The organism is Nocardia pseudobrasiliensis NBRC 108224 (genome assembly GCF_001613105.1).
Lineage (GTDB): Bacteria > Actinomycetota > Actinomycetes > Mycobacteriales > Mycobacteriaceae > Nocardia > Nocardia pseudobrasiliensis.
Window position 1 is genome coordinate 57,672 of sequence record NZ_BDBS01000034.1, and the last position, 57,671, is coordinate 115,342.

45 protein-coding genes and 1 pseudogene (2 of these 46 cut by a window edge) are annotated in these 57,671 nt (G+C 68.2%); 17 read left to right on the forward strand and 29 right to left on the reverse strand.

Translation table 11 applies throughout. The features are described 5' to 3' along the window. From NP4_RS26040 to NP4_RS26055, 4 genes and pseudogenes are all read right to left on the reverse strand, one after another. Positions 1-541, reverse strand: the 5' portion of a protein-coding gene (locus NP4_RS26040; RefSeq protein WP_068003035.1) for a carbohydrate ABC transporter permease. 284 nt of this gene lie to the left of the window's left edge; only the first 541 of its 825 coding nucleotides appear in the window; it begins with the start codon at positions 539-541; its stop codon lies off the left edge, out of view. After that, positions 541-1,434, reverse strand: coding sequence for a carbohydrate ABC transporter permease (locus NP4_RS26045; RefSeq protein WP_068003039.1), 894 nt, complete (start codon positions 1,432-1,434; stop codon positions 541-543). Before NP4_RS26045 ends, NP4_RS26040 begins: the two co-directional genes overlap by 1 nt. Positions 1,435-1,436: 2 nt before the next feature. Beyond that, complete coding sequence (locus NP4_RS26050; RefSeq protein ID WP_068003042.1) at positions 1,437-2,777, reverse strand: ABC transporter substrate-binding protein; 1,341 nt, start codon at positions 2,775-2,777, stop codon at positions 1,437-1,439. Positions 2,778-2,779: 2 nt separating this feature from the next. Further along, positions 2,780-3,765: pseudogene (locus NP4_RS26055) on the reverse strand (sugar-binding transcriptional regulator). Between the two features lie 47 nt (positions 3,766-3,812). On the opposite strand from NP4_RS26055, the gene NP4_RS26060 reads away from it, so the two are divergent. Next, positions 3,813-5,288, forward strand: coding sequence for a mannitol dehydrogenase family protein (locus NP4_RS26060; RefSeq protein ID WP_068003199.1), 1,476 nt, complete (start codon positions 3,813-3,815; stop codon positions 5,286-5,288). Between the two features lie 294 nt (positions 5,289-5,582). Here the strand turns inward: NP4_RS26060 and NP4_RS26065 are convergent, their stop codons facing one another. The 4 genes from NP4_RS26065 to NP4_RS26080 all read right to left on the reverse strand — a co-directional run bounded on the left by NP4_RS26065 (position 5,583) and on the right by NP4_RS26080 (position 8,757). Beyond that, positions 5,583-5,996, reverse strand: a complete 414-nt coding sequence (locus NP4_RS26065) for a hypothetical protein (protein ID WP_147288078.1) — start codon at positions 5,994-5,996, stop codon at positions 5,583-5,585. Between the two features lie 143 nt (positions 5,997-6,139). Then, positions 6,140-6,802, reverse strand: coding sequence for an isochorismatase family protein (locus NP4_RS26070; RefSeq protein WP_068003048.1), 663 nt, complete (start codon positions 6,800-6,802; stop codon positions 6,140-6,142). A gap of 18 nt (positions 6,803-6,820) precedes the next feature. Beyond that, positions 6,821-7,948: an isochorismate synthase gene (locus NP4_RS26075; protein WP_068003052.1), complete on the reverse strand. Its 1,128-nt coding sequence runs from the start codon at positions 7,946-7,948 to the stop codon at positions 6,821-6,823. A gap of 11 nt (positions 7,949-7,959) precedes the next feature. Beyond that, positions 7,960-8,757, reverse strand: coding sequence for an SDR family oxidoreductase (locus tag NP4_RS26080; RefSeq protein ID WP_068003055.1), 798 nt, complete (start codon positions 8,755-8,757; stop codon positions 7,960-7,962). An 89-nt stretch (positions 8,758-8,846) separates the two neighbouring features. On the opposite strand from NP4_RS26080, the gene NP4_RS26085 reads away from it, so the two are divergent. Next, positions 8,847-10,496 carry a (2,3-dihydroxybenzoyl)adenylate synthase gene (locus tag NP4_RS26085; protein WP_068003058.1) on the forward strand — a complete coding sequence of 550 codons (1,650 nt, stop codon included), beginning with the start codon at positions 8,847-8,849 and terminating at the stop codon, positions 10,494-10,496. A gap of 53 nt (positions 10,497-10,549) precedes the next feature. Here NP4_RS26085 and NP4_RS26090 read toward each other — a convergent pair whose 3' ends face one another. The 8 genes from NP4_RS26090 to NP4_RS26125 form a co-directional block, all read right to left on the reverse strand. Further along, a complete protein-coding gene (locus NP4_RS26090; protein ID WP_068003060.1) occupies positions 10,550-10,789 on the reverse strand; it encodes a phosphopantetheine-binding protein in 240 nt (79 codons plus the stop codon). Position 10,790: 1 nt separating this feature from the next. Continuing rightward, the gene (locus tag NP4_RS26095) at positions 10,791-11,630 is read right to left on the reverse strand and encodes a siderophore-interacting protein (protein WP_068003063.1); all 840 of its coding nucleotides are present in this window, start codon (positions 11,628-11,630) and stop codon (positions 10,791-10,793) included. A 2-nt stretch (positions 11,631-11,632) separates the two neighbouring features. Continuing rightward, the gene (entS, locus tag NP4_RS26100; protein WP_068003066.1) at positions 11,633-12,856 is read right to left on the reverse strand and encodes an enterobactin transporter EntS; all 1,224 of its coding nucleotides are present in this window, start codon (positions 12,854-12,856) and stop codon (positions 11,633-11,635) included. Beyond that, positions 12,853-13,839 (reverse strand): ABC transporter substrate-binding protein, encoded by a 987-nt coding sequence (locus NP4_RS26105; protein ID WP_245998511.1) that lies wholly within the window; start codon positions 13,837-13,839, stop codon positions 12,853-12,855. Before NP4_RS26105 ends, entS begins: the two co-directional genes overlap by 4 nt. Positions 13,840-13,889: 50 nt before the next feature. Further along, positions 13,890-20,834 carry a non-ribosomal peptide synthetase gene (locus NP4_RS26110; protein ID WP_068003070.1) on the reverse strand — a complete coding sequence of 2,315 codons (6,945 nt, stop codon included), beginning with the start codon at positions 20,832-20,834 and terminating at the stop codon, positions 13,890-13,892. A 146-nt stretch (positions 20,835-20,980) separates the two neighbouring features. Further along, complete coding sequence (locus NP4_RS26115; protein ID WP_068003073.1) at positions 20,981-21,793, reverse strand: ABC transporter ATP-binding protein; 813 nt, start codon at positions 21,791-21,793, stop codon at positions 20,981-20,983. An 8-nt stretch (positions 21,794-21,801) separates the two neighbouring features. Then, positions 21,802-22,851, reverse strand: a complete 1,050-nt coding sequence (locus tag NP4_RS26120) for a FecCD family ABC transporter permease (protein WP_068003076.1) — start codon at positions 22,849-22,851, stop codon at positions 21,802-21,804. After that, complete coding sequence (locus NP4_RS26125) at positions 22,848-23,858, reverse strand: FecCD family ABC transporter permease (protein ID WP_068003079.1); 1,011 nt, start codon at positions 23,856-23,858, stop codon at positions 22,848-22,850. Before NP4_RS26125 ends, NP4_RS26120 begins: the two co-directional genes overlap by 4 nt. A 258-nt stretch (positions 23,859-24,116) precedes the next feature. Between NP4_RS26125 and NP4_RS26130 the strand changes: the two genes are divergently transcribed. Both NP4_RS26130 and NP4_RS26135 read left to right on the forward strand, forming a co-directional pair. Next, positions 24,117-24,827 carry a DUF8020 domain-containing protein gene (locus NP4_RS26130; RefSeq protein WP_068003082.1) on the forward strand — a complete coding sequence of 237 codons (711 nt, stop codon included), beginning with the start codon at positions 24,117-24,119 and terminating at the stop codon, positions 24,825-24,827. A gap of 70 nt (positions 24,828-24,897) precedes the next feature. Next, entirely contained in the window at positions 24,898-25,791 is an 894-nt protein-coding gene (locus NP4_RS26135) for a Vgb family protein (RefSeq protein ID WP_068003086.1), read from the forward strand. Here the strand turns inward: NP4_RS26135 and NP4_RS26140 are convergent. From NP4_RS26140 to NP4_RS26150, 3 genes are all read right to left on the reverse strand, one after another. Beyond that, a complete protein-coding gene (locus NP4_RS26140; RefSeq protein ID WP_484194752.1) occupies positions 25,757-26,164 on the reverse strand; it encodes an RsbRD N-terminal domain-containing protein in 408 nt (135 codons plus the stop codon). The genes NP4_RS26135 and NP4_RS26140 overlap by 35 nt on opposite strands. Positions 26,165-26,229: 65 nt before the next feature. After that, positions 26,230-26,589, reverse strand: a complete 360-nt coding sequence (locus NP4_RS26145; protein ID WP_068003090.1) for a peptidase inhibitor family I36 protein — start codon at positions 26,587-26,589, stop codon at positions 26,230-26,232. A 1-nt stretch (position 26,590) separates the two neighbouring features. Beyond that, the gene (locus NP4_RS26150) at positions 26,591-27,709 is read right to left on the reverse strand and encodes a GGDEF domain-containing protein (RefSeq protein ID WP_068003093.1); all 1,119 of its coding nucleotides are present in this window, start codon (positions 27,707-27,709) and stop codon (positions 26,591-26,593) included. A gap of 170 nt (positions 27,710-27,879) precedes the next feature. Between NP4_RS26150 and NP4_RS26155 the strand changes: the two genes are divergently transcribed. Beyond that, positions 27,880-28,722: an SDR family NAD(P)-dependent oxidoreductase gene (locus tag NP4_RS26155; protein WP_068003097.1), complete on the forward strand. Its 843-nt coding sequence runs from the start codon at positions 27,880-27,882 to the stop codon at positions 28,720-28,722. Positions 28,723-28,731: 9 nt separating this feature from the next. On the opposite strand, the gene asnB is transcribed toward NP4_RS26155, so the two are convergent. From asnB to NP4_RS26190, 7 genes are read right to left on the reverse strand one after another with little or no spacing between them, the layout of a single operon-like run. Next, positions 28,732-30,588 carry an asparagine synthase (glutamine-hydrolyzing) gene (asnB, locus tag NP4_RS26160; protein WP_068003101.1) on the reverse strand — a complete coding sequence of 619 codons (1,857 nt, stop codon included), beginning with the start codon at positions 30,586-30,588 and terminating at the stop codon, positions 28,732-28,734. 21 nt (positions 30,589-30,609) lie between these two features. Beyond that, positions 30,610-32,046: an aldehyde dehydrogenase family protein gene (locus NP4_RS26165; RefSeq protein WP_068003103.1), complete on the reverse strand. Its 1,437-nt coding sequence runs from the start codon at positions 32,044-32,046 to the stop codon at positions 30,610-30,612. A 15-nt stretch (positions 32,047-32,061) separates the two neighbouring features. Then, entirely contained in the window at positions 32,062-33,117 is a 1,056-nt protein-coding gene (locus NP4_RS26170) for a zinc-dependent alcohol dehydrogenase family protein (protein WP_068003106.1), read from the reverse strand. Between the two features lie 6 nt (positions 33,118-33,123). Beyond that, positions 33,124-34,317, reverse strand: a complete 1,194-nt coding sequence (locus NP4_RS26175) for a cytochrome P450 (protein ID WP_068003109.1) — start codon at positions 34,315-34,317, stop codon at positions 33,124-33,126. Further along, on the reverse strand, positions 34,314-35,378 hold the full coding sequence (locus tag NP4_RS26180; protein ID WP_068003200.1) for a methyltransferase domain-containing protein: 1,065 nt from the start codon (positions 35,376-35,378) through the stop codon (positions 34,314-34,316). Before NP4_RS26180 ends, NP4_RS26175 begins: the two co-directional genes overlap by 4 nt. An 11-nt stretch (positions 35,379-35,389) precedes the next feature. Next, on the reverse strand, positions 35,390-37,189 hold the full coding sequence (locus NP4_RS26185; RefSeq protein WP_068003114.1) for a gamma-glutamyltransferase family protein: 1,800 nt from the start codon (positions 37,187-37,189) through the stop codon (positions 35,390-35,392). 17 nt (positions 37,190-37,206) lie between these two features. Next, positions 37,207-38,649: an FAD-binding protein gene (locus NP4_RS26190; RefSeq protein WP_245998508.1), complete on the reverse strand. Its 1,443-nt coding sequence runs from the start codon at positions 38,647-38,649 to the stop codon at positions 37,207-37,209. 214 nt (positions 38,650-38,863) lie between these two features. Here NP4_RS26190 and NP4_RS26195 point away from each other — a divergent pair, with 214 nt between their 5' ends. From NP4_RS26195 to NP4_RS26250, 12 genes are all read left to right on the forward strand, one after another. After that, the gene (locus tag NP4_RS26195; RefSeq protein ID WP_068003117.1) at positions 38,864-40,033 is read left to right on the forward strand and encodes an MFS transporter; all 1,170 of its coding nucleotides are present in this window, start codon (positions 38,864-38,866) and stop codon (positions 40,031-40,033) included. Positions 40,034-40,141: 108 nt separating this feature from the next. Then, positions 40,142-40,612 carry a VOC family protein gene (locus tag NP4_RS26200; protein WP_068003120.1) on the forward strand — a complete coding sequence of 157 codons (471 nt, stop codon included), beginning with the start codon at positions 40,142-40,144 and terminating at the stop codon, positions 40,610-40,612. Continuing rightward, positions 40,609-41,478 (forward strand): 3-methyl-L-tyrosine peroxygenase-related protein, encoded by an 870-nt coding sequence (locus NP4_RS26205; RefSeq protein ID WP_245998502.1) that lies wholly within the window; start codon positions 40,609-40,611, stop codon positions 41,476-41,478. The genes NP4_RS26200 and NP4_RS26205 overlap by 4 nt, the downstream gene beginning before the upstream one ends. Next, on the forward strand, positions 41,475-42,368 hold the full coding sequence (locus tag NP4_RS26210; RefSeq protein ID WP_068003124.1) for an LLM class flavin-dependent oxidoreductase: 894 nt from the start codon (positions 41,475-41,477) through the stop codon (positions 42,366-42,368). Before NP4_RS26205 ends, NP4_RS26210 begins: the two co-directional genes overlap by 4 nt. Beyond that, entirely contained in the window at positions 42,359-43,180 is an 822-nt protein-coding gene (locus NP4_RS26215; RefSeq protein ID WP_068003127.1) for a PhzF family phenazine biosynthesis protein, read from the forward strand. Before NP4_RS26210 ends, NP4_RS26215 begins: the two co-directional genes overlap by 10 nt. Next, the gene (locus tag NP4_RS26220; protein WP_068003129.1) at positions 43,177-44,328 is read left to right on the forward strand and encodes an aminotransferase class V-fold PLP-dependent enzyme; all 1,152 of its coding nucleotides are present in this window, start codon (positions 43,177-43,179) and stop codon (positions 44,326-44,328) included. Before NP4_RS26215 ends, NP4_RS26220 begins: the two co-directional genes overlap by 4 nt. After that, positions 44,325-45,125 (forward strand): tryptophan 2,3-dioxygenase, encoded by an 801-nt coding sequence (locus NP4_RS26225; RefSeq protein ID WP_068003132.1) that lies wholly within the window; start codon positions 44,325-44,327, stop codon positions 45,123-45,125. The genes NP4_RS26220 and NP4_RS26225 overlap by 4 nt, the downstream gene beginning before the upstream one ends. A gap of 23 nt (positions 45,126-45,148) precedes the next feature. Further along, a complete protein-coding gene (locus tag NP4_RS26230; protein WP_068003135.1) occupies positions 45,149-46,213 on the forward strand; it encodes a methyltransferase in 1,065 nt (354 codons plus the stop codon). Next, positions 46,206-47,057, forward strand: a complete 852-nt coding sequence (locus NP4_RS26235; protein ID WP_068003137.1) for an alpha/beta hydrolase — start codon at positions 46,206-46,208, stop codon at positions 47,055-47,057. The genes NP4_RS26230 and NP4_RS26235 overlap by 8 nt, the downstream gene beginning before the upstream one ends. After that, entirely contained in the window at positions 47,054-48,823 is a 1,770-nt protein-coding gene (locus NP4_RS26240) for a non-ribosomal peptide synthetase (protein ID WP_068003140.1), read from the forward strand. Before NP4_RS26235 ends, NP4_RS26240 begins: the two co-directional genes overlap by 4 nt. A gap of 1 nt (position 48,824) precedes the next feature. Further along, complete coding sequence (locus NP4_RS26245) at positions 48,825-53,168, forward strand: non-ribosomal peptide synthetase family protein (protein WP_082876234.1); 4,344 nt, start codon at positions 48,825-48,827, stop codon at positions 53,166-53,168. Continuing rightward, entirely contained in the window at positions 53,161-54,549 is a 1,389-nt protein-coding gene (locus NP4_RS26250) for an FAD-dependent oxidoreductase (RefSeq protein WP_211335958.1), read from the forward strand. Before NP4_RS26245 ends, NP4_RS26250 begins: the two co-directional genes overlap by 8 nt. A gap of 20 nt (positions 54,550-54,569) precedes the next feature. Here NP4_RS26250 and NP4_RS26255 read toward each other — a convergent pair whose 3' ends face one another. The 3 genes from NP4_RS26255 to NP4_RS26265 form a co-directional block, all read right to left on the reverse strand. After that, positions 54,570-55,286, reverse strand: coding sequence for a response regulator transcription factor (locus tag NP4_RS26255; RefSeq protein WP_245998496.1), 717 nt, complete (start codon positions 55,284-55,286; stop codon positions 54,570-54,572). Positions 55,287-55,334: 48 nt separating this feature from the next. After that, entirely contained in the window at positions 55,335-56,771 is a 1,437-nt protein-coding gene (locus tag NP4_RS26260) for a flavin monoamine oxidase family protein (protein ID WP_068003146.1), read from the reverse strand. Positions 56,772-57,143: 372 nt separating this feature from the next. After that, positions 57,144-57,671, reverse strand: partial view of a hypothetical protein gene (locus NP4_RS26265; RefSeq protein ID WP_068003149.1) — the 3' portion only. Its footprint extends 438 nt past the window's final position; 528 of the gene's 966 nt are visible here — the last part of the coding sequence; its start codon lies beyond the right edge, outside the window — the gene reads right to left on this strand; it ends in the stop codon at positions 57,144-57,146.

Below are 57,671 nucleotides of genomic sequence, written 5' to 3' on the forward strand. Positions count from 1 at the left end.
TGAGGGTTCCGGCGCCGTCCATTCCGGCGGCCTCGAGCAGCTCGCCCGGGACCTCGAGGAAGAACGAGCGCATCATCCACACCGCGATGGGCAGATTCATGCCGGTGTAGAGGATCACCAGGGCCCAGATATTGTCCAGCAGGCCGATATCGCCGACGATCACGTACAGCGGCACGATCGCGGCCACGATCGGCAGCATCTTGGTGCCGATGAAGAACATCAGCGCGTCGCGGGTGCGCCGGATCGGGCGTAGCGACAGTGCGAAGGCCGCCGGAATGCCCAGGGCCAGTACGAGAATCGTGGAGACGATCGTGGCGAAGGCGGAATTGAGCAGGGTGGTCCCGATACCGCTGTCCAGAACCGCGGAGAACTGGTCCAGCGTCGGGGTGAACAGCAGTTTCGGCGGATCGGTGTAGGCGTCACCCTCCTGTTTGAACGCCGTCAGCACCATCCACAGCACCGGGAAGAACATCCCGAGGCCGATCGCCCAGGCCAGTACGCCCCAGGCCGCGCCGATTCGGTCGCGTCGCTTCGCATTCATCAGGCCGCCTCCTCTCTACCGGTGAAGGACCGGAACAGCAGTCGCAGCGCGAGCGTGGCGACCACGGTGGTGGCGACGACGGTCACCACACCCATCGCCGCGGCCTGGCCGATATCGAAGCCGAGGAAGGCGCGCTGATAGATGTAGAACGGCAGATTCGAACTGGCGATGCCCGGCCCGCCGGAGGTCATCATGTATACCGCGTCGAACGTGTTGACCAGATAGATCGCGCCGAGGACCGCGCCGAGTTCGATGAATCGGCGCAGATGCGGCAGGGTGAGTTCGCGGAAGATCTGCAGCGCGCCCGCGCCGTCGACCCGGGCGGCCTCGGCGATGTCGCGAGGCATCGACTGTAGGCCCGCCAGGATGAGCAGCATCATGAAAGGCGTCCACTGCCAGACCAATTCGGCCATCACCGCCGGGAGCGGATATTTGCTCACCCAGTCGATCTGGCCGGCCCCGAACGGTTTCAATACGAAGTTGATCAATCCGAACACCGGGTCGAGCATGGTCGTCTTCCAAATCAACGCCGCTGCAACCGGTGTCACGAGAAATGGCGTGATGAGCAGAGTCCGCACGATGCCGCGGCCGAGGAAGGCGCGGTCGAGCAGGATGGCCAGCAGCAGTCCGAGGATCACCGAGACGATCACCGTGCCCGCGATCAGAATGACGGTATTGAAAGCGACTTCGCGAAATTGGCTGTCGCGGAACACATCCGCGTAGTTCCGCAGCCCGGTGAAATGCCGCGAACCCGGCCGCACCAGATTCCACGACTGGGTGGAGTAGTACAGCGTGAATACGAACGGCACCTGGGTGACCACGATCATGAAGATCAGCGCGGGCAGCAGCGGGCCGCGCCGTCGCCAACCCTCGGCGCGCGAGATTCCGGACATGGCTACTGATTCCCTCGATAGGACCGGCCGACGACGTCGGCGTACTGCTGGGCCTGATCCAGTGCGGCCCCGACGCCGACCCGCCCGGCGATGGCCGCGCTGATCTGCTGGCTCACCCGGGTGCCCAGATCCTGGAACTCCGGGATGGTGAGGAATTGGATGCCGGTATACGGAACCGGTTGCAGCGTAGGATGTTCCGGATCGACGCCCCGCATCGCGGCGAGGGTCAGGGGGCCGTAGGCCCTCGACGCCTCCTTGTACTCCGGTATCTCGTAGGTCGAGACCCGGCTGCCCGGCGGCACATGCGACCAGCCGAGCCGCTCGCCGACCATGCGGATATAGGGTTTGCCGGTCATCCACGAGATGAACTTCCACGCGGCGTCGGGCCGCGGGCTGGACTTGGGAATGCCCAGCGACCAGGTGTAGAGCCAGCCGGAATTCGGTTTGCTCGCCACCGGCGCGAGGACGTAGCCGATCTTGCCGACCACCTTGGACGACGCGGGATCCTCGAGGACCGAGACCGCGGAGGTGGCGTCGTACCACATGGCGGTATTGCCCTGCGACAGCTGCGTGGCGCATTCACCGAATCCGCTCGTCGCGGCGCCGGGTTCGCCGTGGGCGCGGACCAGATCGATGTAGAAGCGTACTGCGCGAACGACTTCCGGGCTGGTGAGCTGGGCGTTCCAGTTCTCGTCGAACCAGCGCCCGCCGAAGGTGTTGATCACGGTGTCCAGCGGCGCGAGCGCCTCGCCCCAGCCGGGCTTGCCGCGCAGGCAGATTCCGGAGCGGCCGCGGTCGGGATCGTCGAGTTTCGCCGCGAATCGCGCCACCTGATCCCAGGTCGGCTGATCGGGCATGGCGAGTCCGGCCTCGGCGAACAGATCCTTGCGGTACATCAGGAACGAGGATTCGCCGTAGAACGGCACCGAATACATATTGCCCTGATACGACAGCGATTTGCGCAGCGACGGAATGAAATCCGCCTCGTCGTAGCCGGGTGTGGCGCGCGCGTGGTCCGACAGATTCACCAGCCAGCCGTTGGCGGCCCACTGTGGCGTCTCGTAGTTGCTGATCATGACGACGTCGAATTCGCCGCCGCCGGTGGCCACCGAGGAGGTGATCTTGGCGCGTGCCTCGTTCTCCGACAGCGAGACGAATTTCAGGTGGATGCCGGGGTTGTCGCGCTCGAATTCGTGCGATAGCGAGATCGCGTCGCGCATCTGGGAATTGGAGACCATGGCGATGGTGACGGTCGTCCCGCCGCCGCCGGTCAGCGAGCCCGCACCGGCGCATCCGGTGAGGGTCAACAGGGCGGTAATCGCCAGCGCCGCTGCGGTTCTCATATTCACGGGCGCCCCTCCTTCTGTTCGAGCAGCCACCGCGCGCAGTCGATGTCGGTGATCAGGATCGTGGCCAGCCCCCCGCGCAGGGCGCCGAGTACCGCCTCGTGGCGCACCGCGCCGCCGCCGATCAGCATGGTGGTGCGGCACGACCGCACGGCGTCCAGGTCGATCGAGACCGTGCGCGCGGCGAGGGCGCCCGCGATCTCGCTGCCGTCGGCGCGGAAGAATCGGCCGCCGACCTCGCCGATCGCGCCGAGGCCGCGCAGTTCGTCGAGGATCGCGGTGTCGAGGTAGCTGCCGTCGAACAGCGTGGTCGCGGTGGAGACGGTGCCGACGCCGAACATCATGACGTCGGCCGCGCGACCGGTGGCCAGGGCGCGACCGAGGATCGAATCGCGGTGCAGCGCGGTGACGGTCGCGGCGTCGGCGTAGAGCGGGGCGTGCAGGCGGACCGGGGTGGCCTGCAGTTGGGAGGCGCAGCGGCCGAGGGTGAAATCGACGCCGGTCTGGTAGTCGGAGGAGGTCAGCGCCCCGTCCAGCTGAACCACCGTGGCACAGCGCGCCGAATTGGACCGCAGTTCGCGGGCGACGGCGATCGTCTCCGGACCCCAGGTGAAGCCGAGCGTGTCGGTGGGGCGCAGCCGCCGTGACAGCACCCCGACCGCGGCGTGGGCCAGCGATTGCAGCCCGGTCGGCGACCCCTCGGCCAGCGTGCCGAGCACGACCGCCTCGGTCAGCCCGTAGGCCGCCTCCAATTCGCGTTCGACCTCGCCGTGCACGGTCGCGCGCAGCTCCTCGGGGACGCTGATCTCGATACGAACCAGGCCCAGGGCCCGGGCGCGGGCGATCAGCCGCCCGGCGGTGGGCGCGAAATACCGAGTACGGCAGCGATTTCCGCCTGTGTGGCGCCGTCGAGGTGATACAGCTGCGCGGCCCGCAGGGCGAGGCGGACCTCGTCGGGGGTGCTGGGCTGCGGGGGCACGGCGATCACGAATCTTCCTCATCGAACGCGTGATCATCTGCTCACGCGGTGAGCTGCTGCTCGGAAACGGTACCATCGCAGATGTGACGCAGGCAACACTCTCGCTCCCGGCCTATGATCGCTCCGGGTTGTCCACGGGCATCGTTCATTTCGGTGTCGGTGGGTTCCATCGCGCCCATCAGGCGATGTACGTCGACCGTTTGCTGCAACGTGGCGGCGCTGAGCACTGGGGGATCTGCGGAGTCGGGGTGCTGCCCGGCGACCGGCGCATGCGTGATGTGCTCGCGGCGCAGCGTGGTGAGTACACGCTGTCGGTGCTCGGACCCGGCGACTCCTGGGACACGCGGGTGATCGGCTCGATAGTCGAATACTTGTACGCGCCCGACGATCCCGAGGCGGTCCTCGAGAAACTGGCCGATCCGGCGACGCGAATCGTCTCGCTCACCATCACCGAGGGCGGTTACGGAATCGACCCGGCGACAGGGGAATTCGATGCCGGCAGCCCGTGGATCGCCGCGGATCTGCGCTCGAACGCGGTGCCCGCCACGGTCTTCGGGCTGGTGGCCGAGGCGCTGGCGCGGCGGCGGGCGCGCGGGCTCGCGCCGTTCACGGTGATGTCGTGCGACAACATCGAGGGTAACGGGGAGGTCGCTCGGCGGGCGTTCGGCGCCTTCGCGCGGTTGCGCGATCCCGCACTCGGGGACTGGGTGGCCGAGCACGTGCACTTCCCGAGTTCGATGGTGGACCGCATCACGCCCGTGACCCCGCCCGAGACCGAGGCGGAGATCCTGCGGCGCTATGGGTTTCACGATCGCTGGCCGGTGATCACCGAACCGTTCACCCAGTGGGTGCTACAGGATTCGTTCACGCTGTCGCGCCCGGCGTTCGAGGAGGTCGGGGTGCAGGTGGTCGAGGATGTCGCACCCTACGAGCTGATGAAGCTGCGCCTGCTCAACGCGAGCCATCAGGCGCTGGCGTATCTGGGCTATCTGTGCGGATACCGATGGGTGAGCGAAGCGGCCGGCGACCCGCTGTTCGAGCGATTCCTGTTGCGCTACATGGAATCCGAGGCCACGCCCACGCTGCGCCCGGTGCCCGGGGTCGACCTGGACCGCTACCGGCGCACGCTGATCGAACGCTTCGCCAACCGGGCCATTCCGGACACGCTCGAGCGGCTGTGCGCGGAGACCTCCGACCGGATCCCGAAGTTCCTCCTGCCGGTGATCCGGGAGCGCCTCGCCGCGGGCGGCGAAATCGACTGCGCCGCAACAGTCGTCGCCGCGTGGGCGCGCTACGCCGAGGGCGTCGACGAACAGGGCGAACCGATCGAGGTGGTCGACCGTCTGCGCGACCGCCTCATGCCCCTGGCCCGATTGCAACGCCACGAGCCGACCGCGTTCCTGGGCGATCGGGCCGTCTTCGGCGACCTGATCGAGCAGCCGCGCTTCGTGCGCGCCTACACCGCGGCGCTGGCTTCGCTGCATACCAAGGGCGCTCGGGCCACCGTAGGCGAGCTGGTGGGAGGGTGACGATGCCGCAAGATGGGTGAGCCTCCGGATTCGGGTCAGTGGCCGGAAACAGCTACCGCCAGGGCGGCCCGGATCGAGGCCGCGCTGCTCCCCGTGCGCTGGCGGGACCTGGAATTGCCGGTGCCCGGCGGGCATATCCACACCCCGATCCCGACCGGGTTGCCGGACGACCGGAATCAGTTGTCCGGACCCCGAATTCGAGCAGAACCGCACCGCCGTCGTCGCCGAGACACAGGCGCTCGTCGGCTCCGCCCTGAGTGCTCCGCCGGGCGGGTGGACCGGGCCCTTCGGTGATCAGCTTGCGCTGTCGTATGTCTGGAGCATGCAGACCACCAGCTTGTCCCAGTAGGGGTCGCCCTTTCCCGCTGCGATAGCGGGCTTCAACTTGCACTCCCCCTGTAGGAGGGCGATCTGCGTTTTATACTGCGATGCGGGAATACCGCACTGGGCGAACCTCGCCTTCGCGTTCGCCTCGTTGAAGCTGCTGTCGCTGTTGACGATGCCCCCGAACTGCTGGAGCGTTCTCGTTCCCGCCCCTTCCAGGTTCGATTTCTTCTCCGCATCGTAGAGGGCTCGCAACGCGTGCATGCAGGTTGTGAGCTTGTCGTTGTCGATGGCATGGGCCGGGGCGCTGGCGATGCCGACCGATCCCGCTACCACGAGGATCCCGGTGACGATGCGCCTAACCGACGCGACAACAGCCATCATGACCTCCACGTCTCGAACAGCGAGCGACCGTCGCTCACGGTGGGAAAATAGCACCCGATTCCGCCGAACCGGCGCAACTAGCGATCTGATCCGATATGTCGGAAATCGGTGCTGTCGAACGTGTAGCCCATCGAGTCCGGCGGTCAGCCGACCGTCGCAGCGTGTGCCTCCGCCCCGTCGAGACGCCGCATCAGTTCGCTCGTGGTCACCACCGTCCCGCAGCGCCGGGCCACATAGTTCAATGCCATCAGGTGTTCCTCGCGAGAGAAGTCCGCGGTGGCGTCGAGTACCAGGTGGGGGCGGATGTCGCTCATGAATGCCTCTGCGGCGCTGAGCATGCAGCCCATGTGGGCATAGACGCCCGTGACCAGGAGATGGTCTCGGCGGTAGTAGGACAGCAGGTCGCGCAGGTCGGTGCGTTGGAAGGCCGAGTAGCGCCACTTGGTGACCTGGATATCGCGGTCGTCGGGGCGTAGTTCGGGGACTACCTCGGCGTCGGGGCCGTCGGACATGCCGGTGCCCCAGAAGTCGGCCAGGATGCCGCGGCGCGAGGGATGCTGATCACCGGGTTGCATGGTGTAGATCACCGGAATGCCCAAGGTGCGGCAGCGATCCCGGAGTAGGGCGATGTTGGCGACCAGGGCGCTGGCCGGTTCCCGGTCGCCGTCGTAGGCGGCGAGGAAGTAGCGCTGCATATCGTGGATGAGCAGGGCCGAGCGGGCGGGGATCAGCGGCCAGGACACCTGGTTGTCGACGACATCCTGCGGTGTCGGCATCGAATAGGGTGCGATCGGCGGGATGGGCATGGACTCTCCTCTTGGTGCTCAGGCGACGGCGGTGGGTAGTTCGGCGATGCCGAGCGGGCGCAGGATGCGCCCGAACTTGCCGGTGGTTTCGGCCAATTCGGCCGCCGGATCGGATTCGGCGACGATGCCGCCGCCCGCGTGGGCGAGCAGGGTGCGGCGGTCGGCGGACAGTTCGGCGCAGCGAATGCTGACCATCCACTCGCCGTCACCGGCCGCGTCGCACCAGCCGAGCGCCCCGGAGTAGAACCCGCGGTCGCCCTCGAGTTCCGCGATCAGGCGGGCGGCGTCGGCAGTGGGCGTGCCGCAGATCGCGGGCGTGGGATGCAGGGCCGCGGCCAGCTCGAGAGCGGACGGCCCGTCGGGGCGCACGGTGGCGGTGATCGGGGTGCCGATATGCCACATCTCGGGAGTACTGGTGAGTTCCGGTGCGGGCGTGCGTACTTCGGCGCAGCGGTCGCGCAGTAAGCCGCCGACCTGGTCGACCACATAGGCGTGTTCGTGGCGATCCTTCGAGGAGGCCAGCAGGCGCGCGGCGACGGCGCGGTCGGCCCGCTCGTCGTCGAGTACGCGGCGCGCGGATCCGGCGAGCGGATGGCTGAGCACCTCGTCGCCCGTGCGACGCACCAGCACCTCGGGGCTCGAGCCGATCAGGTGGCGGCCGGTGTAGGGCGCGCCCGCCGCGGATAAATCGACCAGGAAGCCGTTGCCCATCGGGTCGGTCGCGACCAGCCGCTCGAGGATGTCGACCGGGCGCACGGCTGTGGCCGAGCGGGCGCGAATCGCCCTGGCCAACACGACCTTTCGCAGCGGATGGTCCGGATCGGCGAGCAGGGCCACGGCGTCGGCCACGCGCCGCACATGGGTTTCGGGTTCGGGCAGGGCCGCCTCGAACTCGAAATGCGGTGGCGGCGCGGCGGTGTCCGCGAGATCGTCGGTATCGCGCACCGTCAGCGATCGGGGGGCCCACAGCGCCGCGGGGGCCTCGGGATCGAAGGGCAGCGCGCCGACGATATGGTCGACCTGACCGCTGCGCAGCGCCTCGGCGGCGGCAGCGGCGGTGTGGAAGACGCGTCCGACGCCCCAGGCGCATACCGTGCGGTACGGGCGGGACAGGACGAAGGCGGGATCGGCGGAAATGGAGATCATCCTTTCTCGGATCACATGTCGAGCGTCGCTCCGCCGTCCACCCGCAGATCGTGCATGGTGATGTGGCGGGCGTCGTCGGACACCAGGAAGCGGACCGCCGCGGCGATATCGGCGGGTTCGGCAATGCGCCGCAGGGGGATGCCCAGGCGGAAGTCTTCGGGCGCGCCGTCGAGCAGGCCCGCCCGCGCGGATTCGGTCAGCTCCTCGGCGTCGTAGAGCCCACGCAGCATGGCGGTATTCGTCGATCCGGGGGACACCAGATTCACCCGCACGCCGTGCGGGGCGACCTGCAGGGCAAGCGATTTGGTGAAGGCGGTGGCGGCGGCCTTGGACGCGCAGTAGGCGGCCATTCCCACGCGCGGCGTGCTCGCGGCATTGGAGGTGACCACCACGATCGCTCCGCGCCCGGCGGCGACCATATCGCGTGCGGCACGCTGGATGACATGCACGGTGCCGGTGGCATTCACCGCGAGGCTGCGCTGCCACGCCTGCGGCGTGATGTCCAGCGCGGTACCGGCGTCCATCACGCCGGCGGCGTGTACGAGGACATCGGCCGGACCGTAGCGGGCGGTGAGGGCGTCGAACGCCTCGGTCACCGACTTCTCGTCGGCCACATCCACCTCGGTCGCGTGTACGAAGGCCGTGGTGCGCTCGGCGATTTCGGATGCCACATCGTGGACCCGAGGATCGAGGTCCCACAGTGCCACCGCGCGCGCCCCGCGTGCGAGGTCGGCCGCGACGGCCGCGCCGATACCCGCGGCCGCTCCGGTGACGACGAGTACTCTCCCGTCCGAATCGATCATGGACATGAGGTTAGCCTATCCTTATCAGAATTGGGCAATATGTCCTGTTCATCACGGTCGAAACCCTGAGAACCCCTGGAAAGAGGTGTCCCCCAATGCCATCCACCGTTCTGCCCGGCTTCACGCCGTGGCCCGCGGCCGAGGCGCAGCGGTACCGCGAGCTCGGCTGCTGGGCCGGTGAGACCTTCGGCGAGATGCTGGCCGCCCGCGCGGTACGCGATCCGCGGGCCGTCGCCGTCGTGGACGACGCGCATCGCTGGACCTACGCCGAACTCGACCATCGGGCACGATCGCTGGCCACCGGTCTGGCCCGGCTCGGCGTCGGCCGACACGATCGCGTACTCGTACAACTGCCCAATCGCGCCGAATTCGTCGAGGTGATCTTCGCGCTGTTCAAGCTCGGGGCGCTGCCGGTGTTCTGCCTGCCCGCGCACCGCCGGGCCGAGCTGACGCCGATCGCCGCGGCCTCGGGCGCGGTGGCCATGATCACCTGCGCGGTGCATCAGCGCTTCGACTATGCGGCCCTGGCGGATTCGATCCGCGAACAGGTCGCCGAGCTGCGGCAGCTGGTGATCGTCGCCGACGATGCCGAGGCGGCGCTGCCGGCGGGCGCGCACACGCTCGACCAATTGCGTGACGAGCCGGGCGAACTGCCGATGCTCGACGCGAGCGATGTTGCGTTCCTGCAGCTTTCGGGCGGCAGCACGGGTATCCCGAAGCTCATTCCCCGCACCCACGACGACTACCACTACAGCGTGCGGCGCAGCGCCGAGATCTGCGAACTCGGTAGCGACAGTGTGTATCTCGCCACCCTGCCGGTGGCGCACAACTTCCCGATGAGCTCGCCCGGCATTCTGGGCACGCTGTGGGCGGGCGGGACGGTCGCGCTGACCGCGGATCCGACTCCGGCCGCGGCCTTTCGCGCGATCGAGCGGTTCGGGGTGACCATCACCGGATTGGTGCCGCCGCTGGCGCGACTGTGGGTCGAACGGGCCGAGGCCGGTGACACACCGGACCTGTCCAGCCTGCGGGTGGTACAGGTCGGCGGCGCGCGCTGCCCCGACGAACTGGCCCGGCGCGTGGGCCCGGCGCTGGGCGTCACGCTGCAGCAGGTATTCGGTATGGCCGAGGGTCTGGTGTGCTACACGCGCCTGGACGATCCGATCGATGTGGTGGTGGGCACCCAGGGCCGCCCGATGTCGGAGCACGACCGGATCGAAGTCGTCGACGAGGCCGGCGAGCCGGTGCCCGCCGGGGCGGACGGCAATCTGATCGCCCACGGCCCGTACACGATTCGCGGCTACTACGACAATCCCGAGGCCAATGCCCGCAGCTTCACCGCCGACGGCCACTACCGCACCGGCGATATGGTCGCCGTGCGACCGGACGGCAATCTGGTCGTGAAAGGCCGCGCGGGCGACTGGGTGAACCGGGGCGGGGAGAAGGTCTCCGCCGAGGAGCTCGAGGCGCATCTGCTCGAACATCCCGGCGTGCGCGACGCGGTGATCGTCGGCATTCCCGATCCGGTTCTCGGACAGCGGATCTCGGCATTCGTGCAGCCGAAGGACGCGGCCGAGCGCCTCACCCTCGGCGCGGTGCGCGCCTTCGTGCGCGAGCGCGGGGTGGCGGCCTGGAAGATGCCCGACGCCGTGGTGATCGTCGAGAGTTTCCCCGAGACCGGGGTGGGCAAGATCAGCAGGAAGGAACTGCGGCAGATCCTCGCCGAGGGTGCGCTCGGGAACTGACCCGGTGTCGCGGTCCGCCCCGTCCCGAGCGACGGGGCGGCCGCGCCAGGCGCTCACCGCAGGATGTCGAGCCAGGACGCCAATACGGGATCCCCTGCGAGCGTGGGGAAGTCGACGTGCTCGTGCCCTGCGGCGCGCCACTTCTCCACCAGGGACATGATGCGCACGGAGTCGAGTCCGGCATCGAGCAGATCGGTCTCGGGGGTCAACTCGTCGGCGGTGACGCCCAGCGCGGCGGCCACATCATCGATGACCCACTGCTGATCCGACACCGTGGTCCCGTCGTTCGTCATCTCATGATTCCTCTCGGTCGTAATCGGCCACGCCGCGCTTCCAATACCCGGCGATCAGAAAGTCCTTGGGCCCCAGCCCCAATTCGGTGCGCACCCAACGCCGCAACGGCCGCAACACCCCCGCCTCACCGGCGAGCCAGGCGTAAACGCGCTCTCCCGCGGGCACTTCTACCGTGCGCACGGCCTTCTCCAGCGCGTCGCCGGTGCCGGGGGCGGCCGCGCCGCGATGCACCCAGCGCACGACGAAACCCGGCGGCGCGTCGATCGCGATCTCCTCGTCGGGGGCGCTCACCTCGATGAAGGCCCAGCCGGAGGTTTCGCGAGGCAGCCATTCGAGCCAGCGCGCGATGGCGGGGAGGGCGGTGATATCGCCTGCGAAGAGGTACTTGTCGTAGGTGGTGGGGACCACGACGCCGCCGGGTGGGCCCGCGATGTGTATCCGCGTACCCGGCGTGGCCGCGAGCGCCCAATCGGAGGCCAGACCACCCGGATGCAGGGCGAAGTCGATATCCAGCTCGCAGTCGGCGGCGCTGTGGCGGCGCACCGTGTACTCCCGCGACACCGGGCGGGGACTGCCCCACTCCAGGGACAGCCCGTCTCGTCGGGGCAGCCGCAGCACACCCTCATCGTCCGGGAAGATCAGGCGCACATGCTCGTCGGGGACATAACTGTGGAATCCCGCCAGATCCGGTCCGCCGAAGGTGATGCGCAGCAGCGCCGATCCCAGCCGCTCGGTGCGAATCACTTCCACATCGCACAGCCCGATCGGATAACCGACCTTGGCCCCGTGCGCTCCCGACAGCACCTCGGCGATATTGTCGGCGTAGGCTCCGCGATCCATCGCTATTCCTTTCTCAGCAGCGGCCCGGCGGTGCAGGCCGCCACGGCGCCGAGTATCAGTACGGACAACCCGTAGACCACGAGAGCGGTTGCGGGCGCGAAGAATTGACCGACCAGCCCGGCCACCATGGAACCGATCGCCGTGCCGGTCACGGCCTGCACCATGAGCAGTCCGGAGACCCGGCCGCGCAGCTCCTCGGGTGCGTTGCGCTGCAACACCGCGTAGCGCAGCACCATATTCACCGCGCGCGCCAGCCCGAAGGCCGCGAAGCCGAGGAATACGACCGCGATATGCGGCGCCGAACCCGCGATGAGCACGCCGACCGGCATGAGCGCCAACGAGATCAGCAACGCCCGACCCGGATGGCGGGTGCGGCCGATCCAACCGCTGGTCATCGAACCGAGGACCGCACCCGCGCCGGGCGCGGCGTAGAGCAGGCCCAGGGTGGTGGTCCCGGCATCGAGTTCATCTTCGGCGAGGGCGGGCAGCAGCACCAGCGGGCCGCTCACCAGCATGGCGATCAATCCGGTCAGCAGCGCCGGGCGAATCACCGGATGTCGCATGGCGAATCGGATGCCGACGGCCAGTTCCCGCAGCGGATGCTGGGTGTCGCGAACCGGCGGCGGCTGCGGGCCGATGGCCCGGATGAAGCCGACGGTCGCGACGGTCGCGCCCGCCGCGATGAAAAAGGCCGGGGCCACACCGGTTCTCGCGATCAGCAGACCCGCGATCGCGGGGGTGATCATGGTGCCCAGATCGGCGGTGAGCGCGGTGAGCGCCCCGGCCGCGGCTACTTTCTCCGGCCCGACCAGCCTGGGCACCAGCGCCATGAGCGCCGAACCGCTGACCCCGCCCGCGAGGCCGTCCACCACGCCCGCGGCGTAGATCACCGCGAGCAGTGGATGCGGCAGCAGCGCGTTGAGACCCAGGGCGAGAAAGCCGAAACCGGCTGCGCTGCGCGACCATTGGATGACATCGCGTCGGTCGTGGCGATCGGCGATCACGCCGCCCGCCAGACTGCCCGCGAACAGTGCCACCGCGGTCACCGAGGTGACGCCCGCGACGTGCAGCGAGGAGCCGGTGAGCCGGTAGACCTGGACGGGCAGGGCCACCATGAGCAGCCCGATGCCCAGCACCGACACCAGCCGAGCGGCGAAGGCGCAGCGGAACTCCCGGCTGGCCCGCAGCGGTGAGACGTCGATGAGCAGGCCCCCCGCAGCCGTCACTTGAAGCGCTCCGCGAGCAGGTCGAGGGTGGCCATGGCGCCGCGATAATCGGGCCGCTGGCTGGTCGGCGGCAGATCGTAGACCTGATTGGCCTGGAACGACGGCAGTTTGGCCAGCATCGGGTCTTCCTTCAGCTGAGCGAGGGGCCGCCCACCCTCGAGCTGGATGACGAACAGCGCCGGCGCGTCGAGGACGGTGCTCACCAGTTCGGGGCTGAAGCTCACCCAGTCCGCGGCCGCGGCCCGGGGCGGATTACCGGCCTTCGCCTCGACCTTGTCGTCGACGGTGATGCCGACCGAGGTCAGCAGGGTCGCCAGCGGGGTGCCGGGCGCGATCACCGACGGCTTGAGATCCTTGCGGGACTGGAATACCGACACGGCGCCCTTCGGCGGCTTGATGGTGGACTTCACCTTCGCGACCTTGTCGTTGTACGTGTCGATCAGTCCGGCCACCTTCGCGGAGCGATTCACGATGTCGGCGACCGACTTCAGCTGATCCTGCCAATTCGTGCCGGTCGAGGACACCAGTGCGGTCGGGGCGATCGCACTGAGCTTGTCGTAGCTGTCGATCGACTGCTGGCCCGGATAGCCCTGGCCGCCACCGATGATCAGATCCGGCTGCTGGGCGGCGATGAACTCGAGATTGATGCTGTCACCGGACGGCAGCACCGCGGTGCCCTGCTTCTTGGCGTCCTCGGCCCAGGAGGCTGGGAATTCGCCGGGCCTCAGGGTGACGCCCAGCATTCGCGGATCCGCGGCCTTCACCTTCGCGCCGAGATCGTAGAGATATCCGGCGAGTGCGCCGTTGACGACCACGATGCGCTGCGGATCGGCGGGCACGGTCACCGCGCCCTTGGCGGTCTGCACCTCGCGTGTACCGGAGGAGGCCGAATCGCCCGAGGAGGAGCCGCCGCAGCCCGCGACGGCCGCCGCGACCAGCGCTACGAGCAGCAGGGCGACGGCGGCGCGTACGCGTGCCGTCATTCGGTGAAGTGCCATGGGTAGGTGTTCTTTCCTTCTTGTAGGGGAGAGGTTCATGCGCGGATCGCCGGATCCACGTCGAGCAGCGCCGCGACCTCGGTCCAGCCCGCCGGGGATACGACATCGAAGTGCGAGTAGGGCAGTCGGCGCACCGTCAGCCGGGCTTCGGCGGCCCGCCATCCGGTCAGCTGCGCCTCGACGCGCTCGGGTTCGGCGCCGGTATCGGCGGCGTAGAGGGCCATCGGACCGCTGTAGCGCGGCGTCTGCGAGCGGGTGACCATATCGAGTAGCGCGGTCGCGGAGGATCGGATCGCTGCGGCGAGTTCCGGTGCGTCGGAGGGTAATTCGGGCAACAGCCGGTCCAATGCGGCCGGATCGCGGAGTGAGGCGATGGCCTGGTCGGCGAGTTCGCTCAGCGGATAGGAGTCGATCAGTCCGACATAGGCCACGGTCTCTCCGTCGGCCTCGAGGGCCGCCGCGAGCGCGTGCACGATATTGCCGCCCAGTGAGTAGCCGAGCAGGTGATAGGGGCCGTGCGGCTGGATGTCGCGGATGGTCGCCAGGTAGTGCCGCGCCAGCGCATCCAGTGTGGGTGAACGGAATTCGGGATCACTGAGCGTCGGCGACTGCAGGCCGATGATCGGCCGATCCGCGCGCAGCAGCTGGGCCAGCGGCGTGAACTGCCAGGCCGTGCCGCCGACCGGATGGACGCAGAACACCGGCGCGCCCGCGCCGCCGGTGCGCAGTCGCAGCACCGGATCCAGGCGGCTGCCCAGCAGCGACAGACCGTCCGCGGCGGGCTCAACCTCCGCATCGCAGACACGGGCCGCGAGCGATCGCGGGGTGGGCGCGGTGAAGACGTCGTCGAGCACCGCCGAGACCCCCACCCGTCGCAACCTGCCCACCAGCCGTACCGCGCTGAGCGAATGGCCGCCGAGGGCGAAGAAGTCGTCGTCGGCACCGATTTCGGGCGTCGACAGCACCTCGGCCATGGCCGCGCGGATCCGGCCGAGCAAGCCCTCGTCCGTCGGTCGATCCGCGATCGTCGGAGGCCGAGGCGAATCCGCGGGTGCGGGCAGGGCCTTGCGGTCGATCTTCTCGCTCGCGGTCCGCGGGATATGCTCGAGAACGACGAATGCCGCAGGAATCATGTACGCCGGCAGCGACTTTCGCAGTGCCTCACGCACGTCGTCGATATCGAGGGTGATACCGGAGCGAGCGATGAGGTAGGCCACCAGCCGCTGATCGCCAGGGGTGTCCTCGCGCAGCAGTACCGCGGCTTGGGCCACTCCCGGACAGGTCAGCAGCCCGGATTCGATATCGCCCAGCTCGATGCGCTGGCCGCGCAACTTCACCTGGCTGTCGCCGCGGCCGACATATTCCAACTCGCCCTGGGGATTCCATTTCACCAGATCCCCGGTGCGATACATGAGGGTGCCGCCGCCGAACGGATCGGCCACGAACGCACCGGCGGTGAGTCCGGGCCGGGCCAGATAGCCACGGGCCAGCTGCGTGCCGGTCAGGTAGAGATCTCCGATCGCGCCCGCCGCGACCGGCCGCAACCGCTCGTCGAGCACGCGCACGCCACAACCGTTGGCGGGCTTGCCGATCGGCACCGAGACGGTGTCGACATCGGCGGCCTCGTGATAGGTGATGCACACCGCGGCCTCGGTCGGCCCGTACAGGTTGTTCACCCGCGCGCCGGTCGCGGCCCGAATGCGGTGCGCGGTCGCGGGCGGCAGCGCCTCACCCCCGGTGTACACGCAGCGCAGATCCCGGCACTGGTCGATCTCGGGCTCCTCGCCCAGCACGGTCAGCATGGACGTCGTCATCTGCATGACCGTCACCCGCTCGTCGCGCATGAGCCGCGCCTGATACCGCGGATCGCGATGTCCGTTCGGACGGGTCAGCACGATGCGCGCGCCGACCAGCAGCGGATGGTAGAGCTCGAGCAGTGAGGCGTCGAAGATCGGTGGGGTGCGGTAGAGCACGGTGTCGCCGGTGGTGAGGCGGTGCTGGCGCTGCAGCCAGTCGAAGGTATTCACGATCGCTCGGTGCGATACCGCAACGCCTTTCGGCACGCCGGTGGAGCCGGAGGTGAACAGCAGATACGCGGTATTGGCCGGACGCAGCGGGGCGAGCCGGTCGGCATCGGTGAGCGCGGTATCGGCGAATCCGGTGGCCTCCACCTCGGCCAGGGAGTCGAGAACCAGTGCGGGAGCGGCGGTTTCGAGGATCTTCTCGATGCGTGCGGTGGGCTGTTCCGGATCGATCGGCAGATAGACGCCGCCCGCGCGGGCGATCGCATGCGCGATCAGCACCGCGTCGATGGTGCGCGGCATGGTCACCGCGACCACCGCCTCGACGCCGATGCCCCGTGAAATCAGCCAGCGCGCAAGGCGATTGGCGCGGGACTGGAAGGTGCGGTAGTCGATGGTCTCGGTACCGGCCGTGATCGCGGGGGCCGCCGGATCGATCGCCGTGCCCCAATCGGCGAGCGTCTCGCCGGAGGTCGTCGCGGCGCTGGTCGCGGCGAGGACCTCGGCGACCGTGGCCGCGGGATTCGCGGCCAGTGCGGCGAACAGCTCACCGAGCTGGTCGCGCAGTCGGGCGGCCGTGGCGTCCGGCACCGCGGCCGGGTCGTGGTGCAGCAGGAGTTCGAACCGCTCGCCCGGGCGCGCGGTCACCGTGATCGGGAAGTGGGTCAGGCTGTGAACCGCCACGTCGACGACGCGCACCTCATGCGAATCAGGCTGACGCAGGGCTGATTTCGGGAAGTTCTCGAAGACGACCAGGCTGTCGAACAGGCGGCCCAGACCGGCGGCGCGTTCGACGGTGGCCAGGCCGAGATGGCCGTACGCCTGCATGTCGAAGGCGTCGCGCTGGACCTCGGCGAGCTGATCCAGCAGCGGGCGGTCCGGATCCAGGGCCAGCCGGACCGGGATCGTATTGCTGAACAGTCCGACCGTGTTCTCCACCTCGGGCAGCTCCGCCGGACGGCCGGATACCACAGTGCCGAACACCACGTCGGTGCGTCCGAGATGTTCGGCCAGCGCCAGCGACCACACACCCTGCAGCACGGTGTTGAGGGTCAGGCCGCGGTCGCGGGCCAGGGCCGTCAGTTCGGCAACGACGCTGTCCGGCAGCGGGACTCGATGCCCGACGGTCGTCGAGCGGGCCCCGGCCACGCCGACGAGGGTGGGTGCGGGTAGTCCGATCAGGTAGTCGCGCCAGCGCTCGGTCGCCGCGGCGGTATCGCGGGCGGTCAGCCATGCGAGGTAATCGCCGTAGTAGCCGGGTGCGGGCAGTTGCGCGCCGTGGTAGAGGGCCAGGGTCTCGCGGAGCATGATCGGCACCGACCAGCCGTCGGCGAGCAGATGATGCGCGGTGAGCAGCAGCCGGTGTTCGGTGTCGGACCGGCGGATCAGGATCGCACGCAGCAGCGGCGGGGTGGTGATGTCGAATGGTTCGGCGGCGGCCTGCTGTTCAATTTCGCTTGCGGCCCGGGCGAATTCGACGGTATCCAGATCGCGCAGATCCCGCACGCGCCAGGACGACGGTCGGGTGCGCGGCACAACCTGCACCGGTTGATCGAACTGTTCGTAGCAGAACGCCGCGCCCAGATTCGGATGCCGGTCCAGCATTCGCTCGAATGCTGTTGCGAGACGGTCGATATCGACAGGACCCGCGAGTTCGAAGCGGGCGGTCATCGTGTACACGTCGGCCTCGCCGTCACGCAGCGCGTGGAACAGGAAGCCCTCCTGTAGCGGTGACAGTCCGAGTACGTCGGCGATGGGGCCGTAGGTCGCGGTGAGCTCGTCGAGCTGCGCGCTCGGCGCGGCGGTCCGTCGCGCCTCGGTCTCAGGCGCCGGCATCGCCGAAGATGTTGCGGCGGCGGCCAAATCGCCCAGGGAGCGACGGGTGAGCAGTTCCTGCGGCGCCAGCACGACGCCCCGCTCGCGCAGTCTGCTGCTGACGCTGATCGCGGTGATGCTGTCGCCGCCCGCGCCGAAGAAGTCGTCGTCGATGCTGACGCTCTCGTGTCCGAGGGCCGCGGCGACGATCTCGCACAGCGCCCTCTCGGTGGGGGTGGAGGGCGCGCGGCCGCCGGTGTCGGACGGCGGCTCCGGCAGCGCGGCGCGATCGAGTTTCCCGTTGACCGTATGCGGCAGCGCCGCCACGATCACGATGCGCGCGGGCACCATGTGATCGGGTACGGCAGCGGCCAGCCGCGAACGCAATTCGATCGCGTTCGCGGCCGTGCCGACGGCGGGGACCACATAGCCGATCAGCGTCGGGCGACCGGCGATCTCGCGGATGTCCGCGGCCGCGGCGCGCACCTGCGCCAAACCGCCGAGTGCGGCCTCCACTTCGGCGAGTTCCACCCGATGCCCGCGGATCTTGACCTGATTGTCGACCCGGCCGACATATTCGTAGCCGTGTCCGGGAATCCAACGGGCGCGGTCGCCGGTGCGGTACATGCGGGTGCCCGGCGGACCGTAGGGATCGGCGACGAAGCGTTCGGCGGTGGCCGCGTAGCGGCCGAGATAGCCGCGGGCGAGCTGCGGTCCGGCGAGGTACAACTCGCCGACCTCGTTATCGGGTGCGGCCTGTAAGGCGTTGTCCAGCAGGTAGATGCGCATACCGGGCAGCGGACGTCCGATATGCGGGCGGGTCCCGGCGATCGCGGCCCGGGCGGCATCGACAGTCGACTCGGTGGGTCCGTACAGATTGAGCGCGGTGATTCCGGCGCGCTGGATCCGCCGCCACAGTTCCGGCGGACAGGCATCGCCGCCGAGGGCGAGCAGGGCGATATCGGTCAGTCCGTGGTCGAGCAACGCCGCGGCGAAGGCCGGTGTGCCGTCCACGACGTCGATGCGATCGCGGGTGCAGGCGGCCACCAGCGCCGCGGGATCACGACGAATCGCGCTGTCGTACAGGTGGATACGGTGGCCGTCGAGCAGCCACAGCAGCGGATCCAATGAGGCGTCGAAGGCGAAGGAGGTCGTGTGCGCCACGCGCAGCGGCCGATCGCCCACGCGCGCAGCGGTTTCGGCGTACATTCCGTTGCGGTGCGCGGCCAGTAGATGTGACAGCGCACCGTGCTCGATCTGGACGCCCTTGGGGCGGCCGGTGGATCCGGAGGTGTAGATCAGGTACGCGCCGTGGCTCGGATGCGGATCGGTGGCGAGATCGGTTGTCGCGTCGAGTCGTTCGGCGTGCCGGGCGAGTTCGTCGATCGTGACGGTTCGGTCGCCGAGTTCGGCGGCGTGGGCGGCGGTGGTGAGTACGACCGCCGGCGTCGCGTCGTCGATCACCTCGCGCAACCGGGCCGCCGGATGTTCGAGATCCAGCGGCAGATACACGCCACCGGCGCGCCAGACGGCGAACAGCGACACCACGAACTCCGCCGTGCGCGGCAGCGCCACCGCGACCACGCGATCCGGTCCGACCCCGCGCTCGCGCAGGGCGTGAGCGAAGTGATCGACGCGATGCGCGAATTCGGCTGCGCTCCAGGCGCGTTGGCCGTCGTCCAGCACGATCGCGTCGGGACGTTCGGCCGCCGAGCGGACCAGTGCGCGGGTGACCGTTTCGACGCCGGTGTCCAGTGCGGGGGAGCGCCGGGCGGTGAGCAGGCGTTCGCGCTCGTCGCGATCGAGCAGTTCCAGCGCACCGACGCACGGCTTGTCGGCTCCGGTGAACGCATCGATCACCCGGACCAGACCGTCGATGCGGCGACGTACGGCCGCGGGGTCGTTGGTCCGCGCATCGGATTCGAAGCCCAGCAGGACGGTCCCGTCGGGCTGTGGCGTCACGGTCAGGCCGAGATCCTCCGGCGGTCCACCGGCGACATTGCGCAGCACGCCGCGCGCGCCGTCGAAATCCAGGGCGAAGTCGAAGACCTTGAGGTTGATGCCGATTCCGTGCAGCAGCTCGCCCGCGCCGCAGCCGTCGAAATCGCGGGCCAGATCATCGCCGCTGTAGCGCTGATGCGACCGCACCTCGCGCAGCTCCGCCGCGATGCGCGGGCCGAGCTCACCGAGCCGGTCACCGGCGCGGACGCTCACCCGCAGCGGCAGCACGTTCACGGCCATGGCCGGCGTCCGCAATGCCACCCGGCCCACTCGGCCCATGAGCAGCATCGAGACCACGACATCGCTGACGCCGAGATGTCGGCTCAGGAAGGCCGCATAACCGGCCACCAGGACATCGGCCCAGGTAATACCGTGCTGATCGGCGCATTCCCGCAGCCGTGCAAGCGTTTCCACCGACAGCGCGGCCTCGGCGCGCAGCGTGCGCTCGACCGTGCCGCCGACCGCGCGGCCGCGTCCGTCCAGATCGGGAGAGGGCGTCAGCCGGTCGCGCCAGAACTGCCGATCCAGGTCGAACTGCTCGCCCGCGCGGTACTGCGCCTCCTCCTCGATCAGCGCGGCGATGGTGCCGAAAGGTGAAGGGGGAGCGTCGGTTCCGCGTCGCAACGCGGTATAGTGCGCGGCCACCCGGCGCGACAGCAGGGCCGCGCTGTAACCGTCCACGATGAGGTGGTGATACAGCTGCACGCACCACACCTGCGAGTCGGTGATTCGGATCAGGGTGTAGTTGTACAGCTGCCGGTCGACCATGCCGCGGCACTGCTCGGCGGCGCGATGCCGTTCGAGCGCGACGGCCTCGTGGGCCAGGGCCAGCGGATCGGCGGCCGCCCGCAGATCGATCTCCGGCCGCAGCCGGGCCGGGGCGTCGGTGACGAATTGTCGCGGACCGTCGGCGGTGTCGCGGAACCGCAGGCGCATATTCTCCGCCTCGGCCACCGTACGGGCGATGGCCTCGGCGAGCGCCTCGACATCAATGGGCGCGTCGCCGGTGATCTCCAGAACCTCGCCGACCAGGTAGCGGCCGGACTCCGGATCCAATCGCTGTGCGTTCCAGACTCCGAGCTGAGGTCCGGTCAACGGTAGCCCGGTCGCGTCCGGCCCTGCCTCGTCCCGCTCGACCGACACAACGAACTCCCTTCACCGGCAACCACATTCGGCCTCTGAGGCCGAGAGCCCGGTCGGCGCGGATCGGCCGGACACGGGCATAGATAGGTGAGCCTAACCTTATTTCCATTGGGTCGCAATTGTCCGGATCACTCGGACGCGATCCGTCAGCCGATGTGTGCGGCGTTCGAGGCGAGCGGAACGACCAGCGGGGAGCCGGTTTCCGGATCCTCGATGACCCGGCAGCCCAGTGCGAACACCTCGCGGACCAGTTCGGCGGTGACGATCCGCTTGGGCGGGCCCGCGGCGACGACCCGGCCGTCGCGCATGGCGATGAGGTGGTCGGCGTAGCGGAAGGCGTGATTGAGATCGTGCAGCACCGCCACCACTGTTCGGCCCGGTTCGGTGTTGAGTTCCCGGCACAGGTCCAGCAGTTGGATCTGATGGGCGATGTCCAGGTAGGTGGTGGGTTCGTCGAGCAGGATCACGGGGGTGTCCTGCGCGAGGACCATGGCGATCCAGACGCGCTGGCGCTGGCCGCCGGACAGTTCGTCGACCGGGCGGGCCGACAGCTCGGTCACGCCGGTGGCGGTCATCGCGGCGGTCACCGCCTCGGCATCGGCCCGGGACCACTGTCGCAGCAGCGACTGATGCGGATAGCGGCCGCGCGCAACAAGATCGGCGACCCGGATGCCGTCGGGGGCGATGGAGGTCTGCGGCAGCAGGCCGATGCGGCGGGCCACCTCCTTGGCGGGATAGGAGCCGATCGCCTTGCCGTCCAGCAGCACCGTGCCGCTCTCGGGGGCCAGCAGCCGGGCCAGCGCGCGCAGCAGCGTGGATTTGCCGCAGGCGTTGGGCCCGATGATCACGGTGAACTTTCCGTCCGGAATGTCCACCGACAGTTGGTCGCTGATCGTGCGGCCCCGATAGCCCAGCCGGACCCGATCTGCCCGCAGCCGGGCGGCGTTGTCGTCGCTCATGGGTGTCCTCAATTCCGTCGGGCCTCGGCCACCAGCAGATATGCCAGATACACCCCACCGATCGAGGCCGTCACCACACCGACCGGCAGGGCGTTCGGGGCGAAGGCGCGCTGGGCGATCCAGTCGCAGGTGATCAGCAGGAACGCGCCCATGGCCGCGGCCGGGGCGAGTGCTGTGCCCGGCGCGCGGGCGAGCCGTCGGCCCAATTGCGGTGCGGCCAGGGACAGGAACGCGATCGGACCGGTGACCGCGGTGGCCACCGCGGTGAGCGCGACGCTCAGCACGATGAGCAGCATCCGGTCGCGGTCCACCCGGATTCCGGACGAGCGCGCCAGATCGTCGCCCAATTCCAACATCTGCAGTCGCGGAGCGGCCGGGATCAGCACGACCGCCGCCACGGCCAGAATGCTCAGCGCCGGACCGACCTGCGCCCAGGACGCGTTGGACAGCGTGCCCGCGCCCCAGGCGGCCGCCGACATGGCGGCGTGTACATCGGCGCGCAGGATGAGCCAGGTATTGACCGAGGCCAGCATCGCGCTGACCCCGATGCCGACGATGATCAGCCGGAATCCGGTCACATTGTGGCGCAGGGCCAGCAGCTGGATGAGCACCGCCGAACCCAGCCCGCCGACCAGTGCCCCGGCCGCGGTGGGGAATTGGCCGCCGCCCAGGAGCAGGATGACGATGAGCGCCCCGGTGTGCGCGCCGGTGTTGAAACCGACGATATCCGGACTGCCCAGTGGATTGCGCGTCACCGACTGCAGCAGCGCGCCGCTGACGCCGAGTGCCGCGCCGAAGGCCAGCGCGAGCATCACACGCGGAAAACGCCACTCCCACACCACGAGTCGATCGAAACGCTGATCGCCGACGAACAGCGCCCGCAGCACCCGGCCGGGCGGAATCGGATAGTCGCCGCTGCCCAGCGCGAGTACCCCCACGGCCAGCGCCAGCGCCAGCAGTACCGCGCACACCACCAGGGTCCGCACGCCCGCGCGCGCGGTGAGCCCGCGCGCGCGGAGGGTCACCATCGAGCGGCCGAAGTCGATGCGCGTGGTCATGACGAGCTCACCCGCGCGCGGCGCGCCAGCCCGATCAACGCCGGCGCACCCAGGAAGGCAGTCACCAGTCCGGCCGGGACCTCGTCGCCCGGAATCAGGATGCGGCCCAGCACATCCGCACCCAGGACCAGGATCGGGGCGAGCAGCATGGCGTAGGCGACGATCCAGCGCTGATCGGGTCCGACGATCCAGCGCGCGATATGCGGTACGGCCAGGCCGACGAAGGTGATCGGTCCGGCCGCCGCGGTCGCGGCGCCGCACAGCAGGGTCAGCGCGACGGCGGTGAGCAGCCGGGTGCGCCCGACTCGCACGCCCAACGCGTGAGCCAGATCATCGCCGAGCGCGACCGCGTTGAGCGAGCGGGCGGCGATCACGGCCGCGATCAGTCCGACCGCGATGAACGGCGCGGACTGGACGACGATGTCGTAGCCGCGTCCGCTCAACGTGCCCGAATCCCACTGCCGCCACTCGTCGAAGGCCCTGGCGTTCAACAGGATCAGGCCCTTGGTCAGGCCGGACAGCACAGCGGTGACCGCGACCCCGGCCAGGGTCAGCCGGATCGGATCGGCGGCTTGGCGTCCGGCCGTACCCAGCCGGTAGACGACCATGGCGACCAGTGCTGCCCCGACGAATCCGAACCACACGTAGGTGGTGAGCTCGCCGACGCCGAGCAGCGCGACCGCGAGCGTGATCGCGAAGGCCGCCCCGGCATTGATGCCGAGCAGGCCCGGATCGGCCAGCGGATTGCGGGTCAGCCCCTGCATCAGACAGCCCGCGACACCCAGCGCCAGCCCGGCGAGCAGGCCGAGCAGGGTGCGCGGCACCCGGTATTCGGTGACGACGAGATGGTCGGGGGAGCCGTTGCCGTGCCACAGCGCGGCCCAGACCTCCGACGCCGGAATCGCTTTGGTGCCGACCAGCAGGCTGAGCAGGCAGACCGCGGCCAGCGCGGCCGCGGCCAGCAGCCATCCCGGCCAGTGCCGCCACCTCGGGTGCGAGCTGTGCATCGGATCGTTCTCCAGCGGATCAGGTGAATTTTTCTATTCGGTACTACCTAGCTCTTGAAACTTAGGCTTGCCTACCCTACCGTGTCGTTTCGTCCGATTCACAGCCAACTCTCAGTCGGGTTGTGACGGTGCTGGAGCATATCCGGTCGCCGCCGGATGCTTTACGTATCAACTTGCCCCGCAACGGCTCTCGACGCATCGCCGAGCGGGGTCGACGGCGCACGCCGTGATGAGGGAACAGAGAGAGGTTCGCGACCAGTGAAATTCACCAAGGCCGCCCTGCTGGCAGCAGCGCTCAGTACCGCACTGGGCGTTACCGCCGGTGCGAGTCACGCCGCGCCACAAGCGGATTCGGATGTGATCAATTACACCTCGACCGCCACCAAGGAGAGCACCATCGTCACCACCGACGCCGGGTCGATGGTGGTCGAGGACGGCGCGTTCAAGATCAAGGCGGCCAACGGCGCGACCGTGGGCGGCACCGAGTTGAGCTTCCGGGTCGACGATTTCGTGTTCCCGATCGCCGCCGAGATCAAGGACCGCACCGCGACCCTCACCCCGCAGTTCGATCTTCGGCACGCGGTGTACAAGCCGGTCGCGCTGCCGTTCGAGGACAGCGCGCCGTGGAAGACCCCCTACGACCGTGAGCAGGCGGCCTGGAGCCGGATGACGGGCACCATCTCCCTGGGCGCGAGCATTGCCACCCTGGTCGGCGGTATCGGCGGCGCGGCCGTGGGCTGCATCCTCGGCGGCGCGGCCGGAATCGCGCTGACCGGTCCGCTGTCGGCGATGCTGGGCGCGCCGATCGGTGCGGTGGGCGGCTGCATCGCGGGCATTCTCGCCATCGGTGCCCTGGGCACCCTGGCGGGTCAGATCCTGATCACCGCGCCGGTCGCCGTCATGGCCGCCCTGCAGTACTTCACCACCATCAACCAGCCGTTCACCCCCGCGGCCCCGCCCGCCAAGTAATTCCGAAGGGGGCGGCGGTGATTCGCCGCCCCCTGACTCGGGGGTCCGCCGGAAAAGGCAAGCTGTACCCATGATCGAACAGCACATCGTGGCCGAGCCCGGCGACGGGCCCTACGCGGTGACCACCGGCCCGGACGGCGCACTGTGGTACACCCTGGTGCACAGCGGCCGAATCGGACGCTGGGCGCCCGGCGGTGAACCCGTCGCGTATCCGCTCGAGCCGGACAGCGGGCCGACGATCATCGTCGCCGGACCCGACGACGCGCTGTGGTTCACCGAATACCGCGCCCATCGCATCGGCCGGATGGCATCGGACGGTTCGGTGCGGGAATTCGCCACGCCCACACCGCAATCCGGCCCGTACGGCATCGCCGCGGGCTCCGACGGCGCGCTGTGGTTCACCGAATCCGGGGCCGATCGCATCGGGCGCATCACAGTCGACGGCGAGATCACCGAATATCCGTTGCCCGGCAGCGGTTTTCCCTCGGCGATCGCCGCCGGACCCGACGGCGCGCTGTGGTTCACGCTGAATATGGGCAATGCGATCGGCCGCATCGACGCCGACGCGGCGATCACCGTGTACCCCGTGCCGACCCCGGCCGCCGCACCCGTCGGCATCACCGCCGGACCCGACGGCTCGCTCTGGTTCGTCGAAATCGGCGCGGGGCAGATCGGGCGGATCACCACCGACGGTGTGATCACCGAATTCCCGCTGCCGGATCGCGCCACGCGCCCGCACGCCATCACCGCGGGCCCCGACGGCCGACTGTGGTTCACCGAATGGGCGGGTAATCGAATCGGCGCGATCACGGTCGACGGACGAATCGCCGTGTACGACCTACCGGTCGAGGAGTCCGAGCCGCACGGCATCGCGGTCGGTCCCGACGGTGCGCTGTGGATCGCGCTGGAAATCGGATCCCTGGCTCGGATCAGCTGCCCGGAAATCCCCGCGGCAGCGGTTTGAAATCGTTGGTCAGCCGCAGGCTCACCGCCGAGATCAGCGCGGGATCGTCGATGAGCGAAATCAATTGTTTCCAAAAGTATTCCGCGCCGACCCGATAGTTGGTCAGCGCCTCCGGCAGCGGCATACCGTCGTGCACCAGCCGCAGCGCCCGTTCCACCAGCGGGCGGGAATCCTCCTCGGAGGGCTCGACGTCCTCGATCAGATAGCGGAAGTACAGCTCGATATTGAGCCGCGCGCTCGGCACGAAATCGGCATCGGCCAGAGAATGTGGAAGATAGCTCCCCGCGATCCCGCGGCGAATTCCTCGACCAGTTCTCGCGCCCGTTCCCGCAGCCGCTCCAATGCGGCCGAACCCGTGCCCATGAACGGACAATATCTACTTTTGGATAGAACTTCGACGGTCGGGCGATATGCCGAGTCGTCGGTCGCGTTCGTGAGCTAGGCCCCACCCGGCGCCGGGCGTGCGATGTAGAGGCTGCGTACCGGAGGATCGAACGACGGATTCCGGTCGGGCAGCACCCATCCCGCGCCCTGGCAGGTGTCGCTCGACAGATACGACCAGTTGTCGAACGCCTCGCCGTCGACGATCGCCGAACGAATTCCGTTCAGTCCCAGGCTCTGTGCGGAATGGCACTGCTTGATATCCGCCGCGGTCAGCACGACCCGGGTCCCGGTGTAGTTCGCACCCGACCAGACGCAGGCCAGACCGGGACATTCGGCGGCGTCGTCCGCGACCGCCGTCACGGTGGGCGTCGCCATCATCGCGCCCGCGAGCGCCAATACTGAAAACCATCGCATATCAATAAGATTCGGGTGTCGAGCGGTGTGCGGCAATCCCTCGATATTCGGGGGCCTGGGTGTGCCGGGCGATCACCACGGTATCGCCGCCGCGCTGTTTGGCCTGATACATCGCGCCGTCCGCGGATCGGATCAGATCGTCCACCGAGATCGGGCACGTGGGATCGGGTGTCGCGGCGGCCACGCCGATACTCGCGGTCACCGACACCGCGGCCAGCGGTTCGGCAACGGCCCGGCGCACATGTTCGGCCGTTTCGGTCGCGGCCGCCAGCGAGGTACGGGCGACGATCGCGAATTCCTCGCCGCCGATGCGGGAGACGATGCTGCCGCGCGGTGCGGCGGCTCGCAGCCGGTCGGCGGTGTGCACCAGCACCTCGTCGCCGGTGGAATGTCCGAAGGTGTCGTTGACGGCCTTGAAGCGGTCCAAGTCGATGACCAGTACGCAGATCGGGACCGGATCGGCGCGGTCGAACATCACCGAGGACTGATATTCGAGGCCGCGGCGGCTCAGCAGTGTGGTCAGCGGGTCCGACAGCATGTCCCGCCGGAACAGCCAGTAGCCGAACTGGAGACCGGGCGGCACCCCGATGGCCGCGGCCAGGGTCACCAGTACGACGATCGCCGTGCCGATCTCACCGTCGCGAACCAGTGGAGCGGTGATCGCCGCCACCGAAATTATCGACCAGAGCGTATGCGCGGCAAGCACTTTGGGCCCGTGGAATACGCACAGATGCATCCCCATGACGACCAGCAGCACCATGCCCACCGATCGGGCGACCTGGCTGGGCTCGAGCAGGCATACCGCCGTGATCACCACATCGCCCGCCGCGAACAGCGCCACCGATTCCGTCGCGCCCGGCCACGGCAGGAACCACCAGCGCACCAGCCACGCGAGTGCCGCGGCCGCCAGCAGCCACACCGCCGCCGAACCCACCGCATAGCGCGGCCCGGACTCCGACAGCATGGCCGGCGCGTTCAACACCAGGGTCAGCACGCCGCCCGACCCGACCGCGAATCGGGCCGTGCCCAGTACCGAATGGGAGGCGATGGCGCGCGCCATCCAGTCGTAGTCGACGCCCTCGCGCCACCACGTGCGAAGCAACCGCAGAACACCGCTCATGGGACTACCCCTAGGCGTCGACCGGATCCTCGTGGATACCGCAGCCTATTGCGGCTACGGGAGCGCAAACCAGTCGGTCCATGTCACAGCTGGGTATCGACCGGGCCCCTGGCGGTGACAAGATCGGACCACTAGGGTTAGAGAGCGGTCACTATCTTTTAGGGGACTGGATGCGACGCTTCGACGGCAGGGTTGTGGTTGTGACCGGCGCGGCCTCCGGAATCGGAGCCGCGACGGCGGTGGAATTCGCGCGTCGCGGGGCGGATCTCGCCCTGTGTGATATCGACGAGCCGGGCCTGAAGGCGACCGCGGCCCGCTGTCGGATGTACGGCGTCGCGGCGACCGTGCAGGCCGTCGATGTGGCCAGCAGGCCCGCGGTCTATTCCTTCGCCGATCAGGTCCTCGCGCAGTACGGCCGGGTCGACGTGGTGGTCAACAATGCCGGTGTCGGCCTGCTCGGCGACGCCGCCACCGTCAGCGACGACGGCCTGGAATGGATCGTCGACATCAATTTCTGGGGCGTCGTCCACGGCACCCGGGCCTTCCTGCCCGCCCTGCAGCGTTCCGGCGGCGGCACCGTGGTCAATGTGTCCAGCGTCTACGGCCTGCTCGGCATGCCGAGCCAATCGTCCTATTCCGCGACCAAATTCGCGGTCCGCGGCTTCACCGAATCGCTGCGGATGGAACTGCTGATGGCCGGATCCTCGACCCGCGTCATGTGCGTGCACCCCGGCGGCATCCGCACGAATATTGCCCGTAATGTCCGTCTCGACGGCGAGGGCGTCGCCTGCCCGCGCGATCTGCGCTCGGCCGCGGACTCATTCGATCACCTCGCCCACACCAGCCCCGACCGCGCCGCCCGCACCATCGTCGACGGCGTGGCCCGCAAGAAGATCCGCCTGCTCGTCGGGGCCGACGCCGTAGTGATGGATATCCTGCAGCGGCTGTTCCCGGTCGGATATCAGCGCCTGACCGTCTTCGTCACGAGACGGTTCATGCGTCAGTACGCCTGAGCGGTCCGGTCACCACGTGAGGGAGACGTCGTAGGCGTCGAGCCATTCGTAGAGGCGGATCGGGGTCTCGTTGAGTAGGCCCCGTTCCTGCATCGACGAGGACTTCACGACCGGGGTGTCCAGATAGCGCTCGATGGCGTTCAGGTCGAACAGGGTCAGGGCCGGGGAGGTGGGTTCGGCGGTGATCTTGGCCAGGACCTGTTTCATCGCGCGGTCGTAGCCGGGGTCCTGGGTGGCGGGGTAGGGGGCCTTGCGGCGTTCCACTATGGATCGGGGGAGCAGGTCGGCGGTCGCGCCGCGCAGCAGGCTTTTCTCCCGGCCGTCGTAGGTCTTGATCGACCAGGGGGCGTTGAAGACGTATTCGACGAGGCGGTGGTCGCAGAACGGGACGCGGACCTCGATGCCGTTGGCCATGCTGAGCCGGTCCTTGCGGTCGAGCAGGATGGGCATGAAGCGGGTGATGTTGAGATAGCTCGCGATCCGCATCCGCCGGTCGATTCCGGTCTCGCCGGACAGGTGTGGGACCTCGGACAGTGCCGAATGGTATTGGTCGGCAATGTATTCCGGCAGGTTCAGCGCGGCGGTCAGGTCGGGATCGAGGAAGGCCGTGGACTGTTCGGTGATGCCGCGCTCGCCGAGCGCGTGCCACGGGAAGGTATCGGCTCGTACCGCGCGCGGATCGTGGAACCACAGATAGCCGCCGAACACCTCGTCCGCGGATTCGCCCGACAGCGCGACCGTGGACTGCTCGTGGACCGCGCGGAACAGCAGATACAGCGAGGGGCCCAGATCGCCGTCGCCGTAGGGCAGATCCCAGGCCCGCAGCACCGCCGAGCGGATATCGGGGGCGACCAGATCGGCGTTGTTCAACAGGATTTCGCGATGATCGGTGCCGACGTGGCGCACCAGCTCCGCCGCGAACGGCGTATCCGGGGACTCGCGCAGCGGCTCGGGTTCGAAGTTCTCCACCTGTCCGGCGAAATCCACCGAGAAGCTGCGAATCCGCTGTCCCGCACCGAGTCTGCGCTGGGCCAGCGCGGTCAGCGCGCTGGAGTCCAGGCCGCCCGACAGCAGGGTGCACAGCGGCACATCGGCGACCAGTTGGCGGGCGACGATGTCCTCCAACAACTCTCGCACCGTGGCGACGCTGGCGGGCACATCGTCGGTATGCGGCCAGGACTTCAGCTCCCAGTACTTCTGCTCGATCCGGCGGCCCTCGCGCACGCGGAGCAGATGTCCGGGCCGCACCTCGTACATGCCGCGCAGCGGCGTCTGGCCGGGTACGCGCAGGAACGACAGCACATCGCGCAATCCGTCCAGGGACAGTTCGGCACGGCTGTCCGGGTGGGCCAGAATCGCCTTCGGCTCGGATCCGAACAGCACACCGTCGCGAATCGGGTAGTAGAACAGGGGTTTCACGCCCAGCCGATCGCGGCACAGCAGCAATTCCTCGGTGCGGCTGTCCCAGATCGCCAGGGCGAACATGCCATTGAGCCGCTCGACGAACCCCGCGCCCCACTCGAGATACGACCGCAGCACCACCTCGGTATCGCTTCTGGTGGCGAATCGGTGTCCCCGCCCGATGAGTTCGTCGCGCAGTTCGCCGAAGTTGTAGACCTCGCCGCTGTAACTGATCGCGGCCACCGGCGTGCCGTCGGGCAGCGTCTCCGGTGTGACCATCGGCTGCCGTCCGCCCTCGAGGTCGATCACCGACAGGCGACGATGCCCCAGGGCGATGCGCGGACGCAACCACATCCCCTCGTCGTCCGGGCCGCGTAAGGCCATGGTGTCGACCATCTTTCGGACAATTCGGTGCTCGGTGGCGAGATCACGACCGAAATCCACCCAACCGACGATTCCACACATCGCACACCCTTCCCGTAGTCCTCAGCCCAGTGCCGTCCACACGGTCTTCGATTCCAGATACGCCGCGACCCCGGCGCGGCCCATTTCCCGTCCGATCCCGGAGGTCTTCACCCCGCCGAACGGTGCGGCCGGATCACCGGGCGCCCATGCGTTGAGGTAGACCGAGCCGGTGTGCAGCCGCGCCGCGAGCGCGTGCGCCGTACCGATGTTTCGCGTCCAAACCCCTGCCGCCAGACCGTATTCCGTGTCATCGGCCGCCGCCACGACCTCGTCGAGATCGCGGAACGGGGACGCCACGAGCACCGGGCCGAAGATCTCCTCGCGACAGATCCGCATATCCGGCTTCACCTCGGTGAACAGCACCGGGCGCAGGAAGTACCCGCCGCTCGGCTCGGCCGCCGGAACCTCCCCGGTGCTCAGGGTCGCGCCCGCGGTGAGTCCGTCGCGCAGGAATCCGCGCACCCGCCGATAGTGTTCGGCCGAGATCAGCGGTCCGAGTTCGGTCGCCGGATCCAGCGCCGGGCCGACCCGGGCGCGCTCGGCCCGGTCCACGATTCCCGCCACGACCTCGTCGAACACGCTCTCGTGCGCGTAGAGCCGGGACGCCGCGATGCACGCCTGGCCGGAATTGGCGTAACCACCCTGGTACGACCCGGCGATCGCGGCCTCGATATCGGCATCGGCGAGCACGATATTCGGGCACTTGCCGCCGAGCTCCAGCGTCACCGGTTTGAGCGCCGCGCCGGCCTTCGCGCCGATTTCGCGGCCCACGGCTGTGGATCCGGTGAACACCACCTTGTCGACGCCCGGATGATCGACCAGCGCGGCCCCGGTCTCGCCGTCACCGGCGAGCACATTGACCGTGCCCGAGGGGAATTCGGCCTCGGCGATCAGCTCGGCCAGCCGCAGCACCGACAGCGGCGCCTGTTCGGCGGGTTTGAGCACCACCGTGCATCCGGCGGCCAGGGCGGCGCCGAGTTTCCAGGCGGCCATCAGGAGCGGGAAGTTCCACGGAATGATCTGGGCGCAGACCCCGACGGGCTCTTTGCGCGTGTAGCACAGCGTATTCGGGACCGCGACGGGAATCGTCTCGCCCTCGATCTTGGTGGGCCAGCCGCCGAAATAGCGCAATTGCGCCGCGGCGGCGGGGATGTCGTGGGCGCGGGCCACGCTGATCGGCTTACCGCCGTCGCGGGCCTCGAGGACGGCGAGCTCCTCGCCGTGGCGTTCGACGAGTTCGCCGAGACGGGTGAGGAGTCGTCCGCGCTCGGCGGCGGGCAGCCGCCCCCACGGCCCGTCCAGTGCGGCGCGGGCGGCCCCGGCCGCGGCGGCGATATCGTCGGGTCCGGCGTGGGCCACCTCGGTGATGTGCGCGCCGGTGGACGGATCGACCGTGACGAAGGTGCGGCCGGTGGCGGCGGGTACGAATCGGCCGTCGATGTAGAGCAGGGTGTTCACGAAACCTCCCGGCCTTCAGAAGCGGTCGATGACGGTGATGCCGTGGGTGGTGAAATCGCTCATCGCCGCCAGCACATCCCCGGCCTGATCCAGCGATACCGTCCGCCGCACCAGCGTCTGCGGGGTGAGTCGATCGGCGGCGACCAGCGCCAGCAGCCGCGGATAGCTGGTGTGCGGATTGCCGTGCGAGCCGACGATGCTCAACTCCGCGATGGTGATCTCGTCGACCGGCAGCGCGATCTCACCGGCATCGGCGGCCCCGGTCAGGCCGACCTGGACATGGCGGCCCCGTTTACGCAGCGACCGAATGGAATTCAACATGGTGGCCCGCGCGCCCAGGGCGTCGATCGATACGTGCGCGCCGCCGCCGGTCGCCTCGCGGACCGCGGCGGGCACATCGGATTCGACGCCCGCGTGCACGGTATGCGTCGCGCCCTGGGCCCGCGCGAGCTCGAGTTTCTCCGCGTCGATATCCACCGCGACCACCGAAGCGCCGGCGGCGCGGGCGATCTGGACGCAGGACAGCCCGACCCCACCGACGCCGTGTACGGCCAGCCATTCACCGGGCCGCACTCTGCCCTGTCCGACGACCGCGTGGAATGCCGTCATGAACCGGCAGCCGATCGCGCCCGCCGCGACCGGGGTGAGCGAATCGGGCACCGGCACACAGTTGAAGTCGGCGTTGGGTATTCGCACATACTCGGCGTAACCGCCGTCGCGCCAGAAGCCCAATACCTGCATGTTGTCGCAGACATTGGCCTGTCCGGCCCGGCAATATCCGCAGACGCCGCAGGCCAGATGGAACGGCACCGTCACCCGGTCGCCGATGCGCACCTCGCGTACCTCGGGACCCGCCGCCACGACCTCGCCGACGATCTCGTGGCCCAGCGTGCGCGGCAATTCGACCTGTCCGCCCATCCAGCCCCAGTCGCCCATCCAGCCGTGCCAGTCGCTGCGGCAGATGCCCGAGGCGAGGACGGACAGGACCACGCCGTCGGATTCCGGTGCGGGATCGGGGATTTCGCGTATCTCCAGCGGAGCTCCGTATTCGACGATCTGTGCTGCGCGCACCGTGGCTCACCTCCCGGGGCGGATGCGGACGGGCAGCCGATCCAGTCCGCGCGTGATGGTATTGGGCGTGCGGGTGGGTTCGCCGGTGAGCTCGACGGTGGCGGCCCGCGCGGCGAGCGCGCCGAACAGGGCATTGGCCTCCATCGAGGCCAGCACGCGGCCCGGGCAGTTGTGCACGCCGGAGCCGAAACCGACCGTATCGGCCGGATTGCGGCGCACCAGATAGCGATCCGGATCGGGGTAGTGGCGTTCGTCCCGATTGGCCGAGGCGTAGGAGACCACCACCCGCGAACCCGCCGGGATCACGCGATCCTCGATCGCCACATCGTCGGTGGTGACGCGGGAGAAGCATTGGATGGGCGTCTCCATGCGAATGCCCTCCAGGAATGCGGCGGGCACGAGTGTGTGATCGCGGCGGACCGCCGCCCACTGCTCCGGATTCTCGGCCAGCAGCCACAGCGTCCCGGCCACGCCCGCGATCGTGGTGTCCAAACCCGCGCAGGCATAGGCGCTCATGGTCATCAGCGCCTCGCCCTCGGTGATCTCACCGCGATCGGCCGCGGCCCAGACGATTCGGCCGAAGCTGTCGGGCAGCAGCCGATCGGGCGTCGCCTCGGTGACCAGATAGCGCATGAGGGCCTGCACGTCGGGGAAGGTCGACTCCTGCAGTTCGCCGGGCGGCCCCATGTAGTTGAACGCGCCCAGCGCCCAGTCCAACAGGTCGGCCCGGTATTCGTCGCGCGGGAAGCCGATGAGGTCCATCACGATCTCGACGGGCAGCTTGCACGCGAAATCGGCGACGCCGTCGAATTCCGCACGCGCCAGCAGACTGTCGACGAGATCCTCGGCGTGCTGTTCGATATCGCCCGCGATCCGGCGAACGTATCTGGGTCGCAGGGCATCGTCGAGCACCTTGCGCACGGCCCGGTGACGCGGCGGATCCATCGAGAGCAGTGAGCCCGCGGACGCCTCGTTGCACGGGGCGTTCATCGCGATGCCCGGCGCGGAACTGAATCGCTCCCAGTCGATCAGGGCCGGGCGCACCTGGTCGTAACGGAACAGGCCGTACAGGTCGTAGGCCGACAGATATACCACCGGACCGAGTTCGCGCAGCCTGCGATAGTGCGGATAGGGATCGAGAAGCGCGGCGGCCGAGAATAATTCGATATCGGTCTCGGTGGCGGAGAACGAGGTCGTCACGCCCGGTCGCCTCCCGGGGCCAGATCATAGAAGCAGATGCGCGGTCCCGCGCCCGGCCGGTGATACATCCGGCGCAGCCGCATGCTCGATTTGTCGAATACGTCGAACCAGGCGGCGCGATCGCGGGGCAGGCCCTGTCCGGTCAGGACGTGGATCAGGAAGAAGTCGTCGTCGTTCTCCCGGCCGTCGTAGCGAATCTCGGGCTCACCGACCAGGAGAATCTTCTGATGCGGGAACATTTGTCCGATCTCGTCGAGCAGATCCACCACGGCCTGTTCGCCATTGCGGAAATGCTCGTGCAGTGCGCTCATGATGCACAGCCCGTCGGCCTCGAGGCATTCCCGCGGCCAGGTCCGCGGGGCGAAGGCGTCGCCGACCACGAAGCTCACCCGATCGGCCACCCCGCTGCGCTCGGCCAGCTCATTGGCGACCGCCACGGCATCGGGGCTGATATCCAGCCCGATACCCGTCAGCTCGGGATCGCGCAGACAGGCGTCCACCACCAATTGGCCACCGCCGCAGCCGATATCGAGGATCTTGTGGACATCGCGCCCGCGCATGGCCTGCAGCACGACCGGGGAGTGGAAGAAGGAGAACAGGGTGTCGCAATGCGCGCCGAGCGCACCGCCGTCGCGGATCACATCCTTGCCGTAGACGGCCTTGCCGGTGAGCAGATCGCCGATCCGGCTGGTGACCGCGCCATAGGCGTCGACGTAGACGCCCAGGCGGGCGAGGGAGATATCGGTGGTGAGGAATTCGCCGAGCCGGGTGAAATGGAAGTCCTCGCCGCGGGTTTCCAGGACGCCGCGATTGATCAGATAGCGCAGGAAGCCGGTGCCGATCGCGGGATCGATGCCGGCCAGCAGGCCGTCGGCGATCCGCCGCGGCCCCGATCGCAGGCGCTGCAGCAACGGCGTATCGGAAATCGCCTGCACCGCCTGGCAGACATGCATCGCGCTGATCATCTCGGGCAGATTCGACAGCGTGAACGACTGCCATTCCCGGCGCTGGGTCTCGTCCTGGAGTTCGATGATCTCCGGGGCATGGTCGGTGATGGTCATATTCCACTCCTTCATTCGCAGACGGCGTAGGCGTGCCGGGCCTTGGGGCTCGCGGCCGCCCGGACGAATGCGCCGTCGTCGGTGAATCCGGTCGCGCACACCCGGCCCAGCGTGTAGGCCGGGACGAGTTCCACCCGATGGCCGCGGCGCTCGAGTTCGGCCACGGTCGCCGGATCGCAGGTGTCCTCGGCGACCAGCACCCCGGGTCGATGGGCGTGGGGGGTGAACGAGGCCGGTACCTGATCGGTGTGGAAGGCCGTGGTCTCGGTCGCGTGCTGGAAGTCCAGCCCGAAATCGGCGACGTTGAGAAAGAACTGCAGCGTCCACTGGTCCTGCCGGTCGCCGCCGGGGGTGCCGAAGGCCACGAAGGGCCTGCCGTCGCGCAAAACCACGCTCGGGCTCAGCGTCGTGCGCGGCCGTTTACCGGGTGCGAGCGAATTCGGGTGCCCCTCGGTGAGATACAGGCATTGGCCACGCGTACCGAGCGGGAAGCCGAGGCCGCCGATCGCGGGGGAGCTCTTGAGCCAGCCGCCGCTGGGGGTCGCGGCGACCATATTGCCGTGCCGGTCGACCGCGGTGACCGTGCAGGTGTCGTTCTTGGTGGTGGTGGCCGCGAGAATCGTCGGTAATCCGTTGCGCAGCTGCGACATCCACTCCGAGGAGGCCTCGGTTTCGTCCGGCGGGGGCGGTTCGGGAACGAAGGAGTCGCGCCCGCCGGGGGTACCGGGTCGTAGCGTCGTCGCCGCACGCGCGTCGACCAGTGCGCGGCGGGCACGGGTGTAGTCGGCGTCGAGCAGGTCCGCCAACGGCACATCGCTGAAGTCGGGATCGCCGTACCAGGCCTCGCGATCGGCCATGGCGAGTTTGGTGCATTCGATCACGGTGTGCATGTAATCCGCACTGCCCGAACCCATTCGGGTCAGATCGAAGCCGTCCAGCAGCGCGATCTGCTGCAGAAACACCGGACCCTGCGACCACGGTCCCGGTTTGAAGACCTGATAGGGCCCGTAGCCGTGGCTGGGTGCGGTCTCCACCGTCGCCTCCCACCGGGCCAGATCGTCCGCGTCGAGCAGTCCCCGATGCCGCCGCCCGGTCGCGTCGAGCATCGGACCCGAGGCCAGGAATTCGGAGATCTCCTCGGCGACAAAGCCTTTGTAGAACGCGTCGTGGGCCGCCCGGATCTGCGCGTCCCGGTCGGGCGAGGCCGATTCGGCCGCCTTGATCAGGCGCTGATAGGTGTGCGCGAGCGCGGGATTGCGGAATCGGCTCCCGGCCGCGGGCGCGACGCCGCCGCGCAGATAGGTCTCCCCGGAGCCGGGCCACTCCTCGCGGAACAGCGGGGCGAGTACCTCGATGGCGCGGGCGGTCTCCGGCAGCAGCGGAAATCCGTTCTCCGCGTACCCGATCGCCGGTTCCAGCACATCCGCCAGGCGCATGGTCCCGAATTCGCCGAGCAGCCGCATCCAGCCGCCGAACGCGCCCGGCACGCAGGCCGACAGCAGTCCGGAACCGGGTATGGCGTCGAGGCCCAGCTCTTTGAATGTCTCGATGCCGATGGCACGCGGCATCGGCCCCTGACCGCAGATCGCCTGCACATCGTCACGTCCGGCCCGATGGGCCACGATGGAGATATCGCCGCCGGGGCCGTTGAAATGCGGCTCCACGACCTGCAGGACGAATCCGGCGGCCACGGCGGCGTCGAATGCGTTGCCGCCCTTGGCCAGAATGCGCATCCCGGCCGCGGAGGCGAGCCAATGCGTACTGGCGACGGCGCCGTTGGTCCCGATCAACTCGGGCTTGGATGGAGGCATGCGCTCGCTCCTTGCTGTCAGTCGTCCTGGAAGATGCCGAGGCCCTGGGCGAGAATGCCGCTCGGGTCGTATGTGGTCTTCGCCGCGCGGAAGGCGGGCCAGCGCTCGCCGTAGTGCGCGCGCCAGTCGTCGGCGTTCAATCGCAGCGAGCCGATCGGATAGAGCACGGCCCCATAGTGTTTGCGGGCCCGGGCGTAGAGGCGGTCGTTGCGATCGAGCATGTCGGCCACGAATTCCGGATCCGCGTCCGCAGTCTCGGCGACGGTATTGATATCGAGCACGAATACCCACGGCGATCCGTCCGGCTCGGGCAGCGGCGGCAGCGGTCGCGAAATCCGGTCGCGCCGTTGCGGATACAGCAGGCTGATCCCGAACGGACCGATATCGCGGGCGGACAGCGCCGACTGCACCTCATCGACGTAGTCCTCGACCACCGAACCGCCGAGCCACACGTCGTACCAGGGTTTGACCAGCCGGTCCCACTCCACCGTCTCGCGCATACCGTCGACGAGCCGATCGATGGAGAAGGCGTAGTCCAGATAGGTGGTGTCGTCGATGGTCGGCGCGGTGGTCAGATCGGCGGCGGCCGCGGCGTCGTCGGGCGGGGCGTCCGGATCGTAGAGGACGGTCGCGTACAGCTTGTGGGTCGGGCTGGACTGCGGTGAGTACAGCTCGGCGTAGATGTGATCGATCGCCGGACGGTCGAGCAGGGTGCGCAGATCGCGGAAGAACCGCGCGTTGTCGGTGTATTCCAGCACGTAGGTGCGGGCCCGCTCGCGGGCCGGTTCGAGTTCGACCACGGCCTTGGTGATCACACCGCACTGGCCCAGTCCGCCGAGTACCGCCTCGAACAGGTCGGATTTTCGCTCGGGAGAGCAGCGTTCGATGTCGCCGGTCCCGGTGACGACCTCGAGTTCGCGGACGTGATCGATCTGTAGCCCGGTGCGCAGCGCGCCGACCAGCCCGCCCAGCCCGCCGACCGACAACGTTCCGCCCACGGTCAGCGAGGTGTAACCGGTGAGCGCGGGCGGTGTGCGGCGCGGGGAACGCTCGTAGGCCGCGAGCAGCAGATCCTTCCAGAAGATTCCGGCGTCCACCTCGGCGACGTCCGGGCCGATCGAGTGAATGCGGTCGAGGCAATGGTTCTCGATGAGCAGCCCCTCGGACAGACCCTGTCCGAGGGTGGTGTGCGCATTGCCTCGCGTCGACACGGCGATGCCGTAGGTGCGGCAGAAGCGGATCATCTCGGCGATGTCCTCGGCCGAACCGGGCCGCAATACCGCGGACGGCTTGTGCACGGCGATATTTCCCAGATCGGTGGCCACCGCCGCGCGGGCCGCGTCGTCGAGGAGTAATTCGCCCTCGAGCGTGGGCACGGCGGCGAAGGACGAACCCGCGGTGGTGGCGGGACCGGTGACCCATCGTCGCGCAATCGGATCGAATCCCGCGATATCGGACACGGCAAACTCCTTTCGGCGCAATGGATTCAGGCTATCCAGATCACCGTGTCCGATACATTCAGAGGAACTTCAAATCTCTGTCAGAATCCTTTGAAGAGGTTGGAAACGGGTTTAGGGTGGGTGGTCATGAGCACCGTGGGATTCGATTGGCAATTCAGGTCTTTCGGCAATCGGTGGAGCGCCTTCGCCCCGCCCGCGAACAGTTGAGGTCGCCATGCCTTTCGCCGTCTACATACTGGGGCTTGGCGTATTCTGCCTCAACACAACGGAAATCATGGTGGCCGGGCTGATACCCGGTATCTCCGGCGATCTCGGTGTGTCCATCGCCGCCGTGGGCTATCTCGTCTCGATCTTCGCCGTCGGCATGGTCGTCGGCGGTCCACTGCTGATCGTCGGATTGTCGCGGGTGCCGCAGAAGCGTTCGCTGGTCTGGCTGCTGGTGGTGTTCGTGGCCGGGCAGACGCTGGGTGCGCTGGCGCACGCCTACTGGGTGCTGGTGATCGCGCGGGTGCTGACCGCACTGGCCGCCTCGGCGTTCTTCGGGGTGGGTGCGGCGGTCTGTGTGCGCCTGGTCGGAGCGCAGCGGCGCGGGCGGGCGATGTCGGTGCTCTACGGCGGCATGATGGTCGCCCAGGTCGTCGGCCTGCCGGTGGCCACCTTCATCCAGCAGCACTTCGGGTGGCGGGCGAGTTTCTGGATCGTCGATGTCCTGGCGGTGGTGTGCATCGCCGCGGTCGTGTGGAAGGTGCCCGCCGGCGGCGACATCCAGACCCTCGATCCCGGCGCCGAGATCGCGGCCTTCCGCAATCTGCGGCTGTGGGGCGCCTATGCGACCAATGCTCTGGTCATCGGATCGGTCGTGGCCGGATTCACCTATCTGTCACCGATTTACACCGATGCCGCCCATTTCTCGGCGTCGACGGTGCCGGTGCTGTTCGCCGCGTACGGGATCGCCACGGTGGTGGGCAATGCCATCGTCGGCCGGTACGCGGATCGGTATATGCGCCCGATCCTGTTCGGCGGCCTGATCGCCCTGACACTGGTCCTCGCGGGCTTCGCCCTCGCGGTCTCCTATCAGGCGCCGACGGTGATCGCGACCGTCCTGCTGGGCCTGATCGGCCTGCCGCTCAATCCGGCCATGGCCGCGCGGGTGATGTCGGTATCCAATGAGGGCGCGCTGGTCAATACCGTCAACGGTTCCGCGATCAATGTCGGCGTGGTCATCGGCCCGTGGCTCGGCGGTCTGGGCATCAGTGCCGGACTGGGTCTTTCGGCCCCGCTGTGGATCGGTTCGGCCATGGCGCTGTGCGGATTGCTCACCCTCGCACCGGATCTGCGGTGGCGAACCACCGAGTCTCGTCCGGCATCGAAAGAAGCTGTCTGACAACAACTTGACAGTTTCTCGAGGTCCATTTGATTGCCCCGGACGTCACCGCCGACCGACGATGAAAGCGCCGGCACGACGAGCGCATTCGCGACGGAAGGGCATCCGATGGACCTGTTGGACATCGCGCCGAGATTCCACCACCTCGCCATTCAAACCGACGATGTGGAGGCCACCATCCGGTGGTATCGGGAATTCCTCGGCGCCACGGTCGAGTGGCGACTCGACAGTTTCTCGCCCCTGACCCACGCGCGCCTGCCCGGTATCGAGAAGCTGGCCGAGGTGAAATCCGGCGGTATGCGATTCCACGTCTTCGACCGGGCCGAGCACAATCAGGACGGTCCCGATCCGCTGGGCTATCAGTTCCAGCATGTGGGGATCACCGTGCGCCGCGCCGAGGATCTGGTCGAACTGCGGCGGCGCTGGCTCTCGGTGCGCGAGCGCATCGATATCCGCTGGGCGCGCAGCGATCCCCCCTCGGAGATCGTGACCGACGCCGACGGGATGCAGAGCCTGTATGTCCTGGATCCCAATGGCCTGGAACTCGAATTCATCTATTTTCCGGGGGACGGATCGTGAATCGTGACCATCGTCCCCCCGCACTGCACGCCCGATTGCTGTTCCTGCCGCCGATCGGCCGCCCCTTCGAATCCTCGACCGACTCCGATACCGCGGTCACCGGCCGCGACGAGGCGGACTACAGGGTCTACGGCATCCGCCCGGCCGAGGTGCAGCGGCTGTTCTGGTATCGCTGGATCGCGGGCCATCAGATCTCGTTTCTGCTGTGGCGGGCCATGTGCGATGTGGTCGGGCGCTACCCCGACGGCGTGCCGCCCGAGCGCGAACTCGAGGTGCTGGCCGCCTGTGTCGACGGGTACAGCGCGGTGCTGCTGTACTCCTCCACCGTTCCCCGCGACCACTACCACGCCTACACCCGGGTGCGCATGGCCCTGCAGCATCCCTCGTTCAGCGGGACCTGGGCGCCGGATTACCGGCCGATCCGCAGGCTGTTCCGCGGCCGATTCCCGTGGCAGGACGATCCGTCCTGCGCGCGGCTCGGAGAAGCCTTGGCGCGCAATGGGACAACTCACGACCACATCGCCGATCACCTGGTGCCGGACGGTCGATCGCTGCTGCAGCGCTCCGCCGGTGCGCCCGGGGTGAGCGTCTCGCGGGAGAAGGAGGATCTCTACGACAACTTCTTCCTGACGGTGCGGCGCCCGACCGCGCACGCCGAATTCGTCGCCCAACTCGATTCGCGCATCGGCGATTTCGCGGCGGATCTGCGGTACCACGGGCTGTATCCGCTCGTCGACGGGCGGCATCATCCGGTGGTTCCCGAGACGTCGAATGTCATGGAGCCCCTGGTACCCGGCATGGTGCGGGTGCTGGATCGGGCGGCCCGGCTGGTGTCGGAGTTGCGGCTCGAGGATGTGCGCCCATGAAACACGGCATCGCGATACTGCCCGAATACGAATGGAAGCTCGCCGCCGAACGCTGGCGCGCCGCCGAACAACTCGGCTATCACCACGCGTGGACCTATGACCATCTGATGTGGCGCTGGTTCGCCGATCGCCGGTGGTACGGCTCGATTCCGACCCTCACCGCGGCGGCCACGGTCACCGACGCCATCGGCCTCGGCGTGCTCGTGGCGACCCCGAACTTCCGTCATCCGGTCGCATTCGCCAAGGAGCTCGGTACCGTCGACGATATCGCCGGCGGCCGACTGATCTGCGGATTGGGCTGCGGCGCACCGGGGTACGACGCGAGTATGTTCGGCGGTCCGGATCTGGGCCCGCGCGAACGCGCCGACCGATTCGAGGCCTTCGTCGAACTGCTCGACGAGGTGCTCGTGCACGGCACGGTGAATCGGTCCTCGCGCTGGTACACCGCCTCGGGTGTGAACTTCCACCCGCGCGCCGCGGACGGGCGGCGGTTGCCGTTCGCGATCGCCGCGACCGGACCGCGGGGGATGGCCCTGGCCGCCCGGCACGCGCGGCACTGGATCACCTCCGGACCGCCCAATGACTTCCGCATGCGGCCGCTGGCCGAGATCGTGCCGGTGCTGCGAAAACAGGTGCGCGCCATGGAATCCGCCTGCGAGCGAGCGGGCCGGGATCCGGCCGACCTCGCGCGGATATTCGTGGCCGACGCCGCGGCCGGGGGGATCACCCGGTCGCTGGCCGCCTACGAGGACGCGGTGGGTGTGCTCGAGCAGATCGGTATCACCGATCTGGTCGTGCACTGGCCCCGTCCCGATCAGCCGTATCAGGGCGACGAACGAGTCGTCGTCGAATTCGCCGAGAAGTATTTGGCAGGTAAGCGATGCGTGTGACGACTGTGGATATGTTCGGGACCGCACCCGGCCGGGGCAGCCTGCTCGATGTGCTGGTCCCGGAGAACGAGGCCGAGCCGGTCGCGGCGGTGATCGCGCACGCCCGGGAGACCGAGGCGATCGAAAGCGTACTGGTGACCGAATCATCCCGCGCGGAGCGGACTTTCGGATCCCGGATCTTCAATGCCGACGGGGAGACGCCCTTCGCCACCCATTCGGTGGCCGGAGTCGCCGCCTGGCTGGTCCGGGCGGATCTACTGGACGCGGGCGAGGTCGGGCGCACCAACCCGGCCGGACCGCAATGGCTGTGGACCGATGGTCATCGAGTGCGCGTGCCATTCGACGGACCCGTTGTGCACCAGCGGATTCCGCACGATCCGGCGGAGTTCGGCCCGTACGAGGGCACATCCCATGCCGGTGGGGTGGGCCGGGCGTTCAACTTCGTGCGCGTCACCGAGGATCCGCGCGCGCTGCCGGTTCCGGACCTGGATCGCATGCGGGACTCGGAGCTCACCGATCTCACCTTCTTTCGCTGGGATCCGGATCGGCGGGAGGTGCTGGCCCGAGTGTTCGCCCCCGGCTTCGGAATTCCCGAGGACACCGGATGTCTGCCCGCCGCCGCCGCGCTCGGCCTGGCCGCCCTCGAACTGTCCGACGGCGCGGGCGCGCCGGTGAGCGTGCGACAGGTGACGCGCCACGGCACCGAATCGGTCTTCGGCTGCGACGGCTCGATCCGTGACGGCGTCGCGCGGATGCGCGTCGCCGGGCGGATCTGGATGACCGACGACGAGAAAGGCGGGCAGGCTTCATGATTCGGCCGCAGGATTACGCCACCGAGGGCGCTGTCCATCTGAACGGGAACTCACTGGGGCCGCCCCTGCGCACGCTGGCGGGCGAACTCGAGCGCTTCGTTTCCGAGCAGTGGGCGCGCAGACAGGTGCGGGGCTGGTGGCAGGACGGCTGGTTGGATCTGCCTCGCACGATCGGCGACAAGTTGGCCGCCCTGCTCGGGGCGGCTCCGGGTCAGATCGTGGTCGCCGGGGAGACGACCTCCTCGACGCTGTTCAACGTGCTGGTGGCCGCGTGCCGCCTACGCCCGGATCGGCCGGTGCTGCTGATCGAGGCGGAATCGTTCCCGACCGATCTGTACATCGCCGATTCGGTGGCTCGGCTGCTGGGTCGCCGGACGGTCGTCGAATCCCGATCGGGTTTCGACCTTTTCCTGCGCGAACGCGGAAACGAGGTGGCCGCCGCGGTGGCCGCGCCCGTGGATTTCCGCACCGGCGAGCGACGCGAGATCGGCCCGACCACCGCGCTGTGCCACGAATACGGCGCGCTGTCGGTGTGGGATCTCAGCCATGCCGCGGGCGTGCTGCCGGTCGATCTCGACGACAATCGGGTCGATCTCGCGATCGGCTGCGGTTACAAATACCTCGGCGGTGGACCGGGCGCACCGGCGTTCACCTATGTGCCCGAACGCCTGCAGTCGCGGATCGACTTCCCGCTGTCGGGCTGGCACGGGCATGCGCGCATGTTCGAGATGTCGCCGACCTTCACCCCCGCCGATGGTATCGACCGGGCGCGCACGGGCACACCGCCGGTGCTCGGCCTGGTCGGCCTGAACCACGCCCTCGATCCACTGGTCGAGGTCGGTATCGACGAACTGCGCAGGCGCAGTGGCGAACTCGGCGAGTACTTCCTCGGCCAGCTGCGGCGGCGTCGCCCGGACCTGGCCGCGCGGCTGGCCTCGCCGAAAGATCCGGACCGGCGCGGTGGACATCTCGCGCTGCGAATCCCCGAGGCCGAGAAGGTCGAGGCCGTGCTCGCCGAGCGCGGCGTGCACATCGACTCCCGGCCGCCGGATCTGATCCGCCTCGCCTTCGCGCCGCTGTATGTGACCGAGGAGCAACTGCGCCGCGCGGTCGAGGCGCTGTGCGAAGCCGTGGAAGGAGTGCGATGACCAGGGCAGCCGAATACACGACCCCCGAATATGTGGCCTACGCGCGAATGGACCGGTTGCACGAATTGGCACGGCCGCGCAGCGAGGCCCGGGGTGAGCTCAATTTCATTCTGATCAGCCACGTCAAGGAACTGCTGTTTCGCGCGGTGACCGATGATCTGGACACCGCCCGCGCCGCTTTGGAAGGCGACGAGGTCGCCGAGGCTTGTCTCGCCCTGGCCCGGGCGACGCGCACCCAGCGGGTACTCGTCGCCTGCTGGGAATCCATGAACGGCATGTCGGTCGACGAATTCGTCGCCTTCCGGCACGTACTGGGCGATGCGTCGGGCGTGCAATCCTTCGCCTATCGGGTCCTGGAATTCGTCCTGGGTAATCGGCCCGCCCATCAGGTGGAGGCCGCGCACGCGGACGGTCATCCACTGCCCATCGCCGAATTGGCGCGGCCCTCGCTGTACGACGTGGTGCTGCGGTACCTCGCGCGGCAGGGTTTTTCGGTGCCCGCCGAATGCCTTACGAAATCGCCGGAGCGCCAGCACGAATCGAATCCACTCGTCGAGGACGTATGGCTGGAGATCTACCGCCACCGCGAGCGGTATCCGCAGGCGCATCGTCTGGCGGAGTGCCTGCTGGAGGTCGCCTATCAATTCTCCCGCTGGCGCGCGACCCATCTGCTCGTCGTCGAACGCATGCTCGGTGGCAAGAGCGGAACCGCGGGCACCGACGGCGCGCCCTGGCTGCGCGCCGTCAACGAGCACCGCTTCTTCCCGGAGCTGTGGACATTTCGAACTCGGCTGTAAAGATCTGGAGGAATACGATCACGATGACAGAATTCGAGACCGGAACGACCGCGCCGGTCGATCTCAGCTCGCTGGTCCCGGTGTTGTTCGGGTTCGCCGCATTTCAGCAATTGCGGGCGGCCTCGGAACTGCAACTGTTCGAATATCTCGACCTCAACGGACCGTCCACCAGCGATCAGGCCGCCACGGGACTCGGACTGCCCGGTAAATCGGCGCGCATGCTGCTGCTGGGCACGACGGCACTGGGACTGACCGAGCGGGAGGCCGACCGGTACAGCCTGAGCTCGACGCTGCGCGCCGCGATGCGCGACGGCGCCTGGCCGCTGATCCGCAATATCATCGACTTCCAGCACCGGCTGTCCTATCTGCCCGCCAAGGAATACGCCGAATCACTGCGCACCGGAAAGAATCTCGGGCTCAAACATCTACCCGGCGCCGGCGACGATCTGTACACCCGGCTCGAACAGACGCCGGAACTCGAGAATCTGTTCTTCCGGGGCATGCACTCCTGGTCGGAGCTGTCCAATCCCGTACTGCTGCGCCAGGTCGACTACACCGGTGTGCGCCGGATTCTCGATGTCGGCGGTGGGGACGCGGTGAACGCGATCTCGCTGGCGCGGGCCCATCCGCAGCTGCGCGCAACGGTTTTCGACCTCGAGGGCGCGGTGCAGGTGGCGCGCGACAATATCGCCACCGCCGGACTCGGCGACCGGATCGATGTGGTCGCGGGCGATATGTTCGGCGATCCGCTGCCCACCGGATACGACGCGGTGCTGTTCGCGCATCAGTTCGTCATCTGGTCGCCGGAGCAGAACCGGGCGCTGCTCAAACGGGCCTTCGACGCGCTGCCGCCGGGCGGGCGGGTGCTGGTGTTCAATGCCTTCGCCGACGACGACGGGCGCGGGCCGCTCTACACCGCGCTGGACAATGTGTACTTCGCGACGCTGCCGTCGGAGGAATCGACGATCTATCCGTGGCGTGAGCACGAGGAGTGGCTCGCCTCAGCGGGTTTCGCCGATATCACCCGAATCCACAATGCGGGCTGGACACCGCACGGGGTCATCGAAGGACGTAAGCCCGATGCGTGAGATCGACCGCGAATACTCGCCCAGTTCGGTCGCCCGCGATCCGGCCGGATCGCTGCGGCGGTACCGGGCGCGCGGTGACGACGCGCGGTCGCGGCTCGATGTGCACGTGGCCGTGCGCTACGGCGAGGAGCGCGGCGAACGCTGCCATGTGTTCCCGGCCGTACCGCCCGGCACGCGGGGACCCGAGACCGCGGCGCTGGTGTTCGTGCACGGCGGGCACTGGCAGGAATCCGGTATCGAGGACGCCTGTTTCGCGGCCGAACCGACCGTCGCGCAGGGCTGCGCCTATGTGGCCGTTGGCTATGGTCTCGCCCCATCGCGCACCATGCCCGAGATGATCGCCTCGGTCGCGCGGGCGCTGGACTGGGTGGTCACCGCGGGCGCGCTGTTCGGCATCGATCCACACCGGGTGCATGTGGCGGGCAGCAGCGCCGGTGCGCATCTGCTGGCCGCGGCGCTGTCGGCGGGTGCGGCGCCCCGGGTTCGCAGCGCCTGCCTGCTGAGCGGGCTCTACGACCTGACCGAGATCCCCCGAACCTATATCAACGACGCGCTCGGGCTGACCCCCGAACTGGCCCGCGATTGCAGTCCGCTGCGCATGTCCGCGCCGCGCTGCGATTCGGTGCTGCTCGCCGCCGGGCGCCACGAGACGCCCACCTATCTGCGCCAGCAGGCGCGGTATGCGGAATACCTTTCCACACAGTCGATTCCGGTCACCGAACAGATCGTGCCCGACCGGGATCACTTCGATCTGCCATTGGATCTGGCGGATCCGTCGACTCCGTTCGGCCGGATCAGCCTGAACCACATCGGCCTAGAAGGGACGGTGACATCGGCGCGATGAAACACCCTCTCACCACCACCGAGACGATTGTCGACGCATTCGAGCGGACCGCGCGCGAGCATGCCGGGCGCGAGGCCGTCTCCGACGGCGTGACAACGCTGACCTACGCCGAACTGGCCGCGTGTGCGAGCCGCATCGCGCGGGCGCTGCGCGAGCGCGGCCTGACGCCGGGGGACCGGGTCGGGGTGCACCTCGACCGCGGTCCGACCACCTATCAGCTGTTCCTGGGCATCCTCGGGGCCGGGCTGGTGGTGGTGCCGTTCAATCCCGCGCATCCACCGGAACACAAGGCGCGCATGATCGAGGCCGCCGAACCGGCCCTGACAGTGATCGACTCGACCGAGCCGCCCGCCGGAATTCCGCCCGAGAACTGCCTGCCGGTAACCGAATTGCTCTCCGCCGCGGCCGATTCGGTCGAGGAGACGATAAGCCCCGGCATCGACGCGGAAGCGCCCGCCTTCATCCTGTTCACCTCGGGCTCGACCGGCGTGCCCAAGGGCGTGGTGATTGCCCATCGCGGAATCGCCCGGGTCGCAAGGCATCTGACCGGATTCACCCCCGGGCCCGAGGATCGGTTCCTGCAATTGGCGCAACCGGCCTTCGCCGCCTCGACGACCGATATCTGGACCTGCCTGCTGCGCGGCGGTCGACTCACCGTCGCACCGCAGGAGGTCCCGCCGCTGGGCTCGCTGGCCCGGCTCATCGTGCGCGAGCGGATCACGGTGCTGAATCTGTCGGTGGGCCTGTTCAATCTGCTCGTCGAACATCATCCCCAGGCCATCGCCCAGGCGCGCACGGTGATCGTCAGCGGCGACTTCCCCTCGGCCGCTCACCTCGAGCGCGCGCTCGAGGTGGTCGAGGGCGATCTGTTCAATGCCTTCGGCTGTACGGAGAACTCCGCGCTGACCGCCGTGCACAAGGTCACCCCGGCCGAGGTGTCGGAGGCCGAGATTCCGGTCGGGCGGCCGATGCCGACCGTCGAAATGACCGTACGTGACGAATATTTCGACCGGTGCCCGCCCGGGCGGATCGGCGAACTGTGTATCGCCGGAGACGGTGTGGCACTGGGATATCTGGGCGATCCGGATCTGACCGAACGCAAATTCGTCCGGCACGAGGGCAAGCGACTGCTGCGCACCGGTGATCTGGCCAAGGTGACCGAGAGCGGTGAGATCGTGCTCGCCGGTCGCACCGATCAGATGCTGAAGGTGCGCGGCTTCCGCGTCGAGCCGCGACATGTCGAGGTGACGGCCGAGGCGTTCCCGGGTGTGGAACAGGCCGTCGTGCTCGGCGTGCCGAGCGGGGGACCGGCCGATCAGCTGGTGATGTGGTGTGTGCCGACGCCCGGACACGAACTGTCGCAACGCGATCTCGCCGAACATCTGCGGGCCCGGCTACCCGACTACATGGTGCCGTCCATGGTGCTCATCCGGGAAGCCTTCCCGCGCAATGCCAATGGCAAGATCGATCGCCGCGAGCTGGCCGCGCAGTTCGAGGCGCGCGCCGCCGAGCGAGACGGTTCGGGCGGCGATCAGGATCGGTTGGCGACGCTCATTCGCTCGACGCTGGTGGAGGTCACGGGGTACCAGCAGATCGGCCTGGATGTCGGTCTGATCGAAAGCGGCGTCACCTCACTGCATTTGATCGATCTGGGGGCGCGGCTCGAGGATGTCGTGGGCGTCGCGATGGCTCCCGACGAGATCGTCGGCGTGGGCACGGTGCGCGGGGTGGCCGATCTGATTCGCGACAAGCGGACGCGAGGCTGACATGGCGGCAACCGATCGAGGATCAGCAATCGACGTCGAGCGAGCGCCCGCCTCACCGGCGCAGCCGGGCATGTGGTTCGCCAGCACCTACGGCGACGATCCCACCGCCTACAACCAGCCGCTGGTGCTGCGCGTGCGCACTCCGCTCGATCACACCCGGCTGATGCGGGCGCTATGCCTTGTGCACCAGGACAATTCGGCGCTTCGCACCACATTCGAGATGAACGCCGACGGTGAGCTGCTGCAGGTGGTACACGGCGAACTCGCGCCGATCGTCGAGGTGTGTGAGTACCCGGGCGGCGATCTCGAATCGTGGGTGGCCGAACAGGTCGCGCAGGTCGGGGCCGCGGCCTTCGATCTGCGCGACGGCCCGCTGGCACGGCTGCGGCATCTGCGGGTGCCCGGCGGCAGCGTGCTGGTGTTCAACATTCATCACACCGTCTTCGACGGCATGTCCTGGAAGCCGTATCTCGGGCAGGTGGAGGCCGCGTATCTCGCACTGGCACAGAGCGACCAGCCACCCCGGCGACGGCCGCGCCAATCCATCGAGGCGTATGCGCGCTGGGCGGAACTGGCCGAGGATCCGGCGACACTGCGGTACTGGCAGGACAAACTCGCCGGGCCCCCGGCCGCGACGCCGATCGGATTGCCGGGACAGGGGCCGACCCGGCAGGTGGTCCGCCAGACGGTGCTCGACTCGGACACTTCGGCTCGTGTGCGCGAATTCTGTGCCGCACAGGGCATTACGACAAGTATGTTCTTCATCGCCCTGAGTTTCCTACTGCTGCACCGGCATACCCGCCGCGACGATGTGCTGCTCGGCCTTCCGGTCACGGTGCGCGGGGCCGGTGACGGCGAGGTGCTCGGCCATCTCACCAATACCGTGGTGCTGCGCCACCGGCTGGGACCGGACGCGACCGCCCGCGATGTGCTGGGAGCGGTGAAACGCGAAGTGCTCGAGGCGCTCCGACATCGGCACACCCCGCTGGAGGCGGTGGTCGGCGGGCTGCGCGCGTCCGGCGGCGGCCGCGACGGGACGGGCGAGGTGTTCGACGCGATGATCACCGTGATGCCGTCGAACGCCCGGCGACTGGGACTGCGCGAATGGGGCGCGGAGACCTGGGAGCACGCGGCGGGCGGCGCGAAATACGAACTCGCGATACTTGTCGACGAGACCGCCGAGCACTACACGCTCAATGTCGAACACGCGACGTCCGCGCCCGGCGGGGAGAGCTTCACAGCCTTTCTCGCCGAGCGCCTGCGCACCCTCGTCGACAGCGTGCTGAGCGAACCGCAGACGCCGGTGCGCGAACTGCGCTGGGTGGGTGCGCAAGAGCGACAGGCGATCACGACGCTGTGCGCACGCCGCGCCGACGCGCCCGAGTTGGGTACCGAGCTGACCGCCGACCTGTTCACCGCGGCCGCCGCGACGGCCGATGCCGAACCCGCGATCATCGCCGACGGCACGGTCATCGACTACGCCGAGCTGTCGCGCCGGGTCGACGCGGTGGCCGCGGGCCTGGCGGCCCGGGGTGTGCGCGACGGCCGTCCGGTCGCGGTGCTCATGCGGCCGGGGATCGAGCTGGTGACGGTGATCATCGGCATTCTGCGCGCGGGCGGGGCGTATGTGACCCTCGACGCCGATCAACCGGCGGAGCGGCTGGGCTTCGCGCTGGGGGACTGCGGCGCGGAAATTCTCGTGCGCGCGGCCGATATCGAGGTGTCCGGCGTTCCGCTGTCCGACGGTCTCGCCATCGTCGATACCTCCGAAATCGACGGTGGGACAGCATTTGTCGAGAATGGGCGCAAGACGCCGCGCGATACGGCCTACATCGTGTACACCTCCGGCTCCACCGGCAGGCCCAAGGGCGTCACGCTGCCGGAGACCACACTGGCCAATCTGGTGCGCAATCAGGCCCTGTTCTCCCGCGGACGCGCGCTGCGCACCCTGCAGTACATGCCACCGGCCTTCGATGTCTTCGCCCTGGAGGTCTTCGGAACGCTGTGCGCCGGAGGAACTCTCGTCGTACCGCCCGTCGCCGCGCGCACCGATTTCGAGGAACTGGCCGCGCTGCTGGCCGAACAGCGGATCGAGCGGATGTATCTGCCGTATGTCGCGCTGCGCGAACTCGCGGCCGTGCTGCGATCGTCCGCGCTGGAACTGCCGGAGCTGCGCGAGGTGTACGTCACCGGCGAACGCCTGGTGATCACCGCGGATCTGCGGGAGATGTTCCGGCGCAATCCGAATGCCCGCCTGATCAATGCCTACGGTCCGTCCGAGGCGCATCTGTGCAGCTGGGACGCGCTCCCCGCGGATACCGACGCCTGGCCCAGCGTTCCCGCCATCGGCCGGGTGGTCGCCGGCGTGGATGCCTATGTGCTGGAAGATGATTCGACCGGGGCGGCGCGGCAGGTTCCGTTCGGCGTGGAGGGCGAACTGTGTATCGCGGGTCCCGTCGTCTCGCCGGGCTATATCGGGCTGCCGGACAAGACGCGCGAGGCCATGGTGGCCGATCCGTTCGTCGCCGATCAATTGATGTATCGCACCGGCGATGTGGTCGTACTCGCGCCGGACGGGCAGCTGCACTATCGCGGCCGCCGCGACGATCAGGTCAAGATTCGCGGCTATCGCGTCGAACCGGGTGAGATCGAGGCCGCGCTGGAACGCGCGCTGGCCGTGGTGGCGGCCGCGGTGATCGTGGTGAGCGCCGGAGGTGACCGCGCCCTGCACGCCTTCGTCCAGAGCGCCGCCGACCCACCGGCGGACTGGCGTGCCCGGCTCGGAGAAGTCCTGCCGGGGTACATGATTCCGCGACAGATCACCCGCGTCGACACGATTCCGGTGACGCCGAACGGCAAGACCGATCGCCGGGCGCTGGCCGAGTCGCTCGACCGGTCCGAGGCCACGGCCGCGGTGGCCGAGGCCGATTGGACCGAGACCGAGCGCGCGATGGCCGAGCTGTGGGCCGAGGTGATCGGGCAGCCGCCGGACTCACCCGAATCCGACTTCTTCGTCCTGGGCGGACATTCGCTACTGGCCGCCCGCCTGCATCGAATGGTCAAGCGGCGGTTCGCCACCGATATCGCGCTGTCGGCGCTGTTGAGCACGCCGACCCCGCGCGGAATGGCCCGATGCCTCGTCGATCGCGGCGGCGGTGCGAGCCTGGATCTGCGCGCGGAGGCCGAACTCGGCGAACTCGCGGTGGGACAGCGGCGCGAACCGGTCGACGGGGCCGTATTGCTCACCGGGGCAACGGGTTTCCTGGGCAGTCATCTGCTCGACGAACTGCAGCGGTCCGGGCGGCGGGTGCGCTGTCTGATCCGCGCCGAGAGCGTGGCCGACGGGCGGGATCGGGTGCGCCGCACCTTCCGCAAGTTCGCGCTCGATCCCTCCCGGCTCGACGAGGTCGAGATCTGCCTGGGCGATCTGGCCCAACCGCGACTCGGGCTCGGGGACGACTACGAGGCGCAGGCGCGGACGGTGAGCGAGGTCTATCACGCGGCCGCGCACATCAACTTCGTCGTGCCGTATCACACGGTCAAGCGCACCAATGTCGACGGACTGCGCGACCTCATCGAACTGTGCGCGCTCAATCGCACTCCGCTGCGGCTGATCTCCACCCTCGGGGTGTTCCCGCCGGATTCCACGAGCGGGCGGGTCGCCGAGGACACGGTGCCCGGCGATCCCTCGTCCCTGGGCATCGGGTATTCGCAAAGCAAATGGGTCGCCGAACATCTCGCGCTGCGGGCTCGGGCGGCCGGACTGCCGGTCACCGTGCACCGCGTCGGCCGCATCGCGGGACACCGCCGCACCGGCGCGTGCCGACACGACGACTTCTTCTGGTTGCAGATGAAGGGTTTCGCCCTGCTGGGCTGCTATCCGCAGGACATCGTCGAGGCCCCCGCGGTCGATCTGCTGCCGGTGGACTATGTGGCGCGGGCGATCATCCGGCTGTCGGAAGCCGAGCCGGACAACGAGAACTGGCATCTCTATCACACGGACGGGCTCGACTGGCCCACGATCATCGCGGCCATTCGCGAGCAGGGGTATCCGGTGCGCCCGGCCGCTTCCGCCGACTGGTTGGTCGCGCTGGAACGGCAGGTCGAGACCGACGAACGCAGCCAGGGGCTCGGGCCGCTGGTGCCGTTCATGCGGGAGGGCGTGATGCGTCTCGGGGCGCACTCGTTCGACAACGAGAAGTCCAGGCGCGCACTGGCCCGCCTCGGCTGCCCGTATCCGCCGGCGGATACCGGATGGATCCACCGGATGTTCGAGTATTTCCGCGCCGTCGGCGCCCTGCCGCCGTCGGACGCGCCGCCTCAGGGAGGAAGTTGCAGTGCCTGAAGTCCAGATGCGCTCGGTGGTGATCATCGGCGCGGGCCCGGTCGGCTGTGCCCTGGCCACGCTGCTGCGGCGGCAGGGTCTGCGAGTGGACCTGTTCGAACGCGAAGCGGAGTCGGCCGGTACGGGATCCGGTCACTCCTTCAATCTCACCCTCACCTCGCGCGGACTGGACTGTCTGCCCCGATCGGTCCGGCGACGGCTCTATCTGCAGGGCACCGTGCTGGCCAAGCGGATCATCCACCACCGCGACGGCGCGATCTCCACGCAGCCCTATGGCACCTCCGACGCGCATCACCTGCTGTCCATTCCGCGGCGGGTACTCCAGGACATCCTGCGCGATCAGGCCGAACGGGCCGGGGCCCGAATCCATTACGGCCGACGGTGTGTCGACGTGGACACCACGCGCCCGGCCGCGCTGCTACGCGAGGCCGGCGGGCGCACCGGCTGGGTCACCGGTGATCTGCTGGTCGGCTGCGACGGCGCCAACAGCGCTGTGCGCGAGGCCATCTCGGCCGAACATCCGACGCGCATGTGGGTGACGCGCGAGACCATCGCGCACGGATATGCCGAGATCACCATGGATTACGGCGATGCCGATCCGACCGGTATGCATCTGTGGCCGCGCGGCGATCATTTCCTGCAGGCCCAGCCGAATCAGGATCAGACCTTCACCACGAGTCTGTTCAAACCGGTAGCCGGGGACGCGTCGCATCGGCACTTCTCCGAGCTGCCGTCGGCCGAGGCGATCAGCACCTACTGCGCGACCGAATTCCCGGATGTGTTCGGGCGGATGGTCGAGGTCGGATCCGATTTGGCCGCACGCGATCCCGGGCGGCTGCGGATCGTCAACTGCGCGCCCTATCATCATCGGCGCGCGGTACTGGTCGGCGATGCCGCCCATGCCGTGGTGCCGTTCTTCGGGCAGGGCATCAACTGCAGTTTCGAGGACGCCGCGACGCTGGCGCGGCTGCTGGCGAAGTTCCGCTTCGGCGCACGGCCGGAGGCCGGGGCGGTCGCGCACGTGGTGGCCGAGGAGTACAGCGATGTGCGGGTGAAGGCCGGTCACGCGCTGGCCGAGCTGTCGCTGCAGAATCTCGACGAACTGTCCGATCATGTGAACGATCCGCTGTTTCTGTCCCGGCGTGCGCTGGAGCGACGGCTGCACGAGCTGTGGCCGGAGCTGTACACCCCGCTGTATCAGATGGTCGCGTTCAGCCATATGTCCTACGACGCCGCGCAGCGGACCCACCATCAGCGCAGTGCCGCGTTGGATTCGCTGTGCGAGGGCCGGGATCTCACTCGTGAGCAGGACACGGTGATCCGGGAATTCGTCGAGCGGTACGGTCGTCGGTTCGCGCCGCAGGCCGTGCGGACCGGATAGCGATGCGCGCCCGCGCCCGGCTAGCCCGCGGCCTCACCGGCGCGGGCGGGCTTGGGCTTGCTCATTTCGTCGTTGAACCGGAAGCCGACGCCGTGCACGGTCACGATCCAGTTGGGGCAGCCGAGTTTCTTGCGGATGCTGCTCAGATGGGTGTCGATGGTTCGGCTGGCCAGCGAGGTCACCTCGGCGTCCACATCGTCGTAGCCCCACACCCGCTGCAGCAGTTCGGCGCGGGAGAAGACCCGGTGCGGTTCGGTGGCCAGCACGCGCAGCAGTTCGAATTCCTTGCGGGTCAACTCGATCAGCCGACCGCCGATGCGGATCTCGCGCAGTGCGGAGTCGATCTCGAGTTCGCCGACGATCAGCGACGGCTGCGACATGATGTGCGCCCTGCGCAGCAGCGCGCGCAGGCGGGCCATGAGTTCACGGCTGTGATACGGCTTGACGATGCAGTCGTCGCAGCCGGCCTCCAGCGCGAGGACACGGTCCAGTTCGAAGGAGGAGGCGAAGGCGATCATGGGAATCTCGCTGGCCCTGCGGATTTCCCGGCACAGGGTGAGGCCGTCGAAGTCGGTGAAGTCGAGGTCGATCAGGACCACGTCGAAATCGGCATAGATCGCCATGGTTTCGGCGCCGGTCGAGATCGGCTCGGGTTCGAATCCGTGTCGCTTCAGGTCCTTGACCGTCTCCTCGATCCCGTCGCAATCGGCTACGACCAGCAGGCGCGGATGTAGCAACTGACTCCTCCTTTCCAGTACGCCACGAATTCACCGATCGCATCGGTATCACGTCGAGGACATTTCGATGAGCACGCGAATCGCCGATTCCAGTGCGTAATTCATCGACCCCCCGTTGGGTTCGAATGCGGTGTGCTCGCCCGCAAAATGAATCCTACCTTCCGGTCTGGCGAGATGAGGCATGAGTTCGCCGTGACCCGTCTCCGGAAGAATGTAGGCGCCGCCGGTGAAAGGTTCGTTGTCCCAGGCTACCGATGTGCCGAGTTCGAAGTTTTCCCGAGCGCCGGGCAGAATCGGCTCGAGTTCGCGCAGCGCGAAATCGAGCCGTCCGTCGGGGCTCAGTTCGGCGGCCGCCTGGGCGGGCCATCCGGTGAGCCAGCATTCGATGATCTTGCGTGGTCCGGGTTGGCGTGGCGTGGCATCACGGACCGTGCACAGCGCGGTATCCGTCGATATCATCAGCCGTTCTTCCGGCCAGAACTTCTTGCGCATCTGTAGAAATATCCTGAGCACCGACGCGTACCGCAGCCGGCGTATCGCCGAGTGTTTCGTCGCCGACATACCCGCTTGCGAGAGATTGATGCGTCGCACGCTGGGAAACGGCGCGGTCAGGACCATGCGGTCCGCCCGCAACGTGCGCAGCCGGTCGCGATCGAGGACGGTCGCCTCGACGCCGTGGGCGTCCTGGGTGATCCGGACGACCGGACTGCGGTAGCAGACCCGCTCGGAGATCTTGCCCGCCAGCGCCCGGGCCAGGGTATCGGTGCCGTCCTTGATCTTGTACCAGCCGCCGTCCGCGGTGGAGAACGAGCGCGGGCCCGATTCGTAGCGCGCCCAGGCCATCGCCGACGCGGATTCCAGTTCGCCACCGCGCATCTCCAGGAACATCGGTTCCATCAGGCCGATCGCGGCGGGTGAGGCGCCGCGGCGGGTGAGGATCTCGCGCACCGAGATTCGGTCCAGTTCCAGCAGGCGCGGCGTGGGATTCCAGTTCGGCTCGGTGAGTTCGGGGCCGATACGCGCGTTGTGCCCGGCGACGTAGTCGGCGAGCATGCCGGGCACCGACAGATCGCGTTCGCGTTCGGACAGTCCCAGTTCCTCGGCGTGATCGCCGATCTTGTCGGGCCGGATTCGACGACCGGCGCGGTAGTAGCGGAAGTCGGTGTCGACCAGATCGCTGGGTTCGGTGTCGAGGCCCATGCGGCGCAAATAGGCCATGGTGTAGTGGCAGTGGCGCGTCACGGTCATGGCGCCCGCCTCGGCGTGGAGATCGTCGGCGAACGGGTGGCGCAGCGTGCGGGTTCTGCCACCGGGTCGGGCATCGGCCTCGAGAACGGTGACCGCGATGCCCTGCTCGGCCAATTCGCAGGCGGTGGCGAGTCCGGCCAGACCCGCGCCGACCACGATCACCGAATCGACGGCGGTCTGCGCGGGAAGGCCACGATCGAAAGTATTTCTGACGTCCTGTTGAGTTGGCCCCGGCACGGCTTTCCTTCCGGTGAACTGCGCATCGAGCGGTGCTCACCGAACTCATCCGATAACAGGGATTACGAAAGCGAAGCAGCTCGAAATAGAAATTTAGTTCGATTTGAAATTATCGTATCAAGAGTTTTCGGGAGGGTCAAACAAACTGGCAAACTTTGCCAGTTGCCCGTTCTTTACTCGACCGAATCGTTTCTCGACTCTCTGCCGGGACGTCGTTTGCTTGATTGTGATGTGACCTTCGTCACACTGTTTGCCGTGTTCTGATCGGTATTTGAACATTGAATTCCCCGTAACCAAAAGCTATTCCCCAAGGCCACGTGAAATAACGCGGCGTGCGCAACATGTGCACGAGAGCAACATTTGCATCCAGTACTAACTCGGTGTCGGCTCCTCGGCCGCCGGGACGAGCAGAATAGCGACCGGTCCGTCGACGCGTTTACGATCGCTCGTCACCGAAAAGGATGCCGCGCGAAATCGGTCGCCCTCGATCGAAATCGTCTGCTCGACAACGGAATCGGCGGAGGAGGTCAGAACGCGGTCGGTGTCGACCTGATCGAGCACCCGGCCCAGTAGCCGCTCGTCCTCGAGGGCGGGCGCGAGTTCGCCGGTCGTGGTCACGGTGACCCGGTTGCGCGCGTCGACCATCAACAGCGTGGCATTGGTGTAGCGCACCAGGGTGCCCAGGCGGGTATCCAGCTCCCGGTCGCGCAGCTGCGCGGTCAATCCGTAGACCGCCGCGCGATCGGATTCGGCGCTGCCGACGATATTGGTACTGGACCAGAAGTGCACCCAGTCGCCCGCCGGGCGCACCGACCAGAACGCCTCGGCGAAGGCGCCCTCCTTCGCGGTCCGGGCGTCGTAGTACAGCGCCAGGAATTCCCCGGCGTCCTCGGGATTGGT

What these genes read in the sequence shown, in the direction of transcription:
- NP4_RS26150 (WP_068003093.1), bottom strand. Translation starts at nt 27,709, where the DNA reads ATGAGCGGTGTTCTGCGGTTGCTTCGCACGTGGTGGCGCGAGGGCGTC.
- NP4_RS26210 (WP_068003124.1), top strand. Translation starts at nt 41,475, where the DNA reads ATGAAACACGGCATCGCGATACTGCCCGAATACGAATGGAAGCTCGCC.
- NP4_RS26145 (WP_068003090.1), bottom strand. Translation starts at nt 26,589, where the DNA reads ATGCGATGGTTTTCAGTATTGGCGCTCGCGGGCGCGATGATGGCGACG.
- NP4_RS26085 (WP_068003058.1), top strand. Translation starts at nt 8,847, where the DNA reads ATGCCATCCACCGTTCTGCCCGGCTTCACGCCGTGGCCCGCGGCCGAG.
- NP4_RS26120 (WP_068003076.1), bottom strand. Translation starts at nt 22,851, where the DNA reads ATGACCACGCGCATCGACTTCGGCCGCTCGATGGTGACCCTCCGCGCG.
- NP4_RS26245 (WP_082876234.1), top strand. Translation starts at nt 48,825, where the DNA reads ATGGCGGCAACCGATCGAGGATCAGCAATCGACGTCGAGCGAGCGCCC.
- NP4_RS26045 (WP_068003039.1), bottom strand. Translation starts at nt 1,434, where the DNA reads ATGTCCGGAATCTCGCGCGCCGAGGGTTGGCGACGGCGCGGCCCGCTG.
- NP4_RS26220 (WP_068003129.1), top strand. Translation starts at nt 43,177, where the DNA reads ATGATTCGGCCGCAGGATTACGCCACCGAGGGCGCTGTCCATCTGAAC.
- NP4_RS26095 (WP_068003063.1), bottom strand. Translation starts at nt 11,630, where the DNA reads ATGGATCGCGGAGCCTACGCCGACAATATCGCCGAGGTGCTGTCGGGA.
- NP4_RS26180 (WP_068003200.1), bottom strand. Translation starts at nt 35,378, where the DNA reads ATGACCATCACCGACCATGCCCCGGAGATCATCGAACTCCAGGACGAG.
- NP4_RS26105 (WP_245998511.1), bottom strand. Translation starts at nt 13,839, where the DNA reads ATGACGGCACGCGTACGCGCCGCCGTCGCCCTGCTGCTCGTAGCGCTG.
- NP4_RS26195 (WP_068003117.1), top strand. Translation starts at nt 38,864, where the DNA reads ATGCCTTTCGCCGTCTACATACTGGGGCTTGGCGTATTCTGCCTCAAC.
- NP4_RS26135 (WP_068003086.1), top strand. Translation starts at nt 24,898, where the DNA reads ATGATCGAACAGCACATCGTGGCCGAGCCCGGCGACGGGCCCTACGCG.
- NP4_RS26050 (WP_068003042.1), bottom strand. Translation starts at nt 2,777, where the DNA reads ATGAGAACCGCAGCGGCGCTGGCGATTACCGCCCTGTTGACCCTCACC.
- NP4_RS26115 (WP_068003073.1), bottom strand. Translation starts at nt 21,793, where the DNA reads ATGAGCGACGACAACGCCGCCCGGCTGCGGGCAGATCGGGTCCGGCTG.
- NP4_RS26235 (WP_068003137.1), top strand. Translation starts at nt 46,206, where the DNA reads ATGCGTGAGATCGACCGCGAATACTCGCCCAGTTCGGTCGCCCGCGAT.
- NP4_RS26080 (WP_068003055.1), bottom strand. Translation starts at nt 8,757, where the DNA reads ATGTCCATGATCGATTCGGACGGGAGAGTACTCGTCGTCACCGGAGCG.
- NP4_RS26090 (WP_068003060.1), bottom strand. Translation starts at nt 10,789, where the DNA reads ATGACGAACGACGGGACCACGGTGTCGGATCAGCAGTGGGTCATCGAT.
- NP4_RS26155 (WP_068003097.1), top strand. Translation starts at nt 27,880, where the DNA reads ATGCGACGCTTCGACGGCAGGGTTGTGGTTGTGACCGGCGCGGCCTCC.
- NP4_RS26185 (WP_068003114.1), bottom strand. Translation starts at nt 37,189, where the DNA reads ATGCCTCCATCCAAGCCCGAGTTGATCGGGACCAACGGCGCCGTCGCC.
- NP4_RS26240 (WP_068003140.1), top strand. Translation starts at nt 47,054, where the DNA reads ATGAAACACCCTCTCACCACCACCGAGACGATTGTCGACGCATTCGAG.
- NP4_RS26230 (WP_068003135.1), top strand. Translation starts at nt 45,149, where the DNA reads ATGACAGAATTCGAGACCGGAACGACCGCGCCGGTCGATCTCAGCTCG.
- NP4_RS26200 (WP_068003120.1), top strand. Translation starts at nt 40,142, where the DNA reads ATGGACCTGTTGGACATCGCGCCGAGATTCCACCACCTCGCCATTCAA.
- NP4_RS26225 (WP_068003132.1), top strand. Translation starts at nt 44,325, where the DNA reads ATGACCAGGGCAGCCGAATACACGACCCCCGAATATGTGGCCTACGCG.
- NP4_RS26215 (WP_068003127.1), top strand. Translation starts at nt 42,359, where the DNA reads ATGCGTGTGACGACTGTGGATATGTTCGGGACCGCACCCGGCCGGGGC.
- NP4_RS26065 (WP_147288078.1), bottom strand. Translation starts at nt 5,996, where the DNA reads ATGATGGCTGTTGTCGCGTCGGTTAGGCGCATCGTCACCGGGATCCTC.
- asnB (WP_068003101.1), bottom strand. Translation starts at nt 30,588, where the DNA reads ATGTGTGGAATCGTCGGTTGGGTGGATTTCGGTCGTGATCTCGCCACC.
- NP4_RS26075 (WP_068003052.1), bottom strand. Translation starts at nt 7,948, where the DNA reads ATGATCTCCATTTCCGCCGATCCCGCCTTCGTCCTGTCCCGCCCGTAC.
- NP4_RS26125 (WP_068003079.1), bottom strand. Translation starts at nt 23,858, where the DNA reads ATGCACAGCTCGCACCCGAGGTGGCGGCACTGGCCGGGATGGCTGCTG.
- NP4_RS26070 (WP_068003048.1), bottom strand. Translation starts at nt 6,802, where the DNA reads ATGCCCATCCCGCCGATCGCACCCTATTCGATGCCGACACCGCAGGAT.